This window comes from Parasphingomonas puruogangriensis (assembly GCF_036663635.1).
Lineage (GTDB): Bacteria > Pseudomonadota > Alphaproteobacteria > Sphingomonadales > Sphingomonadaceae > Sphingomonas.
Genome location: NZ_JAXOJI010000013.1, coordinates 1 through 55795, shown reverse-complemented (window position 1 = coordinate 55795; position 55795 = coordinate 1). Strand labels below are relative to the sequence as shown.

60 protein-coding genes (1 of these 60 cut by a window edge) are annotated in these 55795 nt (G+C 64.4%); 34 read left to right on the top strand and 26 right to left on the bottom strand.

The genetic code is table 11. The features are described 5' to 3' along the window. From U1739_RS20665 to U1739_RS20605, 13 genes are all read left to right on the top strand, one after another. A protein-coding gene (locus U1739_RS20665; RefSeq protein ID WP_332710501.1) for a hypothetical protein crosses the window boundary here: on the top strand, positions 1-79 show its 3' portion. It extends 1409 nt beyond the left edge of the window; only the last 79 of its 1488 coding nucleotides appear in the window; its start codon lies off the left edge, out of view; its stop codon occupies positions 77-79. Positions 80-141: 62 nt separating this feature from the next. After that, entirely contained in the window at positions 142-564 is a 423-nt protein-coding gene (locus tag U1739_RS20660; RefSeq protein ID WP_332710500.1) for a hypothetical protein, read from the top strand. Between the two features lie 4 nt (positions 565-568). Further along, positions 569-2446 carry a hypothetical protein gene (locus U1739_RS20655; RefSeq protein ID WP_332710499.1) on the top strand — a complete coding sequence of 626 codons (1878 nt, stop codon included), beginning with the start codon at positions 569-571 and terminating at the stop codon, positions 2444-2446. A gap of 4 nt (positions 2447-2450) precedes the next feature. Continuing rightward, positions 2451-3428 (top strand): hypothetical protein, encoded by a 978-nt coding sequence (locus U1739_RS20650; RefSeq protein WP_332710498.1) that lies wholly within the window; start codon positions 2451-2453, stop codon positions 3426-3428. Positions 3429-4190: 762 nt separating this feature from the next. After that, positions 4191-4742, top strand: a complete 552-nt coding sequence (locus U1739_RS20645; protein ID WP_332710497.1) for a phage baseplate assembly protein V — start codon at positions 4191-4193, stop codon at positions 4740-4742. Between the two features lie 5 nt (positions 4743-4747). Next, complete coding sequence (locus U1739_RS20640; RefSeq protein ID WP_332710496.1) at positions 4748-5104, top strand: GPW/gp25 family protein; 357 nt, start codon at positions 4748-4750, stop codon at positions 5102-5104. Positions 5105-5115: 11 nt separating this feature from the next. Beyond that, positions 5116-6309 (top strand): phage tail sheath subtilisin-like domain-containing protein, encoded by a 1194-nt coding sequence (locus U1739_RS20635; RefSeq protein WP_332710495.1) that lies wholly within the window; start codon positions 5116-5118, stop codon positions 6307-6309. A gap of 50 nt (positions 6310-6359) precedes the next feature. Then, positions 6360-6872, top strand: a complete 513-nt coding sequence (locus U1739_RS20630) for a phage major tail tube protein (protein ID WP_332710494.1) — start codon at positions 6360-6362, stop codon at positions 6870-6872. An 86-nt stretch (positions 6873-6958) separates the two neighbouring features. Next, on the top strand, positions 6959-7273 hold the full coding sequence (locus tag U1739_RS20625; RefSeq protein ID WP_332710493.1) for a phage tail assembly protein: 315 nt from the start codon (positions 6959-6961) through the stop codon (positions 7271-7273). Positions 7274-7287: 14 nt separating this feature from the next. Next, a complete protein-coding gene (locus tag U1739_RS20620) occupies positions 7288-7404 on the top strand; it encodes a GpE family phage tail protein (protein ID WP_332710492.1) in 117 nt (38 codons plus the stop codon). 3 nt (positions 7405-7407) lie between these two features. Then, on the top strand, positions 7408-9903 hold the full coding sequence (locus U1739_RS20615; RefSeq protein WP_332710491.1) for a phage tail tape measure protein: 2496 nt from the start codon (positions 7408-7410) through the stop codon (positions 9901-9903). Continuing rightward, positions 9900-10286 carry a phage tail protein gene (locus U1739_RS20610; protein ID WP_332710490.1) on the top strand — a complete coding sequence of 129 codons (387 nt, stop codon included), beginning with the start codon at positions 9900-9902 and terminating at the stop codon, positions 10284-10286. The genes U1739_RS20615 and U1739_RS20610 overlap by 4 nt, the downstream gene beginning before the upstream one ends. Next, on the top strand, positions 10283-11290 hold the full coding sequence (locus tag U1739_RS20605; RefSeq protein ID WP_332710489.1) for a contractile injection system protein, VgrG/Pvc8 family: 1008 nt from the start codon (positions 10283-10285) through the stop codon (positions 11288-11290). The genes U1739_RS20610 and U1739_RS20605 overlap by 4 nt, the downstream gene beginning before the upstream one ends. Positions 11291-11313: 23 nt before the next feature. Here U1739_RS20605 and U1739_RS20600 read toward each other — a convergent pair whose 3' ends face one another. From U1739_RS20600 to U1739_RS20585, 4 genes are read right to left on the bottom strand one after another with little or no spacing between them, the layout of a single operon-like run. Then, a complete protein-coding gene (locus U1739_RS20600) occupies positions 11314-11694 on the bottom strand; it encodes a hypothetical protein (protein WP_332710488.1) in 381 nt (126 codons plus the stop codon). Beyond that, the gene (locus U1739_RS20595) at positions 11687-12280 is read right to left on the bottom strand and encodes a hypothetical protein (RefSeq protein WP_332710487.1); all 594 of its coding nucleotides are present in this window, start codon (positions 12278-12280) and stop codon (positions 11687-11689) included. Before U1739_RS20595 ends, U1739_RS20600 begins: the two co-directional genes overlap by 8 nt. Continuing rightward, complete coding sequence (locus tag U1739_RS20590; RefSeq protein ID WP_332710506.1) at positions 12280-12936, bottom strand: XRE family transcriptional regulator; 657 nt, start codon at positions 12934-12936, stop codon at positions 12280-12282. Before U1739_RS20590 ends, U1739_RS20595 begins: the two co-directional genes overlap by 1 nt. Then, the gene (locus tag U1739_RS20585; RefSeq protein WP_332710508.1) at positions 12936-13205 is read right to left on the bottom strand and encodes a hypothetical protein; all 270 of its coding nucleotides are present in this window, start codon (positions 13203-13205) and stop codon (positions 12936-12938) included. The genes U1739_RS20590 and U1739_RS20585 overlap by 1 nt, the downstream gene beginning before the upstream one ends. Here U1739_RS20585 and U1739_RS20580 point away from each other — a divergent pair. From U1739_RS20580 to U1739_RS20565, 4 genes are all read left to right on the top strand, one after another. Continuing rightward, the gene (locus U1739_RS20580) at positions 13107-13346 is read left to right on the top strand and encodes a YdaS family helix-turn-helix protein (RefSeq protein WP_332710505.1); all 240 of its coding nucleotides are present in this window, start codon (positions 13107-13109) and stop codon (positions 13344-13346) included. The two genes, U1739_RS20585 and U1739_RS20580, sit on opposite strands and share 99 nt — an antisense overlap. After that, on the top strand, positions 13271-13840 hold the full coding sequence (locus tag U1739_RS20575; RefSeq protein WP_332710507.1) for a hypothetical protein: 570 nt from the start codon (positions 13271-13273) through the stop codon (positions 13838-13840). The genes U1739_RS20580 and U1739_RS20575 overlap by 76 nt, the downstream gene beginning before the upstream one ends. Next, on the top strand, positions 13837-14172 hold the full coding sequence (locus U1739_RS20570; RefSeq protein WP_332710486.1) for an Ogr/Delta-like zinc finger protein: 336 nt from the start codon (positions 13837-13839) through the stop codon (positions 14170-14172). The genes U1739_RS20575 and U1739_RS20570 overlap by 4 nt, the downstream gene beginning before the upstream one ends. 105 nt (positions 14173-14277) lie before the next feature. After that, a complete protein-coding gene (locus U1739_RS20565; protein ID WP_332710485.1) occupies positions 14278-16989 on the top strand; it encodes a toprim domain-containing protein in 2712 nt (903 codons plus the stop codon). Between the two features lie 72 nt (positions 16990-17061). Here the strand turns inward: U1739_RS20565 and U1739_RS20560 are convergent, their stop codons facing one another. Continuing rightward, positions 17062-17430 (bottom strand): hypothetical protein, encoded by a 369-nt coding sequence (locus tag U1739_RS20560; RefSeq protein WP_332710484.1) that lies wholly within the window; start codon positions 17428-17430, stop codon positions 17062-17064. Between the two features lie 17 nt (positions 17431-17447). Between U1739_RS20560 and U1739_RS20555 the strand changes: the two genes are divergently transcribed. From U1739_RS20555 to U1739_RS20540, 4 genes are read left to right on the top strand one after another with little or no spacing between them, the layout of a single operon-like run. Continuing rightward, positions 17448-17819, top strand: coding sequence for a DUF2312 domain-containing protein (locus U1739_RS20555; protein WP_443025618.1), 372 nt, complete (start codon positions 17448-17450; stop codon positions 17817-17819). Continuing rightward, entirely contained in the window at positions 17819-17983 is a 165-nt protein-coding gene (locus U1739_RS20550) for a hypothetical protein (protein WP_332710483.1), read from the top strand. Before U1739_RS20555 ends, U1739_RS20550 begins: the two co-directional genes overlap by 1 nt. Then, positions 17983-18216, top strand: coding sequence for a hypothetical protein (locus tag U1739_RS20545; protein ID WP_332710482.1), 234 nt, complete (start codon positions 17983-17985; stop codon positions 18214-18216). Before U1739_RS20550 ends, U1739_RS20545 begins: the two co-directional genes overlap by 1 nt. Next, entirely contained in the window at positions 18216-18512 is a 297-nt protein-coding gene (locus tag U1739_RS20540; protein WP_332710481.1) for a hypothetical protein, read from the top strand. The genes U1739_RS20545 and U1739_RS20540 overlap by 1 nt, the downstream gene beginning before the upstream one ends. A 38-nt stretch (positions 18513-18550) precedes the next feature. Here the strand turns inward: U1739_RS20540 and U1739_RS20535 are convergent, their stop codons facing one another. After that, complete coding sequence (locus tag U1739_RS20535) at positions 18551-19243, bottom strand: hypothetical protein (RefSeq protein ID WP_332710480.1); 693 nt, start codon at positions 19241-19243, stop codon at positions 18551-18553. A 59-nt stretch (positions 19244-19302) separates the two neighbouring features. Here U1739_RS20535 and U1739_RS20530 point away from each other — a divergent pair, with 59 nt between their 5' ends. The 4 genes from U1739_RS20530 to U1739_RS20520 all read left to right on the top strand — a co-directional run bounded on the left by U1739_RS20530 (position 19303) and on the right by U1739_RS20520 (position 22801). Continuing rightward, positions 19303-19995 carry a hypothetical protein gene (locus U1739_RS20530; protein ID WP_332710479.1) on the top strand — a complete coding sequence of 231 codons (693 nt, stop codon included), beginning with the start codon at positions 19303-19305 and terminating at the stop codon, positions 19993-19995. Between the two features lies 1 nt (position 19996). Further along, positions 19997-20317: a helix-turn-helix domain-containing protein gene (locus U1739_RS21315; protein ID WP_503647081.1), complete on the top strand. Its 321-nt coding sequence runs from the start codon at positions 19997-19999 to the stop codon at positions 20315-20317. Then, complete coding sequence (locus U1739_RS20525; RefSeq protein WP_332710478.1) at positions 20203-21291, top strand: tyrosine-type recombinase/integrase; 1089 nt, start codon at positions 20203-20205, stop codon at positions 21289-21291. Before U1739_RS21315 ends, U1739_RS20525 begins: the two co-directional genes overlap by 115 nt. A gap of 442 nt (positions 21292-21733) precedes the next feature. Continuing rightward, entirely contained in the window at positions 21734-22801 is a 1068-nt protein-coding gene (locus tag U1739_RS20520) for an acyltransferase family protein (protein WP_332710477.1), read from the top strand. A gap of 46 nt (positions 22802-22847) precedes the next feature. On the opposite strand, the gene U1739_RS20515 is transcribed toward U1739_RS20520, so the two are convergent. From U1739_RS20515 to U1739_RS20500, 4 genes are read right to left on the bottom strand one after another with little or no spacing between them, the layout of a single operon-like run. Continuing rightward, the gene (locus U1739_RS20515; RefSeq protein ID WP_332710476.1) at positions 22848-23315 is read right to left on the bottom strand and encodes a DUF1178 family protein; all 468 of its coding nucleotides are present in this window, start codon (positions 23313-23315) and stop codon (positions 22848-22850) included. Next, positions 23312-24133: a carbon-nitrogen hydrolase family protein gene (locus U1739_RS20510; RefSeq protein WP_332710475.1), complete on the bottom strand. Its 822-nt coding sequence runs from the start codon at positions 24131-24133 to the stop codon at positions 23312-23314. The genes U1739_RS20515 and U1739_RS20510 overlap by 4 nt, the downstream gene beginning before the upstream one ends. Further along, complete coding sequence (grxC, locus tag U1739_RS20505) at positions 24130-24387, bottom strand: glutaredoxin 3 (protein ID WP_332710474.1); 258 nt, start codon at positions 24385-24387, stop codon at positions 24130-24132. Before grxC ends, U1739_RS20510 begins: the two co-directional genes overlap by 4 nt. 31 nt (positions 24388-24418) lie before the next feature. After that, complete coding sequence (locus U1739_RS20500; RefSeq protein ID WP_443025617.1) at positions 24419-25075, bottom strand: ComF family protein; 657 nt, start codon at positions 25073-25075, stop codon at positions 24419-24421. A 120-nt stretch (positions 25076-25195) separates the two neighbouring features. Between U1739_RS20500 and U1739_RS20495 the strand changes: the two genes are divergently transcribed. Further along, positions 25196-26032, top strand: coding sequence for a methyltransferase domain-containing protein (locus tag U1739_RS20495; RefSeq protein ID WP_332710472.1), 837 nt, complete (start codon positions 25196-25198; stop codon positions 26030-26032). A 15-nt stretch (positions 26033-26047) separates the two neighbouring features. On the opposite strand, the gene U1739_RS20490 is transcribed toward U1739_RS20495, so the two are convergent. Both U1739_RS20490 and U1739_RS20485 read right to left on the bottom strand, forming a co-directional pair. After that, a complete protein-coding gene (locus U1739_RS20490; protein WP_332710471.1) occupies positions 26048-26437 on the bottom strand; it encodes a response regulator in 390 nt (129 codons plus the stop codon). 54 nt (positions 26438-26491) lie between these two features. Beyond that, positions 26492-28258, bottom strand: coding sequence for a sensor histidine kinase (locus tag U1739_RS20485; RefSeq protein ID WP_332710470.1), 1767 nt, complete (start codon positions 28256-28258; stop codon positions 26492-26494). Positions 28259-28654: 396 nt separating this feature from the next. Between U1739_RS20485 and U1739_RS20480 the strand changes: the two genes are divergently transcribed. Beyond that, positions 28655-28849 (top strand): hypothetical protein, encoded by a 195-nt coding sequence (locus U1739_RS20480; RefSeq protein WP_332710469.1) that lies wholly within the window; start codon positions 28655-28657, stop codon positions 28847-28849. Between the two features lie 136 nt (positions 28850-28985). Here U1739_RS20480 and U1739_RS20475 read toward each other — a convergent pair whose 3' ends face one another. The 6 genes from U1739_RS20475 to U1739_RS20450 form a co-directional block, all read right to left on the bottom strand. After that, a complete protein-coding gene (locus U1739_RS20475) occupies positions 28986-30449 on the bottom strand; it encodes an EAL domain-containing protein (protein ID WP_332710468.1) in 1464 nt (487 codons plus the stop codon). 449 nt (positions 30450-30898) lie between these two features. Further along, entirely contained in the window at positions 30899-32386 is a 1488-nt protein-coding gene (locus U1739_RS20470; protein ID WP_332710467.1) for a flavin-containing monooxygenase, read from the bottom strand. A gap of 112 nt (positions 32387-32498) precedes the next feature. Continuing rightward, complete coding sequence (locus U1739_RS20465; protein ID WP_332710466.1) at positions 32499-36764, bottom strand: translocation/assembly module TamB domain-containing protein; 4266 nt, start codon at positions 36762-36764, stop codon at positions 32499-32501. Continuing rightward, positions 36764-38806 (bottom strand): autotransporter assembly complex protein TamA, encoded by a 2043-nt coding sequence (locus U1739_RS20460; protein WP_332710465.1) that lies wholly within the window; start codon positions 38804-38806, stop codon positions 36764-36766. The genes U1739_RS20465 and U1739_RS20460 overlap by 1 nt, the downstream gene beginning before the upstream one ends. Before the next feature lie 146 nt (positions 38807-38952). Next, the gene (locus tag U1739_RS20455; RefSeq protein ID WP_332710464.1) at positions 38953-41121 is read right to left on the bottom strand and encodes a malate synthase G; all 2169 of its coding nucleotides are present in this window, start codon (positions 41119-41121) and stop codon (positions 38953-38955) included. Positions 41122-41237: 116 nt separating this feature from the next. Next, positions 41238-41684 (bottom strand): MarR family winged helix-turn-helix transcriptional regulator, encoded by a 447-nt coding sequence (locus U1739_RS20450; RefSeq protein WP_332710463.1) that lies wholly within the window; start codon positions 41682-41684, stop codon positions 41238-41240. Positions 41685-41884: 200 nt separating this feature from the next. Between U1739_RS20450 and hppD the strand changes: the two genes are divergently transcribed. From hppD to U1739_RS20430, 4 genes are all read left to right on the top strand, one after another. Continuing rightward, a complete protein-coding gene (hppD, locus tag U1739_RS20445) occupies positions 41885-42955 on the top strand; it encodes a 4-hydroxyphenylpyruvate dioxygenase (protein ID WP_332710462.1) in 1071 nt (356 codons plus the stop codon). 142 nt (positions 42956-43097) lie between these two features. Beyond that, positions 43098-44378 carry a homogentisate 1,2-dioxygenase gene (gene hmgA, locus U1739_RS20440; protein ID WP_332710461.1) on the top strand — a complete coding sequence of 427 codons (1281 nt, stop codon included), beginning with the start codon at positions 43098-43100 and terminating at the stop codon, positions 44376-44378. A gap of 189 nt (positions 44379-44567) precedes the next feature. Continuing rightward, on the top strand, positions 44568-45275 hold the full coding sequence (gene gntA, locus U1739_RS20435; RefSeq protein ID WP_332710460.1) for a guanitoxin biosynthesis heme-dependent pre-guanitoxin N-hydroxylase GntA: 708 nt from the start codon (positions 44568-44570) through the stop codon (positions 45273-45275). After that, entirely contained in the window at positions 45272-45865 is a 594-nt protein-coding gene (locus U1739_RS20430; protein WP_443025616.1) for a DUF1989 domain-containing protein, read from the top strand. The genes gntA and U1739_RS20430 overlap by 4 nt, the downstream gene beginning before the upstream one ends. Here U1739_RS20430 and U1739_RS20425 read toward each other — a convergent pair. The 5 genes from U1739_RS20425 to U1739_RS20405 all read right to left on the bottom strand — a co-directional run bounded on the left by U1739_RS20425 (position 45862) and on the right by U1739_RS20405 (position 50674). Further along, the gene (locus U1739_RS20425) at positions 45862-46194 is read right to left on the bottom strand and encodes a low molecular weight protein tyrosine phosphatase family protein (protein WP_332710458.1); all 333 of its coding nucleotides are present in this window, start codon (positions 46192-46194) and stop codon (positions 45862-45864) included. The two genes, U1739_RS20430 and U1739_RS20425, sit on opposite strands and share 4 nt — an antisense overlap. Beyond that, positions 46191-47609 carry a coniferyl aldehyde dehydrogenase gene (locus tag U1739_RS20420; RefSeq protein WP_332710457.1) on the bottom strand — a complete coding sequence of 473 codons (1419 nt, stop codon included), beginning with the start codon at positions 47607-47609 and terminating at the stop codon, positions 46191-46193. Before U1739_RS20420 ends, U1739_RS20425 begins: the two co-directional genes overlap by 4 nt. 12 nt (positions 47610-47621) lie before the next feature. Then, a complete protein-coding gene (locus tag U1739_RS20415) occupies positions 47622-48044 on the bottom strand; it encodes a hypothetical protein (protein WP_332710456.1) in 423 nt (140 codons plus the stop codon). Further along, entirely contained in the window at positions 48041-48796 is a 756-nt protein-coding gene (locus tag U1739_RS20410; protein WP_332710455.1) for a prepilin peptidase, read from the bottom strand. The genes U1739_RS20415 and U1739_RS20410 overlap by 4 nt, the downstream gene beginning before the upstream one ends. A 105-nt stretch (positions 48797-48901) precedes the next feature. Next, positions 48902-50674, bottom strand: coding sequence for a putative bifunctional diguanylate cyclase/phosphodiesterase (locus U1739_RS20405; protein ID WP_332710454.1), 1773 nt, complete (start codon positions 50672-50674; stop codon positions 48902-48904). A 191-nt stretch (positions 50675-50865) separates the two neighbouring features. Between U1739_RS20405 and U1739_RS20400 the strand changes: the two genes are divergently transcribed. After that, a complete protein-coding gene (locus U1739_RS20400) occupies positions 50866-52053 on the top strand; it encodes an acetyl-CoA C-acyltransferase (protein WP_332710453.1) in 1188 nt (395 codons plus the stop codon). A 107-nt stretch (positions 52054-52160) separates the two neighbouring features. Here the strand turns inward: U1739_RS20400 and U1739_RS20395 are convergent, their stop codons facing one another. Then, positions 52161-52616, bottom strand: a complete 456-nt coding sequence (locus tag U1739_RS20395) for a GNAT family N-acetyltransferase (RefSeq protein ID WP_332710452.1) — start codon at positions 52614-52616, stop codon at positions 52161-52163. Next, positions 52616-53104 carry an SH3 domain-containing protein gene (locus U1739_RS20390; RefSeq protein WP_332710451.1) on the bottom strand — a complete coding sequence of 163 codons (489 nt, stop codon included), beginning with the start codon at positions 53102-53104 and terminating at the stop codon, positions 52616-52618. The genes U1739_RS20395 and U1739_RS20390 overlap by 1 nt, the downstream gene beginning before the upstream one ends. Before the next feature lie 97 nt (positions 53105-53201). Between U1739_RS20390 and U1739_RS20385 the strand changes: the two genes are divergently transcribed. Both U1739_RS20385 and U1739_RS20380 read left to right on the top strand, forming a co-directional pair. Then, positions 53202-54197, top strand: coding sequence for a 2-hydroxyacid dehydrogenase (locus U1739_RS20385; protein ID WP_332710450.1), 996 nt, complete (start codon positions 53202-53204; stop codon positions 54195-54197). Positions 54198-54330: 133 nt separating this feature from the next. Further along, the gene (locus U1739_RS20380) at positions 54331-54786 is read left to right on the top strand and encodes a DUF983 domain-containing protein (RefSeq protein WP_332710449.1); all 456 of its coding nucleotides are present in this window, start codon (positions 54331-54333) and stop codon (positions 54784-54786) included. Between the two features lie 8 nt (positions 54787-54794). On the opposite strand, the gene U1739_RS20375 is transcribed toward U1739_RS20380, so the two are convergent. Then, a complete protein-coding gene (locus tag U1739_RS20375) occupies positions 54795-55073 on the bottom strand; it encodes a hypothetical protein (protein WP_332710448.1) in 279 nt (92 codons plus the stop codon). Positions 55074-55795: the final 722 nt, after the last annotated feature.

Below are 55795 nucleotides of genomic sequence, written 5' to 3'. Positions count from 1 at the left end.
CTGCCAGATCCAGCTGCAGCGCGACTCTGGCAACGACGTTCGTCTCGATGGCTTCGACATCATCATGCTGGGATATTGATCATGATCTATTTCAGCGCGTCCGCGCCCGGCTTCTTCGACACTGCGATCCATACGCCGGCGATGATCCCGGCCGACGCGATTAAAATCACGGCCAAGCGGCATCGCGACATGATCGCTGGCCAAGGCAGCGGGCGCTCGATCCTTGTCAACGCGTCGGGGAAGCCAGAGCTTTCACCGATCCGCAAGCCGACGCGCGAGCAGCTGCTGCGCGTCGCGATTGGCGACATCAAGGCAGAGGCCAGCCGGAGGATCCTCGCCGTCGCCAGCCTTGAACAGCAGGCCAACGACAACGCTGCGATGGCGATCGCCGCACTTGCGGGCGAGGCCACGCCGGAAGCTGCTGCCGCACGGCTTCGGCGCCTGGCGATCGACGCGATCCGCGCCGCCAGCAACGTGCTCGAGGCGACGATCGCCAGTTGGTCGGCGGGCGCCCTTTCGAATTTCAATGCCGGCGCGGAAGCGCATTGGCCAGCAAAGGACTAGTCGAATGGCGAAGATCTCAGCGCTGCCCGAAAAGGTAGAACCCAACGGCGATGAGACAGTTCTCATTCTCGACGGCCCCATCGCCAAGCGCGCATCGCTCAAGAAGCTTGTCGCCGGCGCGACCAGCGAGGAGGTCCAAGTTGTTGGTGCCGACCTAGAGCTCGGCGAGGAAAGCGCGGTGAGATCGGTCGCGGCAAGCCTGCAGGGCACGAACCCGCTCGGTGTGGTCGCGGCCGATCTCCGCTTGGGCGCGTTCGGATCGTATATCATGCGGTCGTTACAGGCCGCCATCGATGCGGTATTGGCCCGCGACCAGGCACTCAATCTCGTTGGCGCAGCGGCGCGTATCAAGTTGATCGCGATGAAAGGCTTCGCTGGCGGGTTCGCCGATGGAGCAGGCCGCGTGTTCGCCGTGTTCCGGGAAAACGGCGCGCTGCTTCTCTCGATCCTTGAAGCCAAGTTCGCGACCATCACGGCCGGCGTTCTCGCCAGTACGCCGTTTCGATCCGGGGTGGTGCGCGGCTATTCATGGACTTGGGGTGACATTTACGGTCGCTTCAGCGGCGGCTTCCGAAACGATGGCGCTCTCGCTGCTCGGCGGTTGGTCGGCGTCGATACGATCAACGGCCTCACCCTAACCCAGATCGCCAACTTCGGCGCGGTCAAGAAGCAAGGCACGTTCAAAGGCAACTACGTCCTGCACATCGCTTACGGGCAGTCGCGGTCGATGGGCGCGGATGCCGCAGTGCGCACGACGACGCAGCCGTACGATAACCTGATGTTTATCGGTGGCGCGCGGCCAGGGGACAACCCTACGCCCGCCAACCGTCGCACGTCGCTGGTCCCGCTCGTCGATGCCGCAGGTACGGGGGCCGGCGCGACCGGCCTTGTCGGCTTCTCGTCTATGGTGAAGGAGCGCATCTTGGCCGATTACGGCCTCGCGCATACCGACATGGACTATCGCCTGATTTGCGCAAGCGAAGGCAGCGGCGGGCAGGCAATCGCCAACCTCGCAGTCGGCACCGTGCCGTACAACAACGGGCTCGCAGACATCGACGCTGCGGCCGAGCTCGCTTTAGCGGCTGGAAAGCGTTTCATCGTGCCATCAATGGATTTGGCCCAAGCGGAGTCTGATTATCAGGTCAACACCCCGGCCACCACTTGGGCGACCACAGTAGTAAACATTCGAGCCGGATGGGACGCAAAGGCCAAGAGCTACGGCCAGACTGACGACGTGATCTGCATCATGGATCAGGTGTTCGGCCACGCGATCTACAATACGGCCAACCCGTCCGATCCGTACCTCGCGCTGAAACAGCTCGAAATGGCAAGCACACTGCCTAATTTCTGGATGGCGTGCCCGGCGTACATGATCCCGCATGCGGCCAACATCGCGTCCAACGTCCATGCGACCGCAGCGGGGAACGACTGGCGCAGCGCTTACTATGCGCGCGTCTTTCAGAGCGTCGTTATCGATCGCAAGCCGTGGGTGGGGTTGCTGAAGCCCAAGATGCCGCAGCCTCGCTACGACAGCACGTACATCTATGTCGATTTCACCCCGGAGAGCGGGGCGCTTGCATGGCGCACTACGTTGGAAGGCGGGCAGCGTGCCAATTACGGTTTCTCGCTTGCAGGTTCTGGCGGCGCGGCCATCACGCTAGCTGCCCTGCCGACCATCATCGGCAAGACTGTCCGTATCCAGCCGAGCGTTGCGCCGGCGGCAGGCATGAAGGTCCGCTACGGCTTCGGCGCGGGCACGCTGCTGACCGCTGGCGGCAACCTCACCGACACCATGGGCGACACGATCGTCGCCGATATCGGCGGGCTCAACGCGCGCATGGATAACTGGGCGCCGATCTTCGAACTGACTCTTGGAGCATGATGCAATGACCGCCACGATCCTCACCATGCCCGATGCCATCCTGGCGCAGGTTGACGTTCTGTTGACGCCTTACACTCCAGAAGGCATCGCGCCCGACTTGATCGCCGAGTATGTCTTCGGCGGTACACTGGCGGCAACCCTGCTCAACCATGCGGCGCCCAGCGCGACAAGCGCAGGCGTGACTGGCATCGCGATCGGCACGGCCGGCACCGGTCAGACCCCCGGCAACTATAACTGGACGACGACTGGCGGCGGCGGGAACGGCGCGACCGGCAACTATACCGTGAACGGCAGCGGCGTCATTACCGCCGCGACGCTCACTACGCCAGGAGCGGGCTATACCAGCACACCCACGATCGTTCTCGGTGCGTCCGGCGGCACGGCAGGCACGTTGCTGGCGTCGATTGGTCGGGCAACGGCAATCGGGGCGCTGACCATCAACCCGCATTCCGTCACGCTCGCAGGCGGCGTTCGAATTGACCTCGGTCGGGTTCCAGCAGAAGGCGACCAAACCTATATTGCGGTGCTGAAGAAGCCAGCCGGGAACGTCTCACGTGGCGTCATTGCGACGGACACCGTCATTACCGGCTTGTATTGGGTATATACTCCTGGGCCGGGATATATCGGATTCCACAACACGCAAAACGGCACCTACAATAACGGCCCCGCCTATATACCGTGGCCTGGCACGACGGATTATTTGTTCGTCTGCGCGCGTGGCAGCATTAACGGCCTCGGGTCTATCGTAGCGGGTGCGGCGGGCGCTCTCCCAGCGGTGACGACTGCTACGGTAGCTGGCGGCGGCCGGCCCTCTACGCCTACCCTTCGAGCTGGCGGCGCGGCGTTGCTGGCGTCGGACGATATCGCGTTTGTGGCGAATGTGCCGAAGATTCTCACCGATGTGCAAGTGCTGGCTTGGTATCAGGCGCTCCGCGGCGACGGCACTGGAGCGGGCAGCCCGCTAGGCGTAGTGCTCGCCTGACCGCGATTACGGCGTTGCCCAATAGGCCCAACAGTCAAGGCAAAGGTTCTCACGCGTGCACTCGGGGCGTTCGCAGACGGAGGCGGGTTGATGATCGTCGATCCATTTCGATAGCCATGCGCAAAACCTTTGCCACATACATTCAGCCTTGAAGTTTTATTTCAAGGCAGCATACGCTGACTGGACAACGGCTCGGCTAACGTAAATTAGCCCCTTTCAATCCTAATCATTGGGAGGGCGGCTGATCCTCGGGCAACTATCCAGCGTTCCAAGGGGTGCTTTCCGACGGCTCTTTAGTGCTCCATCCGTCATGCATGCGCCACATCCTCCGCGCGCAGCCAGAGCACACGGATTGGTAAACACCAGCGGGCCCTACATAGGCTGCATCCTTATTGCGTTCATGCCGACCGATTAAGCACATCGGCCACTTTAGAATATTCATGTCACCCACCCCAATGCCGCCCCACACGGCTCGCGGGCTTTAGTCCAAGACGCTGCGAGCGTCCTAGTCGAATAACGATAGTGCCTATTTTTTGGTCGAAACACGCACAGTGGCGTGACGGCGTGCTGCCAAACAAAGTTGTTCGGACTGCGGGGATGATAACTAGGCAACTTCGTCGCGCGGGGCATCAACGCGAATCAGCCTAGCCTCACCAGGTGGCCGTTGATTTGAGAGTGCATACCTGCGGTGGGCTCTTGTAGAAATCGTTTCTACAAGAGCGGACGCGCGCATCGCTTCGCACCCCGCGCCATGCTCCGCGCATGAGCGACCCTGCCGACAGCCAGCGTTTGATTGGAGACCTGATCCGTCTCGGCACGGTCGTGTCCGTCGATCTCGCGGCCGGCACGTGTCGCTTCCGCACCGGGGACATCGTCACCGGTGATGTTCCATGGCTTGCTGGCCGTTCGGGCGCCACCCGCACCTGGTCGCCGGTGAGCGTTGGTGAGCAGGGCTTGCTCATCTGCCCTGAAGGCGACACCGCTGCCGGCATCGTATTCCCCGGCCTATTTTCGAATGCCCGCCCGGCCCCGTCCTCCGAAGATATCGAGCTGGTCGAGCATGCCGATGGTGCGCGGATCTCCTATGACGCGACCGCGCACGCGCTCAGCGCAATCCTGCCCGCGGGCGCGACGGTCACGATCCAGGCCGATGGGGGCCTGACGGTCAAGGGCGATGTAGATCTCGACGGCAACCTGACCCTCACTGGCACGATCGTGGCCGAGGGTGAGATCACCGGTAAGGGTATCAAGCTGTCCGCGCACAAGCACGGCCTGGTCAAGGCCGGCACCGATAAGTCGGGCGATCCGGAATGAACGGCATGAACGCCCGCACCGGCGCGCCGATCGCCGGCAGCGATCACCTGCAACAATCGATCGCCGACATCATCGGTACGCCGCTCGGCACCCGCATCGGACGCCGCGAATACGGTTCGCTCGTACCTGAGCTGCTTGATCAGCCGATGAATGCGCTTGGCCGCGTCCGCCTCTTCGCCGCCAGTGCGCTTGCCCTGCAGCGCCACGAGCGCCGCTTGCGCGCCACGCGCATCACCCTGGCGGCAGGATCCTCCGCCAGTGCCGTCGTGCTGACCATCACCGGCCGGCGCACCGATATCGCCCAGGCCTCCGCCATCGATCTCTCCATCCCCGTCCGCGCGCTCAGCGCCCTTCCTGCCTGAAAGGATTTCTCATGGCCGACCCCTACCAGCACGGCATTACCGTTACCGAAGTCGCCAGCGCCGATCGCTCGATCGCCACGATCGCGACCGGCGTTATCGGCCTGGTTGCAACCGCCACTGTTGCGGCAGCGGGGCTCGCGGCGCTCAACGCTGCCTTCCCGCTCAATCGACCGGTCCTGGTCAAGAACCTGCCCGCGGCGATCCTGGTCGCCGGCGATGGCGGCACGTTGGCTAAGGCGCTGCGGGCGATCGCCGGCCAGGTGCGCACGCCCGTCGTCGTCGTTCGCGTCGCAGCCGGCGTCGATGCGGCCGCGACCAACCTCAACGTGATCGGCGGCGTTGTCGCCGGCCAGAAGACCGGCCTTCAGGCGCTGATCGCGGCCGAGGCGCAGCTCGGCGTGAAGCCCCGCATCATCGGCGCCCCCGGCCTCGACACCCAGCCTGTCGCGACGCAGCTGTCGATCGTCGCGGCCAAGCTCCGCGGGATGGCCTATGCTGCGGCGCTCGGCGCCACGCTCGAAGACGTGATCGCCTATCGCGCCAACTTTACGGCGCGCGAGCTGATGCTGCTCTATCCCGACTTTATCGCACCGGAGGGCGTGCTCGGGGCAACCGCGCCCAGCTTTGCGGTCGCCCGCGCCCTCGGCCTGCGCGCCCGGATCGATCAGGAGCTGGGCTGGCACAAGACGCTGTCCAACGTCCCCGTCGCCGGTGTCACCGGCCTGGCTCACGATATCGGCTTCGACCTGCAGAGCCTCGATAGCGATGCCAACCTGCTCAACGCCGCGGCGATCACCACGATCGTGCGCATTAACGGCGACCTGCGTTTTTGGGGCAACCGCACGACTGCGCCGGCCGATAGCGATTTCGTGTTCGAAAGCGCCACGCGAACCGCGCAGATCCTCGCCGACACGATGGCAACCGGATTGGTCGAGTATATCGACAAGCCGCTCACGCCCAGCCTGGCGCGCGACATCGTCGAAGATATCAACGCCAAGTTCCGGCTGCTGAAGCGCGCCGGCCAGGTGCTCGGCGCCGTCGCGTATTTCGATCCGGATAAGAACCCGGTCGAGTCGCTCAAGATCGGAAAATTGGCGATCAGCTATCGCTACACGCCGGTCCCGCCGCTCGAGTCCCTCGGCCTGCAACAGGAAATCAGCGACGAATTCCTTGCCGACTTTGCCGAGTTGGTCGCGAGCAGCTGAGCCGCGCACGCCCCGCCTGACCCCACCCGCTACGATTCCGGAGAACGACCATGGGCCTCCCCCGCAAGCTCAAGAACATGATGATCTTCAACGCCGGCGTCGCCTATATCGGTGAAGCAGATTCCTTCACTCAGCCCAAGCTGACCCGCAAGCTCGAGGAATATCGCGGCGCCGGTATGGACACCGGCGTAAAGCTCGACATGGGCGGCGAGCCGATCGAGGTGGAATTCACGTGCGCTGGGCCGATGCGCGACGTCCTGCGCCAGTACGGCGCGGTCGGCGTTGCTGACGTCCAGCTGCGCTTCGTCGGTGCCTATCAGAACGACGACACCGGCGCGGTCGATAATATCGAGATCGTCGTGCGCGGCCGTCACGAAGAGATCGATCTCGGCGAATCGAAGCCCGGCGAAGGCGGCGAGATGAAGGTCAAGACGGCCGTCGCCTACTATAAGCTCACTTGGAACGGTGCGACCGAGATCGAGATCGACGCGCTCGGCATGGTCCTGATCGTCGGCGGCGTCGACCGCTTCGCCGAGATCCGCGCCGCGCTGGGGATCTTCTAATGCCGCGGGGGGAGGCCCCGCCCGGGCCCTCCCCCATTGGCGTCCCGCCACGCCCCACCCGCTATCCCCCTTCACGAAGGATCGACATGAAGATTCCCGAAGCGTCCGTCGCCCCCACCACCCGCACCGTTACATTCGACACCCCTATCGTCCGTGGCAGCGAGACGATCGACAGCGTGTCCGTCCGCAAGCCCGGTGCCGGCGAGCTGCGCGGCCTTACCCTAATGGCGCTCAGCCAGCTCGACTATGCCGCCCTCGAGACGCTGCTGCCGCGCATCACCACGCCTGTCCTGCATAAGACCGATATCATGCAGCTCGATCCGGCCGACCTGATGCAGCTGGGCGGCGAGGTAATGGATTTTTTGCTGCCGAGAGCAGCGAAGGCGACGGCCTCCCACTAAGCGTCGACGATGTCATGGCCGATCTGGCGACCGTGTTTCACTGGTCGCCAGCGGTCATGGATCCAATGAGCGTGAACGAACTGATGGGCTGGCGCATGCGTGCCGCCAAACGATCTCAATCCGAGCGCTGACCCATGGACCGTAATCTCCGCATCCGCATGCTGCTCGAGGCCGGTGACCGCGTCACCAAGCCGCTGCGCGATATCGCCAACGGTTCGTCGCGAGCCAGCCAGGCGCTACGCGCCACGCGCGATCGGCTAAAAGAGATCGAGCGGGCGCAGGCTGATCTCGCCGGCTTCCGCCAACTGAAGACGGGCCTGCGATCGACCGAACAGGCGGTGCAGGCGTCGCAAACCCGCGTTGGCCAGCTCGCACGCGAGATGCAGCAGGCGGGCACCCCCACCCGCGAGCTGACGCGCGACTTCACGCGCGCCCGCGCCGAGGCACAGCGCCTCACCCGCCAGCACGAAACCGAGAGCCAGGAGCTGCAGCAGTTGCGCGATCGCCTGCGCGCGGCCGGCGTATCCACGTCCGACCTGGCGCGGCACGAGCGCGAGCTGCGCGACAGCGCCGCAGATACCAATCGCGAGCTTCAGGAACAGACGCGCCGGCTCGAGCAGGCCAGCGATCGTCAACGGCGCTTCGGCGCGGCGCGCGAGCGGTTCGCCCGCGGGCAGGGCCTCGCAACCGGCATGGCCGCGGGCGGAGCGTCGTCGCTTGCGATCGGCGCGGCGATGGCCCGCCCGATCATCGGCGGCGTCGAACAGGCGCAGGAATTCCAGTCCGGCATGACGGACATCGCCCAGAAGGCGAACCTCACGCGCGAGCAGGCGGACAAGATGGGCGCCAGCCTGCTTATTGCGGCGCGCGCGGCCAACCAGATGCCAGCCGACCTGCAGAAGGGCGTGGATACTTTGTCCGGTTTCGGTCTTGATCCGACCAAGGCAACGCAGATGATGAAGCCGATCGGCCGCGCGGCGACCGCGTACGAGGCCGAGATCGCGGATTTGTCGGCTGCCGCGTTCGCCGCGAACGACAACCTCAAGGTTCCGATCGAGCAGACCGGCAAGGTCATCGATATCATGGCCGAGGCGGGCAAGGCGGGCGCGTTCGAGATCAAGGACATGGCCGGCGCGTTTCCCGCCCTCACCGCAGGCTATCAGGCACTCGGCCAGACCGGCACCGGCGCCGTCGCGGATCTGTCAGCCGCCCTGCAGATCGCGCGCAAGGGCGCCGGCGACTCCGCGACGGCCGCGGGCAACGTGGCGAACATCATTCAAAAGATCGCTTCGCCGGCGACGATCAAGGCTTTCTCGAAGTTCGGCATCGATCTGCCGAAGTCGCTGAAGAAGGCCTATGCCGAGGGCAAGACACCGCTCGAAGCGATCGCGGAGCTGACCAAAAAGGCCACGGGTGGCGATCTGGGCAAGATCGGCTTCCTGTTCGAAGACGCCCAGGTGCAGGCGGGCCTACGCCCCATCATCCAAAACCTCGAGGAATATCGCGCGATCCGCGCCAAGGCAGCGGCTGCCAACGGTACGACCGATACCGACTTCGCCGAGCGCATGAAGGATTCGGCCGAGCAGACCAAAGCGATGAAGGTCAATGCCGCAGCGCTGGCGGTCTCGCTCGGCAATACCCTGCTGCCCACCGTGAACGCGGTGCTCGGTCGGGTCGGCGCATTCGCCAATCGCCTGGCGGATTGGTCGCAGCGTCACCCAACGCTCACGCGCGTGATCCTGCTCACGGCAGCAGGCCTATCGGCACTGTTCATCGCCCTGGGCATCGGCGCCATTGCGCTCGCCGGCGTCGTCGGCCCGATGTACCTGTTCGCCGCGGCCGCCACCTATACGCAGATGTCGCTGCTACCGATTATCGGCATTGCACTCGGCATCGTCGCCGGCATCGCCTTGCTCGCGGCCGGCGCGTACCTGATCTACAGCAAATGGGGCGCGATCAGCGCGTGGTTTGGCGCTCTGTGGCAATCGATCAAGACGGCCTTCTTCGCCGGCATCGGTGCGATCAAGGCCATCTTCTCGCAGTTCGATCCGCGCATGCTGCTGTTCGGGCCGATCGGGCTCTTGCTCGGTTGGCTAGGTGGCAGCGTCCCCGGCCAGCTTGCCGAGGTCGGCCGCAACATGATCCGCGGGCTGATCAACGGCATCATGTCGATGCTTGGTGCGCTCAAGAATACGATCGTCGGCGCTGCCAGCTCGGCCGCTACATGGTTCAAGCAGAAGCTCGGCATCCATTCCCCGTCGCGTGTGTTCGCCGGCTTCGGCGGTTATATGATGGACGGCCTGGCCAACGGCATCGAGGGCAACCAGGACGCGCCGATCGCGCGGCTCGATAGCCTGTTGAAACGCCTGACCACAGCGATCGCAGTCGGGGCCGCTATGCCGGCCATGGCAGCATCAGGTGCGTCCGCGCCAGGCGCAGGTAGCGGCGCGGCCGGGGTGGCGATCTCGGCCGCTGCGCCGGTAACGGTCAACATCTATCCCCTTGCCGGGCAGGATCCTCACGCCATCGCCAAGGCGGTGCGGGCAGAATTGGAAGCGACCGAGCGCGAGAAAGCCGCGCGGAGCCGCGCAAGCCTCGCCGATCAGCAGGACTGGGACAATCACGCATGATGATGTCGCTTGGCATGTTCGTGTTCTCGCTGCCCACCCTCGCCTACGAGGATCTGCAGCGCCGCTCGGATTACAATCACGCGAAGTCCGCGCGCATCGGCGCGCGGGACGCCACGCAGTTCGTCGGCGTCGGCGCGGAGACCGTGTCGCTCGGCGGCGCGACCTATGCCGAGATCGCCGACGGTGCCGTATCGCTCGCCCAGCTGCGCGACATGGCCGCAAGTGGCGACGCCTGGCCGCTGGTCGACGGCGCCGGCCGCATCTACGGCGCCTTCGTGATCGAAGGGGTCGACGAGAAACAGAAGGAGTTTCTGCAGGACGGCACGCCGCGCAAGATCGACTTCACGCTCGACCTCTACCGCGTCGATGAGGACGCCGCATGACGATCGCCAATATCCCGGACTTCCGCGTCACCCTCGATGGGCGCGACCTGACCGGCACGATTCGCCCGCGCCTTATCTCGCTCGGCATCACCGAGAAACGCGGCGACGAAGCCGACCAGCTGGATATCGTACTCAATGACAGCGACGGTCGGCTCGATCTGCCGAAGGCCGGCGCGGTGCTCACCGTGCAGCTCGGCTGGAAACAGGGCAGCGATGTGCGGCCCGGCCTGGTCGACAAGGGCAGCTTCAAGGTCGACGAGGTCGAGCATAGCGGCCCGCCCGACATCGTGACGATCCGCGCGCGCTCGGCCGACTTCACCAGTGACCTGCGCGTGCGCCGGGAAACGACGCGCCACGATACGACACTCGGCGCGGTCGTGGGCGAAATCGCCAGCCGTAACGGCCTGCAGCCCCGCTGCGCGCCGCGCCTGGCGGGCATTGCCCTCAAGCTGGCTGCACAGAGCCGCGAAAGCGATATGGCGTTCCTGCGCCGCCTTGGCCGCGAGCACGACGCCGTTGCCACGATCAAGCGCGGCGCACTGATCTTCGCGCCGATCGGCGCCGGCGTCACTGCCAGCGGAGCCGCCCTTCCCGCGTTGCGGATCCTGCGCCGCGACGGCGATCGCCATAGCTTCCGCATCGAGAAGCGCGAGAATGTCGAGGGCGTGCAGGCCGATTGGCACGACCGTGGCGAGGCGAAGCGCAAGACAGTGACGGTCGGCAAGGCCAAGAGCGCGCGCAAGCTCAGCCGCACCTATGCGACCGAAGAGGATGCGCGCCGCGCCGCGACCTCAGCCAAAGGCCGCGCCGCCCGCCAGCCGGTCAGCCTGTCGCTATCGCTCGCGCTCGGCCGGCCCGATATCTATCCGGAGCAGAAGGCCAGCGTCGCCGGGTTCAAGGCGCCGATTGATGCCGTCGAGTGGCTAGTCGGCGAGGTAACGCATCTACTCGGGGTACACGGCTTTGCGACAGCGCTTAAGTTGGAGACCGTGAAGCGATACTAATCGTTACGTTATATCTTTATCGATCAAGAGTCTTCGTCACTAAGAAAATTTATCAAATCATCGACTACTTTATTTGCTCCTGAAGCCTGACGTAAGGCGTTCTGCCGCATCGCCTTCATCGCAGAAAAGTAATCATTGAATCCCGAGATACCCATCGGTTGGCCAGCCAGATCTTCATCATTAAAAGAGTCGATTAGCCCTCCGAGTCCATCCTCCAGAACTACAATCTCAAGAGGCGCACCATTGGCATTGTTTCCCCCCCGCAAAGTTAAGGTCACGTCCTTTAGCTTTACTTCGGGCTCATTGCTAAAGGAGTTCATACGCCAATCTATTTTGCCCGATTTGGTTTGCTTATAAAGTCTATCGACCAAAATTGAGTTTTTCTCGTTGATATCATTAGACATCGGGAAGCTCCTGCAACGCTTGCTGTATTTTAAAAACGGTATCGGTCGCCGATCGAATCATTTGCTTGGTGCTCACCGCAGTCGGAAGCTTTGACGGGTCAGCTAACCCCTCGTCTATAAGGGAAATAACTTTTGCCATACCTAGAAGAAGGCGTCGTACCTCCCCTGCCAGTTTAGTATCTTTGGTTTCCAGAGTTTTAGTTGTTCGTAGCATAGCACTCCGAACGTCGGTCAGCCCTTCTGAGACGTCGCGCCAGCTTGATAATTCCAAATGTCGGGAAGTCGCAGTCAGTGCGTATCGGGCTTCAGACGCATCATTAGCTGCATCGTAATGAGTTAACCTCAATTTAAACGAATTTACTGCGTTAGTAGCGGCGTCGGCGGCCGTTTTGACCGCAGAAAGCCTCCGCAGAGCTACCCAAAAACCCGCTACTGTTATTATAAATCCGAGTATACCCATCCAAAGGTTGGCAGAGTTCAGAAACTGATATTGCTGCGGGTTTACAATCCACGCCGGCCAAAAGCCTTGCACACTTGCTGGCTCACCAGTGTTCGTTACGGCGGCATTAACATAGAGTAGGATCATCAGACGGGTTTCACAACTCGAGTAATTCGGCCAATGATATTTATTTCATCAGGATGCGCTGTGTCATTTGAGACTTCACTGTTGTCAGACAGAATCGTAACCTTGTCACCCCGAACACGCAACCTTTTGATCATCGCAATATCGCCGATCGTGAAGGCCCAAATCAGGTCTTGATCCTCGACCCGACGCTCTGAGCTGTCGATCAACACTATGTCGTTGTCATTGATGGTCGGCGCCATAGAGTCGCCCCTTCCGCGCGCCCAGGTAAGGCTTACGGGCGCGGTGTGCGTAAGTTGCTCGATCCAAGCGCGCGGGAAGTGGTGCACATCAACCATCGCCTCCTCATCGGCAAAAGCGGCGCCCATGCCGTACGCCTGATCGACCGACTTGATCGGAACGAGGTCTAAGTGGTCAGCGATGTCGCGCTCGGTAAGCGGAGCGGCAGCTCCTTCCGATGGGTCGTCCGTTTGCCCCTCTAGATATGCCGTCGAGGTGCCTAACCCCCGAGCGATAGCGTGGAGGTGTTTCGACCCCACGGAGCGCCCGCGAACGAGGTGCGCGATCGTGGCCTGAGAGACGCCAATGCGCCGCCCCAGCTCTGACTGCGACAGCCCCGTCGCCGTCAGACGCTCTTCAATCCGTTCACCTAGGGTCATCACGCCACATTATTACTTTGGTAATAGCGCGAAAGCGCAGATTGGCACTTGACGTTGCTATAACCATTGTCATAGCTGCGGTTATGACTTGTATGGCCACTCCGTTCGAAGCGCTCCGCGAAGCAGTTACCATCGCGGGTTCGCAAACCGCCCTGGCGGCCATCTGTGGCGTGTCCCAGCCCGCCGTTTGGAAGTGGCTGCAGAGCAGTAAGCGCCTCCCTGCCGAACTCGTGCTTATCGTCGAGCGGGAAACTGGCGTGTCTCGTCATCTCCTTCGTCCTGATATCTACCCTTCGGAACTGTCCTCGGTCTCCCTCCCTGCCGATGACGATGCATGTGCCGTAGCCCCTGGCATCCCGAGCGTCGCGTGCGATCGGGGTGCCGTTTTTCACCGGAGCGTAGCCCGGTGACGAAACTTCGAACGCCCCTCACCTTCGCCGACGCCGTCGCGCGCGTTGCTGGGCACCTGACCTATCCCGTCGCCGCCGCGGCAATCGGAAAGGGCGAAGGGCTCGTCTACAAGTGGGCGAACCCTGATAACGATGCCTGCCCGAACATGCGGCAAGCCGTCGCGCTCGACGCTGCATATTGCGAGGCAGGCGGCGAAGGTACGCCAATTCTCGATGCTTACGCTTTCCAGCTCGACGTCGTGCGGATCGAGCGTTCAGCGTGCCGCGTCGCGCTCGCCAGTGAGCTGGCCGACACCGCTCGCGAGTGTGGCGAGGCGATCGCTGCCGGCGTTGCCCTTACCATGCCGGGTGCCAGCCCGAACGATGCGTTGCGCGCCATGATCGAAGGCGAGCAGGCGCACGGGCGCTTTGGTGCCCTGCTCAAGCGCATGAAGTCTTTCCTGCCGCGTGACGCCGTGTTGCGCGGGGAAATGAGCGGGGAGCTCAAGAAGTGAAGAAGCGTAATTACACACCGCGTATCCCGGCGATCGAATGTCCGCACTGCAAGTCGCGCGCGATCGTGCGCGGCAGCAGCGAGGTCTGTCCCATGGTTCGCGAGCTGCGGTTTATGTGCACCAACGACGACTGCCAGCACACCTATGTCGGGCAGCTGTCGGTCATCTACACGATCCACGCGAGCCACTGCCCGAACCCGGCCATCCGCCTCCCTTTCGGGAACCCTAACCTCGGGCCGAAGCGGAAACCGGCGAATGACGACACGTCACCCCCGGCCAACGACGATCACGGCATCGGCGTCGCCCTCGCCACTGTCTTCATGATCACCTGATCCCCGCGCAGCCCCGCTGCGCACCGCTCCCGCTGAATACGCGATCCGGAAAAGCCCCCGCTTCCGGAAACGCCACCCGCTTGCCCGAAAGATTTGCCCCCTTCCATGCGCACCGAATTGCTCACCGAACTGACCAAGCGCCTGAAGCAGGATTACGGCTTCGAGGAGAAGGGCACGTACCTGCGCCGCGGCAAATGCCCGCAATGCTCGAAGGGGCAGCGCGAGCTTTGGACGTGGACCGACAAGCCCTGGGTGCTGAAATGCGGCCGCATCGAGCGGTGCGGCTGGGAAGGCCACGTCAAGGAACTGTACCCGGACATTTTCGACGACTGGTCGAAGCGCCACAAGAAGACCCCGGAAAACCCGAACGCCGCGGCCGACGCCTATCTGCTGCACGCCCGCGGACTCGACCTCGCCGGGATCCGCGGCTCGTTTAGCCAGGAATGGTATCACGATCAGGATCTCGGCATCGGATCCGCGACAGTGCGGTTCCCGCTGCCCGGTGGTGGTCATTGGGAACGGCTGATCGATCAGCCCGCGCGCTTCGGTAAGAAGAAGGCGCTCTTCTCATGGGGCAAGGGCTACCGCGGCCAGTGGTGGCAGATGCCCGGCACGACGATGGCCGACCTCGCGATCGCCGACGAGATCTGGATTGCCGAGGGCATCTTCGACGCAATCGACCTCAACCAGAAGGCCAAGGTCGCGGCCGTCTCGGCCATGTCCTGTAACAACTATCCCGAGGCCGCGCTCAACGAGCTGCGCAGTGCCGCAGCTCTGCTCAACCGCGCGCCGCCCAGGCTGATTTTTGCTTTCGATATCGGCAAGGCCGGCACCGAATACACGCGCCGCTTCGTCAAGCAGGCACGCGAGGCCGGCTGGCTCGCTGGCGCCGCGCAGGTGCGCGTCGATGGCGAGGGCGAGAAGCTCGATTGGAACGATCTCGGCCAGCGCGACCGGCTCACCCCGACGCACCTCGACGAATATCGCTGGAACGGCAGCGTCACCATTGCCGAAAGCTCCAACGAGAAGGCGCTGCTGATCTACCAGCGTCACAAGACGCAATCGTTTCCGCTCGTGTTCGCCGGCCGGCAGCTATGGGCGACGTTCTCGATCGAGCGCATCAACGGCATCATCCAGCAATGGACCGACTCTCCTGACGCGGGACCGGACGGCTTCGCGGACATGCCGTGGGAAGAGCGCTGGGAACTGGCGTCGGCCGAGGCGGTCGCGATCGCCGAGCTGGCCAACTGCACCTTCCGCACGCTGTATTTCCAGCGCGACCCGAACCTCGAGGAAGGTGCCTATTTTCTCCGCATAGATTTCCCGTCCGACCGGGCGAGCGTGAAGGCGACCTTCTCGGGCGCGGCTTGCACCACCAGCGCCGAGTTCAAGAAGCGCATGGCATCGATCGCGCCTGGCGCGCAGTGGGTCGGCAGCCAGTATCAGATCGACAAGCTGATGATGCGGCAATGGTCGCAGATCCGGATGGTCGAAGCGATCCAGTTCACCGGCTATTCGATCGATCACAAGGCGTGGATCCTCGGCGATATCGCCGTGCATCAGGGCCGCGTCTACGAGCCGAACGAAGAGGATTACTTCGTCCTCGGCAAGCAGTCGGTGAAGCTGCGCACGGCCGAGCGCATCCTTCGCATCCGCTACGATCCCGACAAGCTCGACCTGTCCTGGGTGCCGCACCTGATCACCGCCTTCGGCCCCAAGGGCGTGGTGATGCTCGCCTTCTGGTTTGCATCGTTCTTCGCCGATCATCTGCGCTCGCTCAACGACAGCCTCGCCTTCCTTGAGGCGACCGGCCTGCCCGGCACCGGCAAGTCCACCCTGCTCGAGTTCTTCTGGAAGCTGACCGGCCGCTCGAATTACGAAGGCTTCGATCCAACCAAGGCGACCAACGCCGGCATCGCGCGCACGCTCGGCCAGGTCGGCAACCTGCCCGTCGTCCTGATCGAGGGCGATCGCGACAAGGATACGCCGCACGGCCGTCGCTTCGAATGGGACGAGCTGAAGACCGCCTATAACGGCCGCGCCGTCCGCACCCGCGCGATCGCCAATGGCGGCATGGAGACCTTCGAGCCGCCCTTCCGCGGGGCGATCGTCATCGCTCAGAACGACGCGGTCGAGGCGTCGCCGGCGATGCGCGAGCGCATCATGGCGATCCACTTCGACAAGTCGCGCTTCAGCCCCGCCAGCAAGCTCGCCGTAGAGACGCTGTCCGGTATGGACGGCGACGATATCTCCGGCTTCCTGATCCACGCCGTGCGCCGCGAAGAGCAGGTCATCGCCACCTATCGCGAGCGGTTCAAGACGTACGAAGCGGCGATGATCAAGCATCCGGGCATCCGCAACGGACGGCTGGCGAAGAACCACGCCCAGCTGGCGGCGATGCTCGATGCGCTGCGCCTGGTCGTAACGAACCTGTCGGATCGCGACGCGGCCGAGGCGCACGAGTTCATCTATCAGATGCTCGAGGATCGCCAGCGCGCCGTCGAGAGCGATCATCCGCACGTCGAGCTGTTCTGGGAACGCTTCGATTACATCGCGGCGAACGAGGGCCACAACCCCGAACGCCCGATCAATCACAGCAAGAACCCCGAAGTGATCGCGGTCAGCCTGATCGATTTCGAGCGCAAGTGCGCCGACTGGAAACTGCAGCTCCCGTGCCAGACGGTCGAACTGAAGCGCCTCCTGAAGTCCTCGAAGGCCCGCAAGTACCTCGAGACCAAGCCGGTCAATTCCGTCTGCGGAAAGACCGTCAATTGCTGGGTCTTTGCCGACCCCGCGCACGCCACCCCCACCCGCTGAAGAAGGAATCGAAGCGATGGAACACGTCATATTTTCGTCCCGCGATCCGGCAAAAGCCAGACGGCCGGCACCTTACCCGCGCAGATCAGCGCCGGCCGCTACCTGCAGCTGCGCCGTAAGGCGGCAGGCTTCACCGTCGAGCAGATCGCCGAGCGCCTGGCGCCTGCCCATAAGGACCGCTCGGACGCCATTGCCCTGATCAAGATCCTCGAGCGCGACGGCGCGCGCGCGCGGCACGATGGCACCCTCGCCGTGCTCGGCATGATCTTCCCCTTCGATATCGCGGTCTACCGCCAGCTTTGTGAGACGCCGGCCGATCGTCATCCGCTGATCTGCCGCGGCTGCGGCTGCAGCCGGCACGACATGTGCGAGGACGAAGCCGGCTGCTGCCACTTCGACCAGTCCGTCGAATGCACCCGCTGCGCCCAGCGCGCCGCGCAAGCACAGCGGCTCGCATCATGAGCGCGATGACCATGCGCGCCGTGCCCGACGGCAATGGCGGCTTCCGCCACGTCCCCACGCCCTTCGTGCCACAGCTCGTCCCGACAGGCGGCAAGAAGAAGAAGGCTGTCGTTCCCGACCCGATCAACACCAACGGCGAGGCCGCGGCCGAACAGCTCCGCCTGCTTATCGAGGCGCTCGAGCGGCTGCACGAAGAGAAGGCCGGCATTGCCGACGATATCAGCGACAAGCTCGCCGAGGCCAAGGCGACCGGATACGACACCAAGGCGATCCGCGCCATGCTCACCCTGCGCAAGCAGGAGAAGCATCACCGCGACGAGTTCGAGGGCATCCTCGAAACGTACAAGATCGCGCTGGGGCTGGCCTGATGCATTGCCCCGCCACCTCCCACGCCCGGCCCGCCCGCCACGTCGCAGAAGCCACGCCGGCGCCGCGCAGCCGTCTCCGCACCGCGCTCATCGTCCTGCTGACGATCGTCGCCGCGCCCTTCGTCCTGATCGCCTTCCTGGCCTCTTTTGATCGGAAAAGCTGATGCCTCGACACATGCGCCTCCACCCGATGAACTGCCGCTGCCAATACTGTGGCCGCCATCCCGCTTTCATCGTCGATATGGACGCGGGCACAATCACCCGCGCCCACACCCCTCGCCTGCTTAGCTGGCCGAGCGTCATCACGTCGGCGCTCATCTGCTGGATCGTCATTGGCATCCTGCTCGATCTCACCGGCTGCACGCCGGCGATCGCCGCCACCGTGGGCATGCTGTGATGGCTGGCGGATGCACCTGCGATGTGCCGGGCTGCGGCCTGACACGGCGACGCCGGCAACGGCTGTGCGAGCGCTGCTACCGCGCCCTGCCCGGCGAGATCTGCGTCGGCCTCACTGAGGCCAAGCACCAGCGCCGCGATCGCGACTGGCGCCAGCTTCGCAAACGCGCGGCCGAGTTCCTCAGCCTCGGCGATGGCGCGACGCCCGCCTTCACCGGCGCCCTGCGCCACCCCGTTTCCCCCCAACAATCCTATGCGCTCAACCAGCGCATGCTTGGCGAAAGGCCTGACGCATGACCCAAAGCGAGCAGGTGAGCCACCGCTGCCGCCAACCTTTAATTCTTCATGGGAGGATGCGGTATGCGTTCAAAGTTGACGTTCCAGAACTTTGGGTCATCCATGAAGCCGAGCGCGCCTATCAAGTTATCCAGGCGTTCCAGGATTTCGGGCCCGATCACTTCAGCGTGTTCAGAAAACTGGGGAACCATCTCAAGCGTTGTCCAACGCTTTTCGCGCCTCCAGGCTTGGGGATCGACAATAAACTTCGCGTCGCTCAACGCCTTTCTAAAACGGAGGTTTGCCAAGGCCGTGAGACCATCATCGGGATCGATGCGCGCGAGCTGATCAATTGCCACGTTTGCAATATTCGACAAATCATCGATCCGTCGGCCGCGGGCGTTAAACCGCTCGTGGTATCCAAGAGCTGCCACGTCAGCGGGCTCCTCACGATAGATCATCTGGCACAGAAGTTCGCGAAAATGCCCCAGCAAGTTCGCGATTACCTTACGTCGTATCACCTCGGCATCGGTAATCTTCTTCCGTTCTACCCACAGCGCCCCCAGCACTGCCAAACCTGCGCCCGCGGCACCTCCGAGAAATCCGAAAGCATCGCCAACGTCAGCGACACTACCGACGGACAATACCACAACAAATGTTGTGACTGCGGTCACCGCCGCGGCGATGGCAACTTCGGTGGCGCTGGAAGGGGGGCGGGCCAGTTTGCGCCGATAAGTTGCTTTGTAAGACATACACTGTGTCATCCGACGATCTGCGGCAGGTTTCAACCGTTTGCGATTGTCGCCACGTTATGAGCGGCGCCGAACTGAGCGGCGACAAGCCGACCAAGTCGAAGAAGAAGGTCGAGCGCCATCCTTGGGATTGGTATGTCGAGCAGGCATGGGTCACTGATCGCCTGATCGACGTCCTCCCGCTCGAGCGCGATGTCACATATCTTGATCCGGCCTGCGGCCTCTGCACGATCCCGCAGGCGCTGACCGATCGCGGCTTCGCGGCGTTCGGCACCGACAAGTTCAAGCGCACCGACAGCCCGCTGCTCTTCGCCGAGCATGACTTCCTCGGCGACCAGCACCTGCTGATCGAACACATGCGCCCGCTGTCGATCGTTATGAACCCGCCCTTCAGCTTTCAGGACGGCCAGCTCGTGCGCGGCCTGGGCGAGCGCTTCGTGCGTAAGGCGCTGTCGATCGCCACGCATAAGGTCGCCGCGCTGCTGCCGCTCAAATGGCAGGCCAGCGCCGGCCGCTGCGCGCTGTTCACGAACTTTCCGCCTACGATCTACATCTTGTGTGAACGTCCCTCGATGCCGCCCGGCGACAAGATCCACGCCATGGGTACGCGATCGGCGTGGAAGCGCGGGAAGGTCGATTACGCCTGGTACGTCTGGGATAAGCAGGCACGGCGCATAGACGCCGGCCGCACTGTGTGGATCCCGCCCCGCGATGCTGGGCTGGCTGCGCTGCAGCTCGAGCTGACAGCCTGATATGCCCCGCGCGTCGACCACTGTTCCGCTCGAGCGGGTCGGCATCGCCGGCGCGCGCACCATCACCGGGCTTTCCTACCGCACCCTGCAGGATCTTGCCCTGCAGGGGGCGATCCCCGGCGCGTCCAAGCCGGCCGGCCGTTGGCTATTTATCGTTGCGGATCTGCAGCGCTGGTCGAATCGCGTGAACCGCGCAACAAAGGCACCATGTCGAATCTCTACCAACGCAACGGCATCTATTGGGCGCGCTTCAAGGTCAGGGGCGAAGAGTACCGAGAAAGCCTACGAACACGTTCTGAAACGGTCGCGAAAAAGCGGCTGAAGATCCGCCGCGAGCAGGTTGAGGATCAGGCGCGCTTCGGCGTCGCTGCGCCTACCAGCTGGCCTGCGGCCGTTGTGTCTTGGAACGAGAGCATCGAGCGCCAGATCGGCGCATCGACCTTCACCCGCTACGTCGTCAGCCTCAACCAAGTGCGATCGTTCATCGAGACGAAGGCGATCCATGAGATCGACGGCGCGACGATCCGCGAGTTGGTCAAAGGTCGACAGCGCCAAGGCGCCAGCAACGCCACCATCCGCCGCGATCTTACCGCGATCTCGAGTGTTCTGGCGCATGCGATCGACGAAGGCTGGATAGAGGATAATGCCGCGCAGGCTTACAGCCGGCAGCGCCTGCCCGAGCGCCGCGACCCCATCACGCTGCCCACGCCCGAGGCGATCGAGCTGACCATCGGCCGCGAGCGCACGCGCTTCGGCGACCTGATGCTGTTCGCGCGCGAGACGGGTATGCGCCAGGAAGAGATCGCCAGCCTCGAGCATAGCGAAGTCGACGTGAAGAACCGCACCGCGACGTTCGTCGGCAAGGGCCGACGGCTGCGATCGGTTCCCATGTCCGAGGCGGCGATCGCCATCATTCAGCGCCAGCCGCGATTCCTGTCATGCCCGTTCGTGTTCTGGCACCTCGGCGAGGATGCCGAAGGGAAACCGGTCGCGCTGCGTTACACGAACGTCGGTTCGAACTTCGGCGATTACACCAGGCGGGCTGCGCAACGGGCGACACGCGCCGGCGTCGAGTATCGACGCTTCCGCTTCCATGATCTGCGCCACATGTTTGCCGTGGAGTATCTCCGCGACGGCCGGGGCGGCATCTACGATCTGCAGCGCATCCTTGGCCATGGCAGCGTGAAGACCACCGAGATCTATCTCGACTATCTGACGCCCGAGCAGGCAGCGGCCGCGATGGTGGGGGTGGCACAAAAAGCGGCACACAAGCGACGGTCTGGCACGGCCGAATAGACCGTAACCCGCAGAATACCGCCGCTTTTCGCTAGTCCGGCAATGCCCGCCTCTAGGTTTAGGAAACCGTTGCTCTATCCGGCTGAGCTACGGGGGCACTGGCAGGGTCGTAGGATTCCGGGCAGCAGAGGTCAACGCCCTTGAAGCCTGCCGCACATCGGGCCGTCATACTGACCCTCCCTATCGGCTAGCATTCGAAAGCTGGAGCGCGTTCAGGGCTCCCGCAGCGATATAAGCGGCCAACCACCTATGCTCTTTATGCGATCAACGTACGGCGTCATCGCCTTGCTTTGGCAGTAGCATCGCTGGCGCCTATTGAAATATTTGGCCGTTGCGGTCCACGATTGCGGCGTCAATTTCCCTCATATTTTTCCGGTGAATGAAGGCTTTGCGGATTGTTCCGTCTGCGATATGTCGCCCCTGATCCGGGGGGAGATCGACATTGTTCGAGACGAATAAAGAAAAAATCCTCAGCTTGCAGGCTGGACGCGCCATCGCTGCGATCGCGGTCGCCGTCGCTCATTCGGCATCGAGTACGCTGGACTTTATTGGCGCATTTCCCCACCCGCTGAATGATATCCTCGAACATGGATGGCTCGGCGTGGACTTCTTTTTCGTCCTTAGCGGGTTCATCATTTACCATACGACGCGGATGAAACCGATTGGCTCGGCCGGCGCGCGTGCTTATGGGCGAAGCCGACTTATCAGGATCTTCGTGCCGTTCCTGCCGATCAGCATCGTCATGATAGCAGCATATTCGCTGCTCCCGGGGCTCAGCGCAACCAGCCGCGATTGGAGCCTATTGGCGTCGCTAACGCTGCTGCCAGTTGGCCAACCTGCCCTGACCGTTGCCTGGACATTGCAGCACGAGATGATGTTTTACGCCATTTTCGCCTTGGGATTTTTCACCGGGCGACTGTGGACAGTAATCGCCATTTGGGGCGGTGTGATCGTTGCTGGAATAGCCCTCGGGTGGCAACACGCCGGTCCGTTCAGATATTTCCTGTCGCCGATCGACCTCGAATTCATCTTCGGGATTGCCTGTGCCATCCTGGTCTTCCGACCCTTCCGGTTCGATGTGTGGCTGTACAGCGTCGTTGCGGTCGTGGCGTTTGCGCTGTGGGCCGCTTACGGCTTTCAGCGCTCGCACTCGCCGATCGCCGGGTTCGGCATCGCCGCGCTGATCATCCCCATCGTCCGCCTCGAATTGGCCGGCCGCCTTGCCGTGCCCCGTTTTGCGGTGTTTCTGGGGGCGGCTTCCTATGCCATCTATCTTATCCATAACCCCCTATTATCGATTAGCGCGCGGATCGCTGCGCGCGTGCCGCTACTGTCCGATATCTATGTCGCCACTCTTCTCGGCGTGATCGCGACGATCATTGCCGGCTGTCTCTACCATATATGGTTCGAAAAGCCGGTGAGCAGGTACATCAACAGGCGTCTCTCGCGACGGGCCACGCCGATTGCAGCCGGGCCGCATCCCGTCGCAGCCGCCAGCGAGGTGCGTTAATGGCCGACGATGGCCACCCGAACGACGCCGTTCGCTCAACGGCGGCCTAATTCAGCGCCTCGGGCGGCACGATCGGCACGAGCAGCGGCGCGACCGCGACGCCCTCTTCCAACAGCGCGATCGCCTCGGCCTTGGTCGATTGCCCGTGGATCGGCGTGGCGGTTTCCTCGCCCGCATGCATGGCGCGGGCGCGGTCGGCGAAGGTGCGGCCGACCCATTGGGATTTCTCCAGCGCCTTGGCCTGGGCCGTCGCCAGCGCTTGCAACGCCGCCTTCATCACTTCGGGGGTGAGCGCCGCGCCGCTGGGCGGCGCTGCGACGGCCGGCAGGACGCTTGGCCGGCTATTGCCCTTGGCGGACAGGTTCGGCGCCATCAGCGCCTTCACGACGGCGACATCGCCACAAAAGGGGCAGGCCACCAGGCGGCGGGCGCGCTGTTCCTCGAACGCGCTGCTGGAGCCGAACCACGCCTCGAAGACATGGTCGTGCGCGCATTTCAGATCGAACACGATCATGCCACGCCGACCCGCGGGATCGCGCGACGATGGGCGATCGCCGGGATGCGCGCACGCGCTTCCTCGACCCGTTTGGGATCGAGATCGACGAATGCCAGTCCGGGCGCCTCGCCCATGTCGAGCACGATCTCGCCCCACGGATCGACCACCAGCGAATGGCCGAACGTCTCGCGCCCATCCTCATGCACGCCGGTCTGCGCCGCGGCGACGACCCAGGCGCCTGCCTCGATCGCGCGCGCGCGCAACAAGATGTGCCAGTGTGCCGCCCCGGTCGGCCGGGTGAATGCTGCCGGCACGGTCAGGACGGTCGCGCCGGCACTGCTCAGCGCGCCGTACAGATCGGCGAAGCGCACATCGTAACAGATCGACAGCCCGATCCGCCCCAGCGGCGTATCGACCGCGCAGGCGCTTTCGCCGGGCGCATAAGCGGCGGATTCACGCCAGCTTTCGCCGCTTGGCAGATCGACGTCGAACAGGTGAATCTTGTCGTAGCGCGCGCGGATCACGCCGGACGCGTCGATCACGAAGCTGCGATTGGCGAATTTGCGATCCGGCCGCCGCACCGCCAGCGAGCCGAGATGGACCCATATACCGTGCTCTGCAGCGCCCTGCTGCACGGCAGCCAGCACCGTATCGGCCTCCTCGGCAACCACCTTGGCGGCGCCGCGCGTGCGATCACGATCGAGCAGCCCGGACATTTCAGGCGTGAACAGCAGCGCCGCGCCGCCTGCCGCGGCGTCGGCGATCGCCGTGTGCAGCGTGCGTGCATTGACGGCGGGATCGATCCCGCTCGTCATCTGCAGCACGGCGGCCTTCATGCCGCCAGCAGCGCGTCCAGCTTGCCGGCGCGCTCCAGCGCGGCAAGATCGTCCGATCCGCCGACATGGGTGCCGTCGATGAAGACCTGCGGCACCGTGGTGCCGCCATTGGCGCGCGACAGCATTTCGGCGCGCTTCGGGCCGCCCATCGAAATGTCGAATTCCTCGACCTCGACATTCTTGGACGACAACAGCTTCATCGCCCGCGCGCAATAGGGGCAAAATGCTTTGGTATAGATTTCTACTTTGGCCATGATCGGGAAATGTGGTGCGCGGGGGCCATTGTCAATCCGCCGCCTGTTCGCCGAGCACCCGCGCCCAGCACAGGATCGTCACGCTGGCCGCCCCGGCGCGCAGCAGCATGCGCGTGCAGCCATCGCTGGTCGCGCCGCTGGTATGCACGTCGTCGATCAAGACCACCGCTTGGCCACGCAACCGCGCCCGCGCGGCCGGATCGACCCGGAACGCGCCCGCCACTGCCCGCGCCCGTCCCTGCGCGCCCAGCCCGCGCAGCACCGGCGTCGCTTTCACCCGCGCGAGCACGGTCAGGTCGGCCGGTATGCCGCTGCGGCGCGCGAGCGCCTGGGCGATCAAGGCCGATTGGTTGAAACCGCGCGACCAGATCCGCCAGCGGTGCAGCGGCACCGGCACCAGCACCGCCGCCTCGGCCGGCAGCCAGCGCGCCATCTGCCGCGCCACCGTCTCGGCAAAGGCGGTCCGCCCGCCATATTTGAGCCGCAGCGCCACGGTGCGCGCGACGGCGCCATAGGCCACCGCAGCGAACACGCCGGCATGGCGCGGCGGCCGCGCGAGGCAATCGGCGCACAACGCCCCTGCGCCGCGATCATAGTCGAACGGCACGTTGCACGCCGCGCACCACGGCGGGCCGAGAAAGCGCAGGGCGGCGAAACACGCGGCGCAGAATACATGGTCCTCGGCCATCACCGCGCCGCATCCCGGGCAGCGTGGCGGCAGCGCAAGGCCGGCGACAAAGTGCAAAGGCCGAAGCAAGGGCGTCACGGCCCCTTGTCGCCGCCCGCCCCACGCGGCACAAGCCCGGGCGTGACTCCACCCGAAATCTTCGACCGCACGCTGCGCCGCCTGCGCCGCGACCGCGCCGCACCCGGCTATGCCGGCTTCGATTTCCTCCGCGCGCATATGCTCGAGGGTATCGCCGAACGGCTGCACAGCGTGACCCGCGGGTTCGACGACATACTCGATCTCGGCTGCTTCGACGCGGCCTTCGTGCCCCCGCCGGGCGCGCGGATCACGCGGGTCGATCCGGGCGCCGCCTTTGCCCAGGCGGCGGGCGGGGTCCAGGCCGATGAGGACCGGCCTACCTTCCCCGATGCATCGTTCGACCTGATCGTCGCGGTCGGCACGCTCGACACGGTCAGCGACCTGCCCGGCGCGCTGACGCTGGCCCGCCGTGCGCTGCGCCCCGATGGTCTGTTCCTCGCCGCCTTTACGGGTGGCGCTACGCTGTCCGCCTTGCGCGCCACGCTGCGCGAAGCGGAGGGCGATGCGCCGGCGGCGCGGATCCATCCGCAGGTCGACGTGCGGGCCGCCGGCGATCTGCTGTCGCGCGCCGGCTTCGCGCTGCCGGTCGCCGATGTCGAAACGCTGAGCGTGCGCTACGGCGATGTGTGGAGCCTGTTTCGTGACTTGCGCGGCATGGCGGCGACCAACCTGCTGCCCGGCACGCCGCCGTTACGCCGCGACACGCTCGCACGGGCGGCGCAGATCTTCGCCGAGCGGGCCGATCCCGATGGGCGCACGCCTGAGCGCTTCGATCTGATCTATCTGACCGGCTGGGCCCCTGCCCCGTCGCAACCCAAGCCGGCACGCCGCGGCAGCGCGACGACCTCGCTTACCGAGGCGCTGCGACGGCGCGACTAGCCGTACGGCCGTCGCCTAGCCGATCATCCCGTCGCCCGCCGCCTTGGCCAGCATGCGGCCCATCGCGTCGAACAATGAATCCATCGCCACCGGCTTGAACAGCACTTCATCCGCCCCCTGCTGCAGGCAGCGTTCGCGCAGATCGACCGCGGTATCCGCGGTGACCACGATGATCGGCAGTTTCGCCTTGGCGTCTTCCCGCGCGCGGATGTGCTGGATTGCGGTGATGCCGTCCATGCCAGGCATGCGCAGATCGACGAGGATGATGGCATAATCGTTTTCGTCGATCAGCTTAAGGCCAAGCTCGGCGCTTTCCGCGCCCGTCATAGTCGCGCCGGCCACGTCGAGCATATCGCTGACGACGCGGCGATTCATCGTGTCGTCCTCGATAAACAAGACGTTCATGGGCGAGCGACCCGGATAGGCTGGGGATAGGACATGATGCGCGTGCCTATCGTCTCATGCCGCATGCGAAACAAGGCCGTCACCCCACGATTCGTCAGAAACAGCGAGTTTTGCGATCAACGCCGCTGCGGTGATCGGCTTGACGATGATCTGGCCGATCCCCGTCGCCCTGACGGCAGCGTGGTCGGACGCGCTCCCTGCGGTGGATAGCAGGCTGGTTCCGACATCGGCCACCGCCGCGGCGCGGACGATCGCAGATAAGGCCGCATCGCGATCGTCGGCCGCCGTGATCGTCGCATCGTCGATCAGCACCTGCGCCACCTGACCAGCATGGATCGCCTCGACCGCCTCTTCCACCGACGCGGCGAACAGCACAGCGCCGACGGATGGCTGGAGCACGGCGCGCAACATACTGCGCGTGATCGGGCTGCGATCGAGGATCAGCAACGCTTTCTGCCCCTCGACCATCGGCGCCATGGCCGGCGCCGCGGCGTGGATCAATGGCAGATCGAGCGTGAAGGTCGCGCCCTGCCCCAAGGCGCTGTCGACCCGCACGTCGCCGTCCATGGCGCGCGCGAGGTTGCGGCAGATCGCCAGGCCGAGGCCGGTGCCGCCGAATTTGCGCGTCGTGCCGGCATCGACCTGCCGGAACGATTCGAAGATTAGTTCGTGCTTTTCCGGTGGGATGCCGATCCCGCTATCGCTGACCGCAATCGACAGCCGCGCGCCCGCCGCGCACGCCCGCAACGTCACCGTCCCCTGTTCCGTGAACTTCAGCGCGTTGGACAGTAGGTTGAACACGATCTGCCGCAGCCGGGCGGCATCGCCTTCGATCCAGTCCGGGCTATCGGCGACATCCAGCACGAAGCCGATGCCGCGCGCCTTGGCCTGCTCCTGCCAGAGCTTGGCGACATCGCCGAGCGTCGCGCGCAAGTCGAACGGCGCCTGTTCGATCGTCAGGTTGCCCGTCTCGATCTTGGCGACATCGAGAATGTCATCGACCAGCGCGCGCATGGTCACGCCCGCGCCGTGCACCACTTCGATTCTGTCACGCAACGCGTCGCTTAGCGTGCGATCCGTCAGCATCACCTGCGTCATGCCGAGGATGCCGTTGAGCGGCGTGCGGATTTCATGGCTGGTGGTGGCGAGGAACTCGGTCTTGGCGGCCAGCGCCTTGGCCAGCGCGGTGTTGGTCGCGGCGAGATCGATATTGGCCGCGCGCACCTGATCGCGGCTGCGCCTCAGCGTGACGATGCCGATCGCCAACAGCCCCACGATCACCATCACGACGACAGCGATGCCGATCGCGATATTCTGCCGCGTGACGGCGGCGGCGCGTTCGAAATCGATGTTGCGCTGCAGCTCATCGGCCTTGAGCTTGGCGATGCGCAATTCCTGATTGGCGAAATCGAACCGCGCTGCGGCGAGCGACGTATTGGCCGAGGCTGCCAGCGCCGACTTCTTGTCGTCGAGCCGCTTCAGCGCCTCAAGATGCGACAAGGCCAGCGCTGCTTCACCGGTGCGCTTGTAGATATTGTAGGCCGTCTCATGGCTGCCGCGATAGGCCAGCGTGGTCGTGGCGAGATCGACCCCGGCGAAACTCCGCCCGATCAGCAAAGCGGCGCGCGCCAGATCGCCATGTTGCAACGCCGATTGCGCAGAAACGCTCAACGACTGGCCTTCGGTATCGGCAATTTTCTTGCTGCGCGAAATCGCTTCCTGCTCGGCAATGGTGCGGTCGGCCGCGGCAAGCTTGCCGCTCAACAACTGGGTGCGGGCGATGTTGCGCAGGATCTGCACCTCTAGGGTCGGGGTGTTCATTTTTCGCGCGAGCGTCAGGGCGGCGCGGAATTGGCCTTCAGCGTCGACGAGACGCCCCATTTCTTTGAAAGATGCCGCCTTATTATTATAGATCGACAGTAGCAATTGGGGATCCACGTTATATATTTCGCTGGCCTGCCGATAATATTTTAGCGCGTTTGGATAGTCGGCAGCCTCTTGATACAAAAGGGCGATACTGAGCAGAGCTATCGTCTGGCTACGTGTTTCGTTTATGTCGCGGAAGATATTGTATGCGCGCTGGTAATCAGACAATGCCGCCGCAACATTTGCCTCAACCGTACTAATCCCACCGCGTGATAGCAGCAGATCTCCCTGCAATTTGATTTTTGCACTGTTGCCAATAGTAGCGAGCGCCTTGTCGATCAGCGGTTTGGCATGAACAACATCGTTAAGGCGCAAATAAGCCTCACCTTGAAGCCATTGGCTTGTGGCAATACCCTTATTTTGTTGTGTGCTGTCCAGCGTACGCGCCACCGCCTCAGCACGCCGCGCTTTGGTGATGGTCGCGGCCGGATCGATCATCATCGTCGCTTTGGCATCGGCCACGAGAACGTCGAAACGGACCGCTGAAGCGTCCTGTCGTGCTGCAATCGCGGGGGCCTGCACCCCCAACAACACAGCGATCAATAACAGCGCCTTGCGGAAATGATGTGCGATCATCGGCGCACGATGGCCCAAAGAGCTTAAATCGCCGCTAATGCGCCGATTATCCAGCTTCCGATGCTTTCCAGAAGCTGGCCGGGCGCCTGAGCATCGACTCACGCTCAACCTCCATTGGCTTCAGCTTGTCGTCGCGCAAATACTGGCAGAACGCGTCAAACGAGATCGGTCGGCTGATCAGATAACCCTGCACCATGTCGCAACCCATCACCGTGAGAAGCGCCAGTGCCGCCTGCGTCTCGACGCCTTCCGCCGTGACTTCCATTTCCAGCGCATGCGCGAGATCGATCGTCGAGCGCACGATCAGCGGATCACGGTTGCTGCTGGTCAATTGCAGCACGAACATTTTATCGATCTTCAGTTCGCGCGCTGGCAGCTGCTTGAGATAGGCAAGCGACGACAACCCTGCGCCATAATCGTCGATCGCAATCGTGATGCCAACATCGGCGAACACCTGCAAATGGCGGATCGCAATGTCGGGATCGCGGATTACCGAGGTTTCGGTAATCTCAAAGCCGATCTTGGCGCCGCTATCACGCACGGTGGCGCAGGCCGTTTCCACGAACGCCGCGTCGGCGAGCAACTGCCCTGAAATGTTAATGAACACGGTCAGGTCGTGGCCGTCGGCAGCCATGCGCTTTTGATCATGGATTACCTGATCAAGCGTCCACAAGGTCAGCGGGCCAATTTCGCCAATCTCTTCGGCCAGCATGATGAAGTCGCCGGGCAATACCAGCCCACGGATCGGATGGTTCCAGCGCACCAATGCCTCTGCGCTGACGATCTCCTGCCGCCGAAGGTGGACCTTGGGCTGATATTGCAGGAACATCTCGCGATTTGCGATGGCCGGCGAAAGCTCGCGCGACAACGTCAACCGATCGAAAGCTGGCGTGCCGGCGGAAAGATCACGGATTACCACTTGGTGCTCGCCGCGGGCCTGTTCCAGAGCGCCTTCGGCTTCCTCCGCCAACCGGACATCTTCGGTATTGTCGGTCGGCGCCGCCGCGCCGGCAAACAACATGGTCAGATCATGCCGCTGGCCATCCAGTTCGAACGGCAGATCGAACGCCGCGCTCAGGCAGCTCAATGCTGCTTCCAAATCGGACAGGCTGTCGCCATCAAGCGCAAATTCGATCAGCGTACGGCCGACGACTGTCACGCGTGCCGTGGGCAAGGTGAGCGCAATGCGCGCGCGGACGGCGTGGGTTAGCGCGTCGGCGCGCCCGCGGCCGAGATAGCGCCGAAGCGGCGCGAAGTTGACGATCTCGCCCAGACACAGGAATTGCCATGGCCGAGCGCTCGGGCCGTTAAGTAGATCCCGGTCAAGTTGGGCACCATCGGCGGCCATTGTGGTAGGCGAATTCACATGATCCAACACGCGATCATAGGCCGTGTCGCCAGCGATCGGCAGACCTTCCATTTCGTGGGATGTTGCAGCCGAGCGCGTCGCCAACAGGGCATATTTGCCGTGTTGCGGAATGGGACCGGGGGTTCTGATCGCACGCGCCATAGCATCACCGCTACTGCCCTATCTCTGAAGGAACCCTTAAGTGACGATCGCAATGCGCTGAATAGCCCGGAATTCGGTTTGCTTTGTGGTTAACGATGCCTTAAATCTTCCCTGCATTCGACTGAGTGCAATAAGGGAGAAAGTCCATGCTGAAGTTCCTGCTTTCGCTCGTGTACAGCGAAACCATTCGTCCCTGGTAAACCAGGCGGTCGATCCGGCGTCCGAACAAATCGCTCTTTATAGAGCGGTTTAACCTGTCGGCGGATCGACCTTTTTAGCCTCGGGCCGCCGTGTTACAGTATTTTGACACCGCCGCGTGCCGGTTAACTAACCTGTAGTTGGGTGCGCCGATCAGCGGCGGAGCCGATTCGCCCATAGTGGCGAGATCGGTCGATCTTTATTGATAAAGATCGCAGCCTCTTCCGCTCATTCACCTTAGTAGACAGCAACTACGCTTCGATCGGCTCCTTCGCGCGTGTGACGCGCGGCACGGGGTTCGAAAACGCCATTTCGGTATCCACCGAACCATATTTCAGCGTCACCAGATCCTTCGCGTAATTCTGGTAGAGCTTCCACGGCTTGCGATCCCCCTGTTTGGGAAACTTGTCCATCGCCCGCGTGACATAGCCCGAGGTGAAATCGAGGAACGGCGCCGGCTGCAGCACCCCGCCGCCGATCTGCGGCGTCGCCTGGCGGAGCCCGCGTTTTTGCATCGTGTTGAGCAAGCGGCAGACATAGGCTGAGGTCAGGTCCGCCTTCAGCGTCCAGGACGCGTTGGTATAGCCGAATGACGACGCCAGGTTCGGCACGCCTGAATACATCATGCCCTTATAATTATAGGTCTGCGCCAGATCGACCGGCGCGCCATCGACGCTGAACGCCACGTCGCTGAGCAATTGCAGCTCCAGTCCGGTTGCGGTGACGACGATGTCAGCCGGCAGGTCGCGGCCGCTTGCCAGCGTGATCCCGTTAGGCGTGAAGGTGGCGACCGTGTCGGTCACCACGGTAGACGTGCCCGCCTTGAGCGACGCGAACAGATCCGCATCGGGCACCAGGCACAATCGTTGGTCCCACGGATTGTAACGCGGCGTGAAATGCGTCGCCACGTCATAATCCGGGCCGAGATGCTCGCGCACCATGCCCAGCAGCCGCTCCTTGACCTTGTCGGGTTTGCGCCGCGCCAGGTTGAAGAAGAACATGCTGAACAGCACGTTCTTCCACCGCGTAATGCCATACGCCGCCTTAACCGGCAGCTTGGCGCGCAGCCAATTGGCAAAGCCGTCTTCGCTCGGCCGCGACACGACATAGGTCGGCGAACGCTGCAGCATCGTCACATGCGCCGCGGTCTTGGCCATTTCGGGCACCAACGTCACCGCCGTGGCGCCGCTGCCGATCACCACCACTTCCTTGCCGGCATAATCGAGGTCACGGGGCCAATGCTGCGGATGGACGATACGCCCGGCAAAGCGCTCCGCGCCGGGAAAGTCGGGCGTGTGGCCCTGCGCGTAATTATAATAGCCCGAGCACATGAAGAGGAAATTGCACGTATAGCCCAGCGGCCCGTCCGGCCCTTCCACGCTGACCGTCCACCGCGCCTCCTCGCTCGACCAGGCGGCGGTCTTCACGTGCTGCGCGTAGCGGATGTGCCGGTCGATGCCGTTTTCCTGCGCCGTTTCCTGCAGATAGTGCAGGATCGACGGGCCGTCGGCGATCGCCTTGGCCTGGGTCCACGGCTTGAACGAATAGCCGAGCGTGTACATGTCGGAATCGGACCGGATGCCGGGATAGCGGAACAGGTCCCAGGTGCCGCCGAGTTGCGGCCTGCCCTCCAGGATCACATAGCTGCGGTCCGGACACAAAGTCTGCAGGTGATAGCCCGCGCCGATGCCCGAAATTCCGGCCCCGACCACCACGACATCGAAATGTTCTAGCGACATTTGTCTCTCCTGCGCAGACGATAGGGCATCTATCGGTTGCAGAAAAGGACTTGTTGGCTTGGCCTACCCAAGCCCAGTCGTCGTTTCGGACGTAGTCCGGAACGACGACGGCTCAGAAATCCTTCGAATATTTCACGCTGATGTTCGATCCCCCGAACGACCCGGCCTGCGAGAGGATACTGATGCTCTTGGTCAGCGCGACCTGCAGCTGCGTCGCGGCGAAGCCACGTGAGTCGGTGATGATCTCGATATAGATGTCGTCGGTGAGATATTTCCCCGCCGCCAGCGCCGTGCCGCGGCCCGTCGCTTCGTCCGCACCCAGGATACGCAGCCGGTCGATCCCCGTCGCCGAGCGCAATTTGCCCAGCGGATTGAGCCCGCCACCCGAGCCGCGCAGCGAATTGAGCGCGGAGGCAAGTTGCAGTGCCTCGGTCGCCGACAGGTTGGTCACCGACGATCCGAACAGCAAGCGACTGAGCACTTCGTCCTGCGGCAATGACGGCGTCGACGAGAAGGCAATTTGCGGATTCTGCCCGGTGCCGGTCACGTTGATGTTGACCGTGATGCCGTTGGTCGTCGTGCTCGCGGTGATCGCGATCTCCGGATCGGACAGCAAGCCGCCGTTGAAGCGCACATCGCCCTTGGAAATCTCGAACCTTTTGCCCGAGAAGGAATAGGTGCCGCGCACGATCTGGATCCGGCCGACCACCTTGGGCGCGGCAGAGGTGCCGCCGACCCGCAGATCCATCTCCCATTCGGATTCGAGCCCCATGCCCGAGACGAACAGCTGATTGTCGGCCCGCACGCGCAGATCGAGCTTGAACAGCCCGGCCGAAGCAGCCGCCGGCCGATCGGTCGGCCGCGTCACGGCATCGCTCTTGCGCCGCACGCCGGTCAATTCGGCGACCTCCGCCTGGCCCTGGCGGATGATCTCGTAGCGCGCCTCCGGGATGGTCAGGTCGCCCTTGATCAGGCCCCCGTTCGCCTTGCTGTTGGTGATCGCGATCGTGCCGCTGGCGGTCGCGCCCAGCGCATCGCTCTTGGCCAGCCGCGCATTGTTCAACATGGCACGGATATCGATCGGGAAGCCCTCGGCCGCCGCGAAACCGACCGAGCCCTGCGCCTGCACGCTGCCTTCACCGGCGCGCGCCTGGAATTGCGTGATCTCGAGCCGCGAATTGTTGAACCGCCCGGCCAGCTTCATGTTGGACAGCCGCGTGCCATAGGTCTCGTTTTCATAGGCCAGCTTGTCGGCGCGGATCACGCCGTTAAGCGTCGGATTCTGCAATCGCCCGCCGAAATCGGCCGCAACGGCGATGCCGCCGGACAATTGCTGATCGGGCTGCGCGGCGAGGCTGAACAGCACACCGGCCGGCCCATTATACCGAATTCCGCCGGAGAGCGGCGCGGCAAACAAGCGCTCGCTCCACGAGCCGCCGCCCGGGATCGGCCGCAACGTCGCCACCATGCGGCCGACCGTATTGGCTCCGCGCTTGACCAGCGCCCGCGCTTCACCGCCGCTTTGCGCCAGCTTGCCGGCGAACACGATGTTGACCGGATCGGACACCGCCGAGAGGCTGGAGCGGGTAAAATTGTTCACGGTCAGCCGCGCATCGGCCACCGGGAAGGCGGCGCTATTGGCCTGGCTGAAGTCCAAACTGCCCGTCGCCGTGCCGCCAAGCCCGAGATTGGGGATCAGCGCATTGGCGACCGACAGATCGAGCCGATCGAGCCGCAGCTGCGCGGTCGTGCCGCGGCCATAGGTGCCGGCGATCCGCGCGCTGCCCTTGTCGAAATCGAGCCGCGTCGGCAGCAGGCGATAACCGGCGCCTTCGAGCTGGATCCGCGCCGGCGATGCGGTGCGGAAGCCGATGCCATTGGCGCGGCCCTGGATCGCGGCCAGCCACAATTTCGGGCTGAGCCGCGAATTGATCGCGATGTTGAACGGCACGCCGTTGGAGCCGGTCGCCACTGCCTGCGCGGTGCCGGTACCGCCGGCATAATTGATCTTCGCCCGTGCCGTGGACAGCACGGTCGGGCCGTAGCGCAGGTCGGCGATCTGCACGTCGGCGCGCACCTGCGGCTGATCGTACAGCACGATATTGGCAGCGATGATCGCGCGCCCGATGGTGAAGTCGGCGGCGCCCGGGATCTTTGCGGCATAAGCGCGCGCGGCGATGTCGGCGCGCTGATACTTGCCCTGCGCGCCGAGATTGGCCGCCCCGGTAATGCCCGATCCAGCGAACTGCACGCGCCCGACGAACGGCCCGGCATCGGCCTGCTGCACGCGTCCGCTGAAGTTAACGCCAGCAAATCTCGCGCTGCGGATATCCACCGCCAGCACCGGGCTGGGCTTGACGATCACGTCGGCGGTGAACGGCCCGTAGTTGGTCCCGCCCTTGGCGACGATCGCATAGGAGCTGCCGTTGCCGCGCACCCGCGCCTCGAGATTGACGAGGCCAACACCGACGCCCGGCCGCGGCGCGCGCAGCAGGACGACCGGCGCGGTCGCGCTGCCGCTCACGCGCGCGGTGAGCGGGCCATAAGCGGTCGAATAGGCATCGGCATTGACCAATAGCGCGCCGCTCGGATCGTAGCGCCCCGAGCCGCCCGTCACGCGGAACTGTGGCGCGTTCATGCGCAGATTGCGGAACGTGATCACGCCGCTTGGGTCGTAACCGATATCGGTGCGCACCACCGCGTTGCCGCCCAGGAAAGAGCGAATGCCTGAATTGAAGATCTGCGAGGTCCGCGCGACGACCCGCCCGGTAATGCCGAACCCGCCGCTCGGCACCGTCACCAATTTGGCATTGGTGGTGATGTTGAGGATGCCGATGCTCTCCAGCCGATAGCCATTGACCGTGCCATTAAGCGCCCCGGTATAGCGCCCGGTCTGCATGTTGGCGGCGACGATCGCCGTGGCGTTGATGCGGCGCGAGCGGATCTTGAGATTGTCGGAGAGGATGTTGACGCCCGAAATCGCCAGATCGCCATTGATCGAGACGTTGTCGAGCAGATCGCCCGCCGCCGCGTTCAGCCCGGCAATGCGCCGGGCGCGCGCTGCGACCGGTACCATGATGTGATCGGCGTCGACCTTGGCCAGGCCGGAGGCATAGAGATCATCGACGCGCGTCGCGCCAAAGCCGATGCTCGCCGCCTTGATCACGTAATTGACCGTCGGCGTGGCAAAGGCGCCATCGAGCACGACGCTGGCCGCCACGTCGCGACCATTGAGGTTGGGCAGGATTGCGCCCGGCGTGAGCAGCCGCGCATCGACCTTGAGATTGCCGAACCGGCTCGCCGCCATGTCGATCAGCCCCTGCCCCGCCACTGCCATCGCATCGGATTTAAGCTGGAACCGCGTATTGACCTTGCGTTCGTCGAGCGTCGCATCGATCGCCAGATCAAGCTGCGGCGCGGTAATCGCGGCCAGCGGATTGCCGGCATCGGGCTGCTGCGCGCGCCCGGCGCGGACCTGCGCCACGCCCTCGGCCGGAGTATCGGCATAGAGCGCCGGATGCGCGTTGCCGCGCACCTTGAACGCGCCATTGGTCGCCGCGAGCGTGAGATCGCCCAACGACTTGCCGCCCAATGTGGCGACGGCCTTGCCGCTCCATGCCTTCCACGTGCCGTTGCCGGTCACCGTCGCGTCGAGCGGTTGCTTGAGCCCGGCCATCGTCGAGACCACGCCATTGGACGGCGCGGTCAGTCGCGCATCGACATCGAGCCGGTTCTGGTCCGGCACCGCATCGATCTTGAGCGCCAGGCGATCGCCACCAGCGATGCCGGGGCCGGTCAGCGCCAGCGCGTTGGCGGAAATCTGCGCGCGCGCGTCGGCGATATGCACCGCGCTGTCGAAGCGCAGGATATGCGGCGCGCCGGACACGGCCTTGTCGATCACGAAGCGGTCGACCGTCAGCCGGCCGATATCGATATCCAGATCGGGCAGCAACGGCGCATTGGGATCGCTCGGCACCGCTTTCAACTCGGGCGAGCGCGCCAGTGTGATCAGCTTCGCACTAGCCGATTTCACATCAACATGATTGTTGGCGAAGGCGAACGGTCGCCAGTCAACATCGAGCCGCGGCGAGGTCAGGAACACGCCCTTGGGATCGCTGACCCGCACGTCGCTCAGCACCATCTTGCCGTAGATCGATCCGTCGATCCGCCCGACCTTGATGTTGAGCCCCGACGCCGTGTTGTAGCCGCCGATATAATTGGCGATGATCCGCCGACCGGGATCGGTGTTCACGCCGAAGAACAGCAGCGCGATCAGCACGATCAGACTGAGCACCGCTATGCCGAGCCATTTTAGGATACGCTGCCACAGCGGGCGCCGGGCGACCACGACGGTCTCGGTAGTCGGCTCGTCGGCCATCAGAATGCTTGCCCGATCGAGATATAGAGCGCGACCTTGCCGTCGCCCTCACGCGGGTTGAGCGGCGTCGCGACATCGACGCGCATCGGCCCGAAATTAGTATAGAAGCGCCCGCCAATGCCCGCGCCGTAGCGTAGATCGGCGCCCTTCGGCATCACGCCTTCATAGGCGTTGCCGCCATCGATAAACGGCACGATGCCGAAATCGCCGAAACGATAGCGGGCTTCCAACGAGAATTCGTTGATGCTGCGCCCGCCGACCGGATCGCCATTGGGATCGAATGGCCCGAGGCGCTGATAGCCGTAACCGCGCACCGACCCGCCACCGCCGCCATAATAGCGCCTGGATGGAGCGAGATCGTCGCGATCGATGCCGGGGATCGTGCCGGCGCGGATACGCCCGGCAAGCACGATGCTGTCGCTGACCGGCTGATAGATACTGCCTTCGACGAGAACGCGGGCATACGGCTTCACGCCGCCGCTGACGGAAGTCTCGGGGCTCAGGCTGAGCTTGAGGCGATAACCCTTGGTCGGGTTCAGCAAACTGTCCGAACGGTCGAACAGCACTTGGCCCGGCAGCGCAAAGATGCCGTAGGTGCGACGCTCGCTTTGCAGCGTGGTGAAATCGTAGACGCTTTCGTTGGTGGCGACGAGTTCGAAGCCATAGGCATAGGTGAACTTCTTCTGCCAGATCGGCGTCGAATCATAGCTGATCCGGCCCGACAAGGTGGCCGTGAAGGCGTCGAACGCGTCGTAGCTCGAATGGTTGGCCGACGCCGTCAGCGTCACCGTGCGGTCGCGCTGGCCAGCGTTCGAACGGCGGAACGTGCCGCTAGCGCCCTGTTCCTGCGTGCCGGCCACGATCGTGCCGATCAATGCACCCTCGGGGCGGAACACGTTGCGGTGCGTGAACGAGCCTTCGAGCTTGATCCCCTCGCCGGTCGAATAGCCCGCGCTGCCGGCCAGCGAACGCGGCGGCCCTGCTTCCTGGCGGACCAGCAGATTGACCTGCTCGGTGCCGTCCGGCCCCGGCGTGCCGGTGCGCACCGGCTCGACCGAGACGGTCGAGAACAGGCCCGTCGCGACGAGCGCCTGGCGCAGATCGTCGACCTTGCGATTGTCGTACAACTCGCCCTGCTTGAAGCGCGCCAGCACGCCGACATGCTCGGCATCGAACGCCAATTTGCCTTCGGTCGAATAGCTGCCGAACGACGACCGCGGGCCGGGATCGACCGGCAGCGTGTAATCGCCGGTCCATTTGGCATTGTCGAGCAGGATATCGCGCTGGCCCAGCACGATAAACGGATAGCCTTGCTGCGGCAGTTTCAGCGCGAGATTGGCCTCCGCCCCCTGCACGCGGTCGGCCTCGATCTTGTCGCCCACCACCAGCGGCAGCTCGCGGCGCAGCAGATCGGGCGGCGTTACTGGATCGGCGGTAATCGTTACCGACGACAGCGTATAAACCTTGCCTGGCGTGGCGCTGACGATGGCCTTGATGCGACCGTCCTTGTCGGCGGCGGCGGGTTGCTCGATCGTCGAGATCGCGGTGCCGTCATAATAGCCCTTCGACTTCATCAGCCGCACCGCCAGCGCTTCGTCCTCGCGCCCGCGCGCTGCGATCATCGCCGAATTGGCCGCCTTGCCATCGCCTTCCTTGAGCGCCGACAGGCCATTGAACAACGCAGTCGCCTCGATCGCGTCGAGCCCGCGCACTTCGGTGTCGTAGCGGATCACGACGGTCTTTTCGTCGTCAGTGTCGGCCAATTCAATCGGCGGCGTGGTGTCGTACGAGCCCAGCGTCGGCAGCGGCGCGACGAGATCGGGCTCGGCTTGGGCGACCGGTGTCAGGGCGTCATCGGGCGCAGCCTGAGCGCTATCGGCGGGCGCAATCGCCGCCGGCATCGCTTCCAGCGGCGCATTGATATCGTCGGACAGCGCGGGCAGCGCGGCGTCGAACTCTGAATCGGAGACGATCGGCGCGTCGGTCTCGGGATCGACCGGCTGGACCTGTACCGGCACCGGGGCTGCCTGTTGCGCAGGCATAGCGCCCGCCAAAGCCAACACCATCCAGCTCGACGTAAACCACAAACCAGTCAAGACGCGCACTTCCCCTTAGGGGCGCGGCTGGCACCGGCTATTCCCCATCCCCCGCGCCTAACGCACAGAGATTAATGTGGTTCCTAGCGCATTTACCGCGCTTGCGCCACCTCCGTTCGGCCCGCTTTCGCTCGTAATCGATAGGCGTGCAGCAATGGCTCGGTATAGCCGCTCGCCTGCGCCACGCCGTCGAACACCAGCGCGCGTGCAGCCTGAAAGGCCAGGCTGCTCTCCTCCTGCCCGGCCATCGGCGCATAGAGCGGATCACCGGCATTCTGCGCATCGACCTTGATCGCCATCCGCGCGAAAGCGGCGTCGAGATCCGCCGCCGTCGCCACGCCGTGCAACAGCCAATTGGCCATATGCTGCGAGCTGATGCGCAGGGTCGCGCGGTCCTCCATCAGCCCGATATCGTGGATATCCGGCACTTTCGAACAGCCCACCCCCTGGTCGATCCAGCGCACGACATAGCCCAAAATGCCTTGCGCATTGTTGTCCAGCTCGGCGCGCACTTCCTCCGCCGTCCAGTTGCGCCCGCCCGCCACCGGCACGGCCAGCAACCGCTCCAGCCCGGGCACCGGCTCGATCGCGATCTCCCGCTGCCGCGCGAACACATCGACGCTATGATAATGCATCGCGTGGAGCGTCGCCGCGGTCGGCGACGGGACCCAGGCCGTGTTCGCGCCGGACAGCGGATGCGCGATCTTCTGCGTCATCATATCGGCCATCCGGTCCGGCGCGGCCCACATGCCCTTGCCGATCTGCGCCCGGCCGGCGAAGCCGGCACCCAGCCCGATGCGCACGTTGCGATCCTCATAGGCCTTGATCCAGTCGCTCGCCTTCATCTCGGCCTTGGGGATCATCGGCCCGGCGCGCATCGCGGTGTGCATCTCGTCGCCGGTGCGATCGAGGAAGCCGGTATTGATGAACACGATGCGGCCCTTCACCGCGGCGATGCAGGCGGCGAGGTTGGCCGAGGTCCGCCGCTCCTCATCCATCACGCCGACCTTGATCGTGTGGCGCTGCAGCCCGAGCAAATCCTCCACCGCATCGAACAGCGCATCGGTGAAGGCGCACTCGTCCGGCCCGTGCATCTTGGGCTTGACGATATAGACCGATCCTTCGCGACTATTCCTGAACGCACCCAATCCGCGCAGATCGTATAGCGCGATCGTGCTGGTCAGGATCGCATCGAGAATGCCCTCCGGCGCGTCGCTACCGTCCGTCAGCGTGATCGCCGGCGTGGTCATCAAATGCCCGACATTGCGCACGAACAGCAGGCTGCGCCCCGGCAGCGCCAGCGGCGCCCCCTGCGGCGTGATATATTCGCGATCCGGCGCCAGCCGGCGCGTCACCGCCTCGCCGCCCTTGTCGAAACTCTCTTCCAGATCCCCCTTCATCAGCCCCAGCCAATTGGCATAGGCCGCAACCTTATCCTCGGCATCCACCGCGGCGATCGAATCCTCGAGGTCGACGATCGTGGTCAGCGCGGATTCGAGCACGACGTCGGAGATGCCGGCCGGGTCTTCGCGCCCAACCGCGGTCTCGCGATCGATCACCACCTCGATATGCAGCCCGTGATGCCGGAACAGCAGCGACGCCGGCGACGCAGCGTCGCCGCGATAGCCAATGAATGCCCCCGCATCGGCGAGTGCCGGCAGCGGTTCGCCGAGCAATCCGGCGCCCATCAGCACGCCATCCTCTACCGCGAAGCCCGCCACGCCATTCCAGCGCCAATGCGCCAGCGGCACCGCCTCATCGAGAAAGGTCTTCGCCGCCGTCACGACATCGGCGCCGCGCGCCCGATCATAGCCGCCCGGCGCCGCCTTGCCCGGCAACGCATCGGTGCCGTAATACGCGTCGTACAGGCTGCCCCAGCGCGCATTCGCGGCGTTGAGCACGAACCGCGCGTTGAGCACCGGCACGACGAGCTGCGGCCCGGCCATCGTCGCCACTTCCGCATCGACCTGACCAGTATCGATCGTGAACGGCGCAGGCTCCGGCACGAGATAGCCGATCGATCGCAGGAACGCCTCGTCCACCGGCTGCCCTGCCTGATACCGCGCATCGATCTGTGCCTGCAACGCGTCGCGCACCGCCAACAGCTCGCGATTGGCCGGCGCAAACCGGGCAAAGATGCCCGCCGCGCCCTGCCACCAGGCAGCCGCATCGATGCCCAGACCGGGCAGCACCGCCGCCTCGACGAAGCGCACCAGGGGTTCGGCGACAGACAGTCCGGCACGGTCGAGCATTGCGGGCATGATTCCTCCAGGGTGAGTCACGAGAGTAACGTCTGGGGAGGACAAAAGCCGCTTACGGGCCATGCCCGATTCCCGCAACGTTGGAGTTGGCTGCGCGGCTTTCCCATAACGGGCGTTTACTCCGGATCCAGCGCCGCCGCCGATGCCTCCAGCCGATCGAGCACCGCGCGGAACGCCACCAACTCCTTGGCCCCGAAGCCGGCGAAGATCCGCGCCTCTAGCTCCAGCGCCTTGGGCGCCACGCTCTCGTACAGATCCTGCCCCGCTGCGGTCAGCGACAATAAGTGCGAGCGCTGGTCCTGCGCGTTGGGCTGCCGCGCGACCAACCCGCGATCGACCAAGGCAATCGCCGCACGGCTCACCGTCACCTTGTCCATCCGCGTCGCCGCGCCGAGCGCCTGCTGGGTCATCCCCTGCCCCTCGGCGATCACCGCGATCAGACGCCATTCCGCGATCTTGAGCCCGAACAGCGACTGGTACGCCGTGGCTATGGCCGATGAGACGCGGTTCGACGCGATCGACAGGCGGTAGGGCAGGAAATCGTCGAGTTTCAGCGTCGGCATACAGCCTCCCACGAGCCGTCACCCACGCCGTCACCCCAGACTTGTTCCGGGGTCCACGGTGCCGCGTACTCTTCGCCGATTGGTTTGCCGCACGGTGGACCCCGGAACAAGTCCGGGGCGACGATAGTGGTGGTGGACGCCCACCCCATTCCCCGATATAGTAACATCTGTAACCAGATAAACGACCCCGGAGAGACGCTATGAGCACCGAAAACCCGATGGGCCTGAACGGCTTCGAGTTCGTCGAATTCACCTCGCCCGATCCCGAGGCGCTGGCCGGCCTGTTCGTCAAGATGGGCTTCACCCATGTCGGCACGCACAAGTCGAAGAACGTGCGCCGCTACGCGCAGGGCGACATCAATTTCCTGCTCAACATGGACGAAGCAGGCCAGGTCGCCGGCTTCCGCAACGATCACGGCCCCAGCGCCAACGCCATGGCGTTCCGCGTCGCCGACAGTGAGCAGGCGCTCAAGCTGGCGCTCGAGCGCGGCGCGTCGGCGGTCACCGGTGAACACGGCCCGGGCGAACTCGACATTCCCGCGATCGAAGGCATTGGCGGCGCCAACCTGTATCTCGTCGACGAAAAGTCGCGCATCTACGAGACCGACTTCACGCCCGTCGAAGGCGCGACGCCCAACGACCATAGCGTTGGCCTGCACACGCTCGATCACCTGACGCACAATCTGCGGCGCGGCCGGATGGCCTATTGGGCGGATTATTACGAGCGCATCTTCAACTTCCGCCAGATCCGCTATTTCGACATCGAGGGCCAGTCGACCGGCCTGTTCAGCAAGGCAATGACGGCGCCCGACGACAAGATCCGCATCCCGCTCAACGAAAGCCAGGACGAGCATAGCCAGATCGAGGAATTCATCCGCGATTATAAGGGCGAAGGCATCCAGCATCTGGCGCTGTCGACGGACGATATCTTCAAGACGGTCGATACGCTGCGCGCTAACGGCGTGACGTTCCAGAGCACGCCGCAAACCTATTTCGATCTGATCGACAAGCGCCTTCCGGGCCATAACCACGACGTCGAGGAAATGCGCAAACGCGACATCCTGATCGACGGCGCGCCCGAGACCGGCGGCGGGCTGCTGCTGCAGATCTTCACCGAGAATATGGTCGGCCCGATCTTCTTCGAGATCATCCAGCGCAAAGGCAATGACGGCTTTGGCGAAGGCAATTTTAAGGCATTGTTCGAAAGCATCGAGCTCGACCAGATCCGCCGCGGCGTGGTGCCCGGCGCGGTGGAAAAGACCGACGCCTAAATCCTGAAATCCTTCTCCCTCTGGGGGAAGGTGGCGCGAAGCGCCGGATGAGGGCGACAACGGCCAAACTGGTCGCCCTCACCCTTCCGCGCTACGCGCTCCCTCCCTCTCCCGACCGGAGAGGGAATTTGAGGAGCACCACATGCCCCATTACATGACCGGCTTCGGCAATCACTTTGCCAGCGAAGCCGTGCCCGGCGCGCTGCCGATCGGCCGCAATTCCCCGCAAAAGCCCCCGTTCGGCCTTTACGCCGAGCAGCTCAGCGGCACCGCCTTCACCGCCCCGCGCCAGGAAAATCACCGTTCCTGGCTCTATCGCCTGCGCCCCTCTGCCGCGCACCCCGCTTTCAAGCGTTACGAGGGCGCCAAACTCTTTGCGCCGGGCACGGTCCAGCAGCCCCTCGCCCCCAACCGCCTGCGCTGGGGCCCGCTCGAGATCGAACCGCAGGATTGGCTCGACAGCCTGACCACAATGGTCGTCGCCGGCGACGGCCCCGCCAGCCAGACCGGCGTCGCCATGCACCTCTACCGCGCCGAGAAAGATATGGAGAGCCGCGCGTTCGTCAGCGGCGACGGCGAGTTGCTCTTTCTTCCCGAACAAGGCGCACTCACGATCCTCACCGAATTCGGCCGGCTGGACGTAAAACCCGGCGAGATCGCGCTCATCCCGCGCGGCGTCCGCTTCCGCGTCACGCTCCCCGACGGCGCAGCGCGCGGCTATGTCGCGGAAAATCACGGCGCCCCGTTCCGCCTGCCCGATCTCGGCCCGATCGGCGCCAACGGCCTCGCCAATCCGCGCGACTTCGAAACCCCCGTCGCCTGGTTCGAGGACGTCGAAGGCGAGTATGAACTCGTCCAGAAATTCCTCGGCACGCTGTGGACCACGCAGCTCGGCCGCTCCCCGCTCGATGTCGTCGCTTGGCACGGCAATTATGCGCCGTGGAAATACGACCTCGCGCGCTTCAACACGATCGGCAGCATCAGCTTCGATCACCCCGATCCGAGCATCTTCACCGTGCTGACCAGCCCGTCGGACATGGCCGGTACCGCCAATGTCGATTTCGTCATCTTCCCGCCGCGCTGGATGGTGGCGGAGGACACGTTTCGCCCGCCCTGGTTCCACCGCAACACGATGAGCGAATGTATGGGCCTGATCACCGGCCAGTATGACGCCAAGGCCGAAGGCTTCCGCCCCGGCGCGCTCAGCCTGCACAACCAGATGAGCGGCCACGGCCCCGATGTGGCGACCTGGACGGCGGCCAGCAATGCCGAGCTGAAACCGCATAAGATTGACGGCACGATGGCGTTCATGATCGAAAGCCGCTGGGTTTTCCGACCCACCGACTTCGCGCTGAAGACCAGCGCGCTGGACGAGGATTACGATCAGGCCTGGACCGGGTTCCCCAAGGCGCAATTGCCCTAACCGCTTCTCCCTTTGGGAGAAGGTGGCGCGAAGCGCCGGATGAGGGCAGCGAAAACCGTGCAGGCCGCCCTCACCCTTCCGTCGCTACGCTCCCCCCTCCCTCGCCCGAAGGGAGAGGGAAACGCCACCTGATCCGGATCAGCTACATTGCGGGGAACTCACGCCCCGCCCGCGCGTCTCTCCCCGACCATGCCAGCACCCCACACCCCCCTGTTCAAATGGCAGCACGAAGCCCAGGCCGAACTCGAAGCGATGATGCACGCGCGCGTCGGCGAGATGGATTTCCCCTGCGTCGGTGCCAAGGCCGCATTGGCCAAGGGCACGCTGCACGTGCTCGCCTGCAATCGCATCGATAGCGGTTGGGACGATCTGCGCATCCATGACGGCCTGTTGCGTTTCGCCGAAGCGTATAAGGAAGAGCCGGCGCTGTTCCGCAGCTTCGCGGTGGTGTTCGAAGGCCCCGACGATCTCAGCGAGACCGAATTCGAAGCGCAGCTGTGGAAGCGCGCGCAATCGATCTCCGATAAGGACGTATGGCGCGGCCAGAGCTATGACGACGCCGTCAGTCACGATCCCGAAAGCCCGCATTTCTCGCTGAGCTTCGGTGGTGAGGCGTTTTTCATCGTTGGCCTACACCCCAATGCCAGCCGTCCCGCGCGCCGCTTCCCGCGCCCGACCATGGTATTCAACCTGCACGACCAGTTCGAAACGTTGCGCGCGCAAAACAAATACGAGAATATGCGCGAGAAGATCATGGTCCGCGACGAAGCCTATGCCGGCAGCCGCAACCCGATGCTTGCCCGCCACGGCGAAACCAGCGAGGCGCGGCAATATTCCGGCCGCGAAGTCGGCGCGGAATGGAAATGCCCGTTCCACTATGCCGGCACGCCAAAGTGAGCGACGCCATCGAAATTCCCGAGCGCAGCGGCACGGCGTTCACGCTCAAGCAGGGCGACACGCTGATCGTGATCGATCCGCGCGGCGAACAGGTCGCCGATCTGCTCGCCTTCAATGCCGAGGATACAGCCGAGGTCATCTCCTCCGGCCGCACGCTGGATTATGCCGAGACAATCTATCTCACCACCGGCCACCAGCTCTATTCCAATCGCAGCCGCCCGATGCTCGGCATCATCGAGGATACGGTCGGTCGACACGATTTCCTGCTCACGCCGTGCTCGTACGACACGTTCCACCATTTCTATCCCAAGCTGCAACCGCATCGCGGCTGCTTCGGTAACCTCGCCGCTGCGCTCGAACCGTACGGCATCGTCCCAGACCAGATCCCGACCGCGTTCAACTGCTTCATGAACGTCCCCGTCGACGGCGCCACCGGCAAGCTCCGCGTGCTGCCCCCGATCAGCAAGGCCGGCGACCATATTGCCTTGCGCGCGCACATGGATCTGATCATCGGCCTCACCGCCTGCTCCGCGCCGGACAGCAATGGCGGCACGTTCAAACCGATCCACTACCGCATCGAGCGCGGCTAAGCCGTTACCGATGGCAGATACTGCGCCATCTTAGCCTCCAATAGCTGCACCAGCGCCGGGTCCATGAAGTCGTAATCGTCAGGTATGTTGAGGCACACGATCTTCTTGTCCTTGATCGCGGCCCGGAAACGTTGCTGCAGCTTGCTGCGGTGCGCGCGCTCCATCACAAATATCCTGTCGGCCCATCCAATGAGTTCGTCGCTGATCGGATTGTCTGCACCGTGATTGGTCCCGGCCGACGATACGATGATATTCGCCCTATCGGCGAAGACTTGCTCGGCGGTCGGGCTGCGTAGCCGGTTCTGGCTGCAAACGAACAGAATGTTCACCCCATCTGCCGCTTCACGCTGGCCAGCGTCGCCTTGCCGTACGGCGGTTTGAGCCCGGCCAGCTTGGCCACGTCGAAGCGCGCCTGCTTGAACACCGATTTGGCGTGGCTGAACGTGCGGAAGCCGTCGCGCCCGTGATACGCCCCCATGCCCGACGGCCCGACCCCGCCGAACGGCAGATCCTCCATCGAGACGTGGAAGATGACATCGTCCAGCGTCACGCCGCCGGCGATCGTGCGGTCCAGCACGCGCCGCCGCTCGCCCGCATCGCCGCCAAAATAATAGAGCCCGAGCGGCCGATCGCGCCGGTTGATCTGGGCGATCGCCTCTTCCACTCCGGCATAGCGCCGCACCGGCAGCAGCGGGCCGAAAATCTCCTCCTGCATTACCTTCATGTCGTCGGTCACGTTGGTCACGATATGCAGCGGCATTTTCCGCGCGTTGGACGCGCCAAAATCCTCGTTCGCCGGATTAACCATTTCGACCGTCGCGCCCTTGGCCCGCGCGTCCTCGATCAAGCCGGTCAGCCGCTCGAAATGCCGATCGTTCACGATCGCGGTATAGTCCGGATTGGCCAGCAATGTGGGATACATTGCCGACGCCGCCGCGCGCAGCCCGTCGACCACCGCCGCCTCGTCGCCCGCCTCGACCAGCATGTAATCCGGCGCCAGGCAGATCTGCCCGGCATTGAGCATCTTGCCCAGCGCCACGCGCTCGGTCGCCTGCTTGATATCGGCGCCCTTGCCGACGATCACCGGCGACTTGCCCCCCAGTTCCAGCGTCACCGGCACGAGATTGTCGGCCGCGGCATGCAGGATATGCTTGCCCACCGCGGTCGCTCCGGTGAACAGCAGATGATCGAACGGCAATTCGGCGAACGCCTGCCCCACCTCCGGCCCGCCGGTCACGAACACCAATTCGTCGGCCGTAAAATATTTGCTGACCAATTGCTCGAACAAGGCGGCCACGCGCGGCGTATATTCGCTCGTCTTGACCATCGCGCGGTTACCCGCGGCAAACACGCCGGCCAGCGGCGCCATGACCAATTGCACGGGGAAATTCCACGGCGCGATCACGCCGATCACGCCCTTGGGCTGATATTCCACCCACGCCTTCGCGCCGAGCAACCCCAAGGGAAACTGGACCGGTCGCTTGTCGGGCTTGGCCCAGCCTTCCAAGGATTTGATCGCGTGGCGGATCGGGGCGACCGAAGCGGCAATATCGGTAAGCAACGATTGTTCGCGGCTGCGATGCCCGAAATCCTCCGATAGCGCATCGCAAAACGCCTCGGCATTGTCGCTCAGCAGCGCCGCCGCGCGTTTTAGCCGATCCTTGCGCGTGTCGAGCGAGACCGGCAGTTCGGCCATGAAAGCCTCACGCTGCACCGCCAGCATTGCCGCCAAATCCGCCATCATCGCTCTCCCCCATTATTTAGCGCAAGCAACGATCCCCGCCACCGGCACCACCATACTATCCGCGCCTTCACGGTCGATGCGCAAGGTGGCATCGCTCACCGCCGCGCCGTCTTTGAGATCAGCGCGAGTGGTGATCTTCATGTCGAGGACCGCGGTCACCCCGCCCGCCGCATATTCCGCGCTGCCGGCAAAGCCGAACGGCCCCGTCCCGTTCTGGCTGGTACGCGGCAGGTCGGTCACCTTGCCGGCCAGCGACACCCGTAACTGCGCAGGATCGGTCCCGGCCATGGCCAGGAAGACCGGCTTGGCGCCCGGCGCGAACAGATAGGCGGCACAGCCCGTCGCGGGCAGGCTTTGCGCCGCCAGTGGCGCGATCGGCAGCCCGTCAATCGCGGGCGCCGTCTGGGCGAGCATCAGCAAGATCGAGACTATCATCGTGGAAATCCTAACAGAAACAACCAAGCCGGGTAAGCCGCGATGGCCAGCAGCGCCCCGAACGGCGCCTTATCGTCGAGCCGCGCCGCCCGCCCGCCGATCATGCCGACCAGCACCAGCGCCAGTCCCGTCAACGCCGCCAGCAGCAACACCGCCGGCAGCATCGCCCAGCCGAGCCACAATCCGATCGCACCGAGCAGCTTGGGGTCGCCCCCACCCAGCCCGTCGCGCCCGCGCAACAGTCGATAGCCGGCGCCGATCGCCCAGAGCGATCCGAACCCGGCCACGCCGCCGATCAGCCGGTCGCTCATCCCTGGATCGACCCCGAGCAGCCCGGTCGCCAAGCCGGCCAGCGCCAGCGTGCCAGTCAGCCGGTCCGGCAACCAGAATTCGGTGATATCCAGCGCTGCCAGCGCCAATAACAGCCACCCGAACGCCGCCCCGGCCAGCGCCACCGGCCCGCCGATCGTGATCCCCGCCACCGCGCCGATCCACAACGCAGCCAGCTCGATCTGCCAATGTCGCGGATCGATCGCGACGCCACACGCTCGGCAGCGCCCCCGCGCCAGCGCCGCACTCGCCAGCGGCACCAGATCGCGCGCGGTCAGCGCGACATCACAGCCATCGCACTGCGATCGCCCGCGCATCACCGATCGCCCCACGGGCCAGCGGATCACCAGGGTGGCGATGAAACTGCCCAGGATCGCACCAAGCAGCCCGAGCGTCACCGGCCAGAAAATAAGCGTCGCCATGGAGGCGCGTTAGGCGAGCCGGGGCTGTTCGTCACCCGCCGAACGACACAACCGTTCGTCAGCCGCAGCGGCAGCGCGCGGCAAGCGGGCTACCGCCCGCCTCTCCTACGCCACCTCGGACGTGTCGTCGCGCGCCTCATACACATCCAACCAGGCGGGAAAGTCTTCCGCCTCCAATGGCCGCGCGAAGAAATATCCCTGCGCCTCCTCGCACCCCATCTCGAGCAGCAGATCCGCGGTTGCCTGCGTTTCCACGCCCTCCGCGACCACCCGGTAACCGAGACCGTGCGACAGGCCGATCATCGATCGCACCAGCATGCAATCGCACTGCGCGCCCTCTGCCAAGGCGTGTACGAAGCTTTTGTCGATCTTGACGATCTTCGCCGGCAGGCGCTGCAGATAGGCCAGGCTGCTATAGCCGGTGCCGAAATCGTCGATCGCCAGCCGCACGCCGTGCTCCGCCAACTCCTCGAGTTGCACCAGCGCGAGTTCGGCATTCTCCATCACCGCGCTTTCGGTAAGCTCCAGCTCGAGCCGATCGGGCCGGACGCGATACTTGAGCAGCAACAACTGAACCCGGGCGGCAAAATCCACCTCTTCGAGGTTCGACGCCGAGATATTGACCGACAGATCCAGGTCGATACCCGCCTTGGCCCATAGCGCCAGCTGCGCAATCGCGGCGTCGAGTACCCAATAGGTGACTTGCCGCACGATCGCGGTACGCTCGACGATCGGAATGAATTCGTTCGGCGACACCTCGCCCAAGGTCGGGTGGCACCAGCGCAGCAATGCCTCGCCCCCCAGGCACCGCCCCGATACCAGGTCGATGCGCGGCTGGATGACGAGGCGCAGCTGGTTCGTCGTGGACAAGGCGGCTTCGAACGCGTGAAGCAGTTCGAAGCGTCGTGCCTGGGCGCCGTCATTGGCCGCCGAATGCAGGCATACCGGCACATTGGCGAGCCGGGCATCCTGCGCCGCGCCAAACGCCGCGCGCAACGCGTCTTGCGCCCGCGTCTGCCCGCCGACGAACGGCGCGACGCCGATCGCCGCGGTCATCACGAAGCGCGCCCGCGCGGTGCTGCGGATCGCGTTCAGGCGACTACCCAGGAACAGCACATAAGGCTGGTCTTCCACGCCCGCCGGCGCGAGAAACGCGAATTGCGTCGTGCCGACATGATAGGCGGTGCGATCCTTGCCCAACGTGAGATGCAGGGTGCGTGCCGCCTCGCTCACGATGTCATCGATAAATGCCGGCCCCATCACCCGCCGCCCCTGGTTCAACTGATCGTCTCGCGCGATATCGACCAGCACCAGCAAGCGGCGTCGGCCCGGTGCCTCTCGCCCCAGGTCATCGAGATCCTCGATCAATTGTTTGCGATTGGGCAGGCCGCTAATCGCGTCGACCCGGCCAAAAGCATGCTGCAGCTCGATCTGCGCCATGACCATCGAGGCAAGATCGGTCAGCGCGCGCATTTCCGGCCCGGTAACGGTACGCGGCGCGGTGCCGAGCACGCACAACGCCCCCAGCCCATGCCCGGCCGGCGTAATCAGTGGCACCCCGGCATAGAAGCGCATGCCCCGCGCGGCGAGCGGCGACGTGGCGTAATCGGGGTCTTCCGTCAGGTCGGAAATGACCAATGTCTCGGTTAGTTCGGCGACCTGCGCACACGGCGCCCCCGCCCGCGGAATCGAGTTGTGGGTTACGCCAACGCGCGACTTGAACCATTGCCGGTCGCTGTCGGTGAGCGAGATCGCGGCGATCGGCAGGTCGAAAATCTGCGCCGCCATCCGCGTGATGCGGTCGAAACTCTCGCTCGGCGGCGTGTCCAGCAGCCTCAATTGGTGCAGCGCATGAAGGCGCGCTTGTTCACTCCGCATACCGATACCCTTCAAATCGGTTGTGTCGCGCCGGAGATAAGAAATTGATAAAACGACCGATAATATTGCTGATCTAAATCAGTTATGATGCGCAGCGTCGACTTGTTCCCCATGACGCGGCGCATGCCCCGATTTGTAAATGAGCATCGATTTCCCTAGATCGGCCACCACGCCACCGCAAAGGTTCCGCCATGTCCTCCGCCGATCCCGTCGTCATACTGTCTTACGCCCGCACGCCGATGGGCAGCTTCCAGGGGGCGCTGGCCGGCGCTACAGCGACCGAACTGGGCGCCGTGGCAGTCAAGGCTGCGGTCGAGCGGGCCGGGGTCGAGGGCGCGGCGATCGAGCGCATCTATATGGGCTGCGTGCTTCCCGCCGGGCTTGGCCAGGCGCCCGCGCGCCAGGCGGCGCTGAAGGCCGGCCTGCCGCAATCGGTCGAGGCGACGACGGTCAACAAGATGTGCGGTTCGGGCATGCAGGCGGCGATCATGGCCGCCGATGCGCTGGCCGCTGGGTCGGTCGATCTGCTCGTCGCCGGCGGCATGGAGAGCATGACCAACGCGCCCTACATCCTCGCCAAGCACCGCGGCGGTGCCCGCATGGGGCATGATCGGGTGATGGACAGCATGTTCCTCGATGGTCTCGAGGACGCCTATGAACCCGGTCGCGCGATGGGCAGCTTCGCCGAGGAAACCGCCACCGAATATCAATTCACGCGTCAGGCGCAGGACGATTATGCCATCGCCTCGCTGGCTCGCGCGCAAACAGCGCAAACCTCGGGCGCGTTCGATCGCGAGCTCACGCCGGTCGAGATCACCGGTCGCAAGGGCACCGAAACCGTCTCTGCCGATGAACAGCCGCCCAAGGGCAATGCCGACAAGATTCCGAGCTTGAAGCCCGCCTTTGCCAAGGACGGGACGATCACTGCCGCCAACGCGTCCTCGATCTCGGATGGTGCCGCCGCCCTGGTCATGACGCGCCAGAGTGTCGCCGATGCCGCCGGGCTCACGCCGCTCGCGCGCATCGTTGGTCACGCGGCGCACGCGCATGCCCCCGCGCAATTCACCACCGCCCCGGTCCACGCCATCCGGAAAGTGCTCGACAAGACCGGCTGGAGCGTGGCGGACGTCGATCTGTTCGAGATCAACGAGGCGTTCGCGGTCGTCGCCATGATCGCCATGCGCGATCTCGACATTCCGCACGACAAGGTCAACGTCAATGGCGGCGCGACGGCGCTCGGCCACCCGATCGGCGCCTCGGGCGCGCGCATCCTCGCCACGCTGATCGCCGCGCTGCAAAATCGCGGGCTCAAAAAGGGCGTTGCCGCGCTGTGCATCGGCGGCGGCGAAGCGACCGCGGTGGCAGTGGAGCTGGTTTGAACTCAAAAAGCCCCTCCCCTTCAGGGGGAGGGGTTGGGGTGGGGAAGTGCCGCAGAGCCCAACGCCGGTCAGCGACACGGCCCTACCCCAAGGGCACGGCTAAGAAGTCACAAGTCCAACGCGTAGCACCGGTTGAACTCGGTCAACGCATAGCCCCCGAACGCCGCGCTGGGCCGGAACCCCGCCCGCTCATACAGCGCCCGCGCCGGTGCAAAGGCGTCGTTCGTGCCCGTCTCCAAACTCAGCCGGGTCCAGTCACGCGCGCGCGCCTCGGCGATCAGATGTGCCAGCATCGCCGCCGCCACGCCCTTGCGCACCTGCCCCGGCGCCGTGCGCATCGACTTCACCTCGCCATGCCCCGGCTCCAGCGCCTTGAGCGCACCCAGGCCGAGCAACGTCTCGCCGTCCCAGGCCGACCACAGCGTCACCGCCGGATCCCGCAACCCGCTCAGATCGAGCACGAAGGCCGCGCCCGGCGGCGAATTCTCCAGCGCGGCGCGCACATGCAGCTCGAGCAGTGCGAGCACTTCCGGATGCGTCAGGTCGTCGCGCACGATCCGCATCACAGGCGTTCCTCGGCCTCGACGCCCCACAGCGCCTTGGTCTCGACGAAGCCGCCCCGCCCCTTCACATCGAGATAGCACCAGCCGCGCGCGCATTTGCTCACCCGCCCGACCACGCCCGGCGCCGCGCGCCACGTCACCCGCCCGCCGAGGCGCGGCGAATCGCGCAGCTCGGCCACCTCGCCCGTCACCAAGGCAGTGCGCGTGTCGCTGATCAGCGCGCCCAGGATCCAGCCTTGCGTGCCGCTGGGATCCTCGACCTTGTACCAGCTGCCTTTCTCGAACACCGTCACCACCTTCACCGGCAGATCGGCGCGCTGATACATCCAGCTTGCTGGATAGGTTCGCCCGGGTCCGGTGCGCATGCGCGCCTTGCCGGCGGCGATCGACGCGAAATACGGCACTTTCTTTTGCACCAGCACCGCGCCTGCCGGCAATGCCAGCGCCACGGCCAGCCCCGCCAGCGCCACCTTCGCTTCAATACGCATACCCGCTCCCAATCACATCAGCCCCGTACCTACCCTGCGGCACGCCCCGGCTTCAACCATTGTTGACGAGGCGATTGCGCTCCGCCAAGCCGGTATCATGCCCGAAACGAGACGCCCGACCCCCAAGGTAATCGTCACCCGCGAACTGGCCGACGCGGTGATGGAGCGCATGGAGCAGCTGTTCGACACGACCAACAATCGCAGCGACGCCGCGCTGACCCGCGCTGAGCTCAGCGCCGCGGTACAGGACTGCGACGTGCTCGTCCCCACCGTCACCGACGAGATCGACGCGGCCCTGATCGACGCTGCCGGCCCTCGGCTGAAGCTGATCGCCAATTACGGCGCCGGCGTGAACCATATCGACCTCAAGGCCGCCCGCGCCCGCGGCATCATCGTCACCAACACCCCCGGCGTGCTTACCGAAGACACGGCCGACATGACCATGGCGCTGATCCTGTCCGTCCCCCGCCGCCTGGCCGAGGGCGAGAAACTGGTCCGCTCGGGTCAATGGACCGGCTGGAGCCCAGGCGGCATGCTTGGCCACCGCATCGGCGGCAAGGCGCTCGGCATCATCGGCATGGGCCGCATCGGCCAGGCCGTCGCGCTCAGAGCGCGCGCCTTCGGCCTGTCGATCCACTACCATAACCGCCACCGCCTGCCCGCGGTGCTAGAAGCGCAACTCGCCGCCACCTGGCACGACGATCTCGACGAGATGCTCGGCAGCATCGATATCTTGACCATCCACACGCCCTTGAACGCCGACAGCCGCGGCCTGCTCGATGCGCGTCGCCTCGCCTTGCTCCGCCCGCATGTCTATCTGATCAACGCCGCGCGCGGCGGCGTCGTCGACGAAGACGCACTGACCGACGCGCTCGAACAGGGCCGGCTCGCCGGCGCCGGGCTCGACGTGTGGAAGCACGAGCCGCAGATCGACCCGCGGCTGCTCGCGCTGCCCGGCGTGGTCATGCTGCCGCACATGGGCTCGGCAACGCTTGAGGGCCGCATGGCCACCGGCGAAAAGGTCATCCAGAACATCCGCATGTGGGCCGATGGCCACCGCCCGCCCGATCAGGTGCTGGAAGGCTGGGCCTGACTATTCCGTTTTGCGGTCCCAGGCCTTGTGCAGACTATCTTCGCATGACTCAACGCAATCCAACGGCCGCGCCCCTCCGCACTAGGACAATCCGTCCGATGGACAGCGCCCCCCGTCAGGCGCACAACACATCATGGAGAATGAACCCCTCGCCCCGCCGGAAGACCCTGCCAAAGCCGACAAGTTCCGCTGGATCCTGCGCTGCGGCTGGAAGGGCCTGTGCCCGCGCTGCGGCAAGGGCCGGATGTTCAAATCTTGGCTCAAGATCGTCGACAAATGCGACGCCTGTGGCCTTGATTACCGCTTCGCCGCGCCCGACGACGGCCCGGCCTTCTTCTCGCTCTGCATCGTCGCGCTGCCGCTGATCTTTTTCGTGGTGTGGCTGCAGGTCGCCTTCGATCCGCCCGTCTGGGTCCATTTGATCACGTCCGTGCCGTTCATGGCGCTCGGCACCTTGCTGCCGCTCCGCCCGATCAAGGGCTGGCTGGTCGCTTCGCAATTCGTCAACCGCGCACAACAGGCCGGCACCAAGGGCCTGTGGGCGCAACTCCATGGCACCGATCCGGACAAGAACGACTTCGATCAGTAAAGCGAAGGCTAGCCGCGCTGCGCTGCGATGGCGTCGGCATCCTCCGACAAGGAATGCGCCATCGGCTGGTCCAGCAACGTTGCCAGATACCGTTCGCGCATGCCTCGCAAGCGATCCAGCGCCTCCAGATCGCCATCGGTTGCCAAGATCGCGACCTCGGCTATCGCCACGATTTCCCGCCCCGGCGGCGCAAGATCCGCTGCCGGGACAAAGCCATGGCGCTGATAGAACATCTCATCGTCAATCGCGTGCGCGACCCGCGCCAGCCGCTCTGTCTTGAACATCATCTGTCGAACCGCCTACCTCTTGCGACGGTTCCAAATACGACAATTTTGCTGTCCTAACACCCATGGAGCGGCTCAAGTCGTCGCAATTTTGGCTCCGGGTGCCCCACTGTTCTACGGATGCAAGACACCCCCAGCAGTCCGATGCTGGCGTAACGCTCGACTCGCCGCAGGACTTGGCCCGGGGCCTGTCCTGCGACAGACTGCGGCGGGGAGAGCTGGTCCCGGAAGCAGACGAGCGGCAGTCGCCCAATTGCAGACCTTCGCGAGGCGTGCGACCAACCTCCTATGACCAGAGCCGACCAGCTTCGAACTATGGCTCCGCAGCTTATTGCGGATGTGCGCCTATATTCGACGGAAGAAGGCGGGAGGAAGTCTACCGCGTACCCCGGTTGGGGTTGCCCTTGTATGGTGTCAAACGGTCGGCCGTGGGCTGCTGGTTGGGACGCTTGGCCGTTGATTGACGGCACAACACTTGAGCCGGGTGACGAACGCAGGCTTGGGTTCGTATTTCTGGACGCCGAAGGACTTGAATTGATGAGATCGGCCGGGAAGTTTTATCTCTGGGAAGGGGGGATCATCGGCGAAGCTATCGTTGTCGCCTGAAGGTCCGCTTTCCACCGAGGCTGTGTGAGAACGGTGGTCGAGCAGCGCTGATAGCGGCGCGTGCTAGCGCGGGGCGCTCAGGCCTGCATCGCAGCGATTAGCCCCGGCACGCCGACCAG

Coding starts and splice junctions, on each gene's coding strand:
- U1739_RS20660 (WP_332710500.1), top strand. CDS start 142: ATGATCCCGGCCGACGCGATTAAAATCACGGCCAAGCGGCATCGCGAC.
- U1739_RS20655 (WP_332710499.1), top strand. CDS start 569: ATGGCGAAGATCTCAGCGCTGCCCGAAAAGGTAGAACCCAACGGCGAT.
- U1739_RS20650 (WP_332710498.1), top strand. CDS start 2,451: ATGACCGCCACGATCCTCACCATGCCCGATGCCATCCTGGCGCAGGTT.
- U1739_RS20645 (WP_332710497.1), top strand. CDS start 4,191: ATGAGCGACCCTGCCGACAGCCAGCGTTTGATTGGAGACCTGATCCGT.
- U1739_RS20640 (WP_332710496.1), top strand. CDS start 4,748: ATGAACGCCCGCACCGGCGCGCCGATCGCCGGCAGCGATCACCTGCAA.
- U1739_RS20635 (WP_332710495.1), top strand. CDS start 5,116: ATGGCCGACCCCTACCAGCACGGCATTACCGTTACCGAAGTCGCCAGC.
- U1739_RS20630 (WP_332710494.1), top strand. CDS start 6,360: ATGGGCCTCCCCCGCAAGCTCAAGAACATGATGATCTTCAACGCCGGC.
- U1739_RS20625 (WP_332710493.1), top strand. CDS start 6,959: ATGAAGATTCCCGAAGCGTCCGTCGCCCCCACCACCCGCACCGTTACA.
- U1739_RS20620 (WP_332710492.1), top strand. CDS start 7,288: ATGGCCGATCTGGCGACCGTGTTTCACTGGTCGCCAGCGGTCATGGAT.
- U1739_RS20615 (WP_332710491.1), top strand. CDS start 7,408: ATGGACCGTAATCTCCGCATCCGCATGCTGCTCGAGGCCGGTGACCGC.
- U1739_RS20610 (WP_332710490.1), top strand. CDS start 9,900: ATGATGATGTCGCTTGGCATGTTCGTGTTCTCGCTGCCCACCCTCGCC.
- U1739_RS20605 (WP_332710489.1), top strand. CDS start 10,283: ATGACGATCGCCAATATCCCGGACTTCCGCGTCACCCTCGATGGGCGC.
- U1739_RS20600 (WP_332710488.1), bottom strand. CDS start 11,694: ATGTCTAATGATATCAACGAGAAAAACTCAATTTTGGTCGATAGACTT.
- U1739_RS20595 (WP_332710487.1), bottom strand. CDS start 12,280: ATGATCCTACTCTATGTTAATGCCGCCGTAACGAACACTGGTGAGCCA.
- U1739_RS20590 (WP_332710506.1), bottom strand. CDS start 12,936: ATGACCCTAGGTGAACGGATTGAAGAGCGTCTGACGGCGACGGGGCTG.
- U1739_RS20585 (WP_332710508.1), bottom strand. CDS start 13,205: ATGACGAGACACGCCAGTTTCCCGCTCGACGATAAGCACGAGTTCGGC.
- U1739_RS20575 (WP_332710507.1), top strand. CDS start 13,271: ATGTGCCGTAGCCCCTGGCATCCCGAGCGTCGCGTGCGATCGGGGTGC.
- U1739_RS20565 (WP_332710485.1), top strand. CDS start 14,278: ATGCGCACCGAATTGCTCACCGAACTGACCAAGCGCCTGAAGCAGGAT.
- U1739_RS20555 (WP_443025618.1), top strand. CDS start 17,448: ATGAGCGCGATGACCATGCGCGCCGTGCCCGACGGCAATGGCGGCTTC.
- U1739_RS20550 (WP_332710483.1), top strand. CDS start 17,819: ATGCATTGCCCCGCCACCTCCCACGCCCGGCCCGCCCGCCACGTCGCA.
- U1739_RS20545 (WP_332710482.1), top strand. CDS start 17,983: ATGCCTCGACACATGCGCCTCCACCCGATGAACTGCCGCTGCCAATAC.
- U1739_RS20540 (WP_332710481.1), top strand. CDS start 18,216: ATGGCTGGCGGATGCACCTGCGATGTGCCGGGCTGCGGCCTGACACGG.
- U1739_RS20535 (WP_332710480.1), bottom strand. CDS start 19,243: ATGTCTTACAAAGCAACTTATCGGCGCAAACTGGCCCGCCCCCCTTCC.
- U1739_RS20530 (WP_332710479.1), top strand. CDS start 19,303: ATGAGCGGCGCCGAACTGAGCGGCGACAAGCCGACCAAGTCGAAGAAG.
- U1739_RS21315 (WP_503647081.1), top strand. CDS start 19,997: ATGCCCCGCGCGTCGACCACTGTTCCGCTCGAGCGGGTCGGCATCGCC.
- U1739_RS20525 (WP_332710478.1), top strand. CDS start 20,203: ATGTCGAATCTCTACCAACGCAACGGCATCTATTGGGCGCGCTTCAAG.
- U1739_RS20515 (WP_332710476.1), bottom strand. CDS start 23,315: ATGATCGTGTTCGATCTGAAATGCGCGCACGACCATGTCTTCGAGGCG.
- U1739_RS20510 (WP_332710475.1), bottom strand. CDS start 24,133: ATGAAGGCCGCCGTGCTGCAGATGACGAGCGGGATCGATCCCGCCGTC.
- grxC (WP_332710474.1), bottom strand. CDS start 24,387: ATGGCCAAAGTAGAAATCTATACCAAAGCATTTTGCCCCTATTGCGCG.
- U1739_RS20500 (WP_443025617.1), bottom strand. CDS start 25,075: ATGGCCGAGGACCATGTATTCTGCGCCGCGTGTTTCGCCGCCCTGCGC.
- U1739_RS20490 (WP_332710471.1), bottom strand. CDS start 26,437: ATGAACGTCTTGTTTATCGAGGACGACACGATGAATCGCCGCGTCGTC.
- U1739_RS20485 (WP_332710470.1), bottom strand. CDS start 28,258: ATGAACACCCCGACCCTAGAGGTGCAGATCCTGCGCAACATCGCCCGC.
- U1739_RS20480 (WP_332710469.1), top strand. CDS start 28,655: ATGAACAACATCGTTAAGGCGCAAATAAGCCTCACCTTGAAGCCATTG.
- U1739_RS20475 (WP_332710468.1), bottom strand. CDS start 30,449: ATGGCGCGTGCGATCAGAACCCCCGGTCCCATTCCGCAACACGGCAAA.
- U1739_RS20470 (WP_332710467.1), bottom strand. CDS start 32,386: ATGTCGCTAGAACATTTCGATGTCGTGGTGGTCGGGGCCGGAATTTCG.
- U1739_RS20465 (WP_332710466.1), bottom strand. CDS start 36,764: ATGGCCGACGAGCCGACTACCGAGACCGTCGTGGTCGCCCGGCGCCCG.
- U1739_RS20460 (WP_332710465.1), bottom strand. CDS start 38,806: ATGCCTGCGCAACAGGCAGCCCCGGTGCCGGTACAGGTCCAGCCGGTC.
- U1739_RS20455 (WP_332710464.1), bottom strand. CDS start 41,121: ATGCCCGCAATGCTCGACCGTGCCGGACTGTCTGTCGCCGAACCCCTG.
- U1739_RS20450 (WP_332710463.1), bottom strand. CDS start 41,684: ATGCCGACGCTGAAACTCGACGATTTCCTGCCCTACCGCCTGTCGATC.
- hppD (WP_332710462.1), top strand. CDS start 41,885: ATGAGCACCGAAAACCCGATGGGCCTGAACGGCTTCGAGTTCGTCGAA.
- hmgA (WP_332710461.1), top strand. CDS start 43,098: ATGCCCCATTACATGACCGGCTTCGGCAATCACTTTGCCAGCGAAGCC.
- gntA (WP_332710460.1), top strand. CDS start 44,568: ATGCCAGCACCCCACACCCCCCTGTTCAAATGGCAGCACGAAGCCCAG.
- U1739_RS20420 (WP_332710457.1), bottom strand. CDS start 47,609: ATGATGGCGGATTTGGCGGCAATGCTGGCGGTGCAGCGTGAGGCTTTC.
- U1739_RS20415 (WP_332710456.1), bottom strand. CDS start 48,044: ATGATAGTCTCGATCTTGCTGATGCTCGCCCAGACGGCGCCCGCGATT.
- U1739_RS20410 (WP_332710455.1), bottom strand. CDS start 48,796: ATGGCGACGCTTATTTTCTGGCCGGTGACGCTCGGGCTGCTTGGTGCG.
- U1739_RS20405 (WP_332710454.1), bottom strand. CDS start 50,674: ATGCGGAGTGAACAAGCGCGCCTTCATGCGCTGCACCAATTGAGGCTG.
- U1739_RS20400 (WP_332710453.1), top strand. CDS start 50,866: ATGTCCTCCGCCGATCCCGTCGTCATACTGTCTTACGCCCGCACGCCG.
- U1739_RS20395 (WP_332710452.1), bottom strand. CDS start 52,616: ATGCGGATCGTGCGCGACGACCTGACGCATCCGGAAGTGCTCGCACTG.
- U1739_RS20390 (WP_332710451.1), bottom strand. CDS start 53,104: ATGCGTATTGAAGCGAAGGTGGCGCTGGCGGGGCTGGCCGTGGCGCTG.
- U1739_RS20385 (WP_332710450.1), top strand. CDS start 53,202: ATGCCCGAAACGAGACGCCCGACCCCCAAGGTAATCGTCACCCGCGAA.
- U1739_RS20380 (WP_332710449.1), top strand. CDS start 54,331: ATGGAGAATGAACCCCTCGCCCCGCCGGAAGACCCTGCCAAAGCCGAC.
- U1739_RS20375 (WP_332710448.1), bottom strand. CDS start 55,073: ATGATGTTCAAGACAGAGCGGCTGGCGCGGGTCGCGCACGCGATTGAC.